This window comes from Nocardioides sp. (genome assembly GCF_050246775.1).
Lineage (GTDB): Bacteria > Actinomycetota > Actinomycetes > Propionibacteriales > Nocardioidaceae > Nocardioides.
In genome coordinates this window covers 1-56470 of the sequence record NZ_JBFWVK010000004.1, presented here as the reverse complement: position 1 = coordinate 56470, position 56470 = coordinate 1, and the positions used below count along the sequence as shown (strand labels likewise).

57 protein-coding genes, 1 tRNA gene and 1 pseudogene (1 of these 59 cut by a window edge) are annotated in these 56470 nt (G+C 69.0%); 15 read left to right on the top strand and 44 right to left on the bottom strand.

Annotated elements, in window-relative coordinates:
- The 3 genes in view from zwf to pgl are tightly spaced (at most 49 nt apart) and all read left to right on the top strand, a layout consistent with a single transcriptional unit that may run on beyond the window.
- On the top strand, window positions 1-104 hold the final stretch of the coding sequence (gene zwf / locus AB7I40_RS17160) for a glucose-6-phosphate dehydrogenase (RefSeq protein WP_428344353.1). The gene continues 1438 nt to the left of window position 1, outside the view; 104 of the gene's 1542 nt are visible here — the last part of the coding sequence; its start codon lies off the left edge, out of view; the stop codon is at window positions 102-104.
- Between the two features lie 49 nt (window positions 105-153).
- A complete protein-coding gene (locus AB7I40_RS17155; protein ID WP_428344352.1) occupies window positions 154-1059 on the top strand; it encodes a glucose-6-phosphate dehydrogenase assembly protein OpcA in 906 nt (301 codons plus the stop codon).
- Window positions 1056-1772, top strand: a complete 717-nt coding sequence (pgl, locus tag AB7I40_RS17150) for a 6-phosphogluconolactonase (RefSeq protein ID WP_428344351.1) — start codon at window positions 1056-1058, stop codon at window positions 1770-1772. The genes AB7I40_RS17155 and pgl overlap by 4 nt, the downstream gene beginning before the upstream one ends.
- Window positions 1773-1803: 31 nt before the next feature.
- Here pgl and AB7I40_RS17145 read toward each other — a convergent pair whose 3' ends face one another.
- From AB7I40_RS17145 to uvrA, 11 genes are all read right to left on the bottom strand, one after another.
- On the bottom strand, window positions 1804-2163 hold the full coding sequence (locus AB7I40_RS17145) for an RNA polymerase-binding protein RbpA (protein ID WP_428344350.1): 360 nt from the start codon (window positions 2161-2163) through the stop codon (window positions 1804-1806).
- Between the two features lie 70 nt (window positions 2164-2233).
- Window positions 2234-2464, bottom strand: coding sequence for a preprotein translocase subunit SecG (secG, locus tag AB7I40_RS17140; protein WP_428344349.1), 231 nt, complete (start codon window positions 2462-2464; stop codon window positions 2234-2236).
- 30 nt (window positions 2465-2494) lie between these two features.
- On the bottom strand, window positions 2495-3292 hold the full coding sequence (gene tpiA / locus AB7I40_RS17135) for a triose-phosphate isomerase (RefSeq protein WP_428344348.1): 798 nt from the start codon (window positions 3290-3292) through the stop codon (window positions 2495-2497).
- A gap of 6 nt (window positions 3293-3298) precedes the next feature.
- The gene (locus AB7I40_RS17130; RefSeq protein ID WP_428344659.1) at window positions 3299-4498 is read right to left on the bottom strand and encodes a phosphoglycerate kinase; all 1200 of its coding nucleotides are present in this window, start codon (window positions 4496-4498) and stop codon (window positions 3299-3301) included.
- A gap of 11 nt (window positions 4499-4509) precedes the next feature.
- A complete protein-coding gene (gene gap / locus AB7I40_RS17125; protein ID WP_428344347.1) occupies window positions 4510-5505 on the bottom strand; it encodes a type I glyceraldehyde-3-phosphate dehydrogenase in 996 nt (331 codons plus the stop codon).
- A gap of 131 nt (window positions 5506-5636) precedes the next feature.
- Window positions 5637-6623: a DNA-binding protein WhiA gene (whiA, locus tag AB7I40_RS17120; protein ID WP_428344346.1), complete on the bottom strand. Its 987-nt coding sequence runs from the start codon at window positions 6621-6623 to the stop codon at window positions 5637-5639.
- A 43-nt stretch (window positions 6624-6666) separates the two neighbouring features.
- The gene (locus AB7I40_RS17115; protein WP_428344345.1) at window positions 6667-7635 is read right to left on the bottom strand and encodes a gluconeogenesis factor YvcK family protein; all 969 of its coding nucleotides are present in this window, start codon (window positions 7633-7635) and stop codon (window positions 6667-6669) included.
- A 2-nt stretch (window positions 7636-7637) separates the two neighbouring features.
- A complete protein-coding gene (gene rapZ / locus AB7I40_RS17110; RefSeq protein ID WP_428344344.1) occupies window positions 7638-8522 on the bottom strand; it encodes an RNase adapter RapZ in 885 nt (294 codons plus the stop codon).
- Window position 8523: 1 nt separating this feature from the next.
- Window positions 8524-10494 (bottom strand): excinuclease ABC subunit UvrC, encoded by a 1971-nt coding sequence (gene uvrC / locus AB7I40_RS17105; RefSeq protein WP_428344343.1) that lies wholly within the window; start codon window positions 10492-10494, stop codon window positions 8524-8526.
- Between the two features lie 110 nt (window positions 10495-10604).
- Entirely contained in the window at window positions 10605-11033 is a 429-nt protein-coding gene (locus AB7I40_RS17100) for a Rieske (2Fe-2S) protein (RefSeq protein ID WP_428344342.1), read from the bottom strand.
- Between the two features lie 90 nt (window positions 11034-11123).
- A complete protein-coding gene (uvrA, locus tag AB7I40_RS17095; protein WP_428344341.1) occupies window positions 11124-14042 on the bottom strand; it encodes an excinuclease ABC subunit UvrA in 2919 nt (972 codons plus the stop codon).
- Window positions 14043-14216: 174 nt separating this feature from the next.
- On the opposite strand from uvrA, the gene AB7I40_RS17090 reads away from it, so the two are divergent.
- Genes AB7I40_RS17090 through AB7I40_RS17080 form a run of 3 tightly spaced genes read left to right on the top strand, consistent with a single transcriptional unit; the run spans window position 14217 to window position 16628 of the window.
- Entirely contained in the window at window positions 14217-14918 is a 702-nt protein-coding gene (locus AB7I40_RS17090; RefSeq protein WP_428344340.1) for a maleylpyruvate isomerase family mycothiol-dependent enzyme, read from the top strand.
- Entirely contained in the window at window positions 14915-15583 is a 669-nt protein-coding gene (locus tag AB7I40_RS17085; RefSeq protein WP_428344339.1) for an MBL fold metallo-hydrolase, read from the top strand. The genes AB7I40_RS17090 and AB7I40_RS17085 overlap by 4 nt, the downstream gene beginning before the upstream one ends.
- 55 nt (window positions 15584-15638) lie before the next feature.
- On the top strand, window positions 15639-16628 hold the full coding sequence (locus AB7I40_RS17080) for an LLM class flavin-dependent oxidoreductase (RefSeq protein WP_428344338.1): 990 nt from the start codon (window positions 15639-15641) through the stop codon (window positions 16626-16628).
- Here AB7I40_RS17080 and AB7I40_RS17075 read toward each other — a convergent pair.
- The 10 genes from AB7I40_RS17075 to AB7I40_RS17030 form a co-directional block, all read right to left on the bottom strand.
- On the bottom strand, window positions 16625-17614 hold the full coding sequence (locus AB7I40_RS17075; RefSeq protein WP_428344337.1) for an HNH endonuclease signature motif containing protein: 990 nt from the start codon (window positions 17612-17614) through the stop codon (window positions 16625-16627). The genes AB7I40_RS17080 and AB7I40_RS17075 overlap by 4 nt on opposite strands.
- 385 nt (window positions 17615-17999) lie before the next feature.
- Window positions 18000-18545, bottom strand: a complete 546-nt coding sequence (locus AB7I40_RS17070) for an OsmC family protein (protein ID WP_428344336.1) — start codon at window positions 18543-18545, stop codon at window positions 18000-18002.
- On the bottom strand, window positions 18487-19722 hold the full coding sequence (locus AB7I40_RS17065; protein WP_428344335.1) for an MFS transporter: 1236 nt from the start codon (window positions 19720-19722) through the stop codon (window positions 18487-18489). Before AB7I40_RS17065 ends, AB7I40_RS17070 begins: the two co-directional genes overlap by 59 nt.
- Entirely contained in the window at window positions 19719-20885 is a 1167-nt protein-coding gene (locus tag AB7I40_RS17060) for a type III PLP-dependent enzyme (protein ID WP_428344334.1), read from the bottom strand. The genes AB7I40_RS17065 and AB7I40_RS17060 overlap by 4 nt, the downstream gene beginning before the upstream one ends.
- Window positions 20886-20997: 112 nt before the next feature.
- Window positions 20998-21225 (bottom strand): DUF3099 domain-containing protein, encoded by a 228-nt coding sequence (locus tag AB7I40_RS17055; protein ID WP_428344333.1) that lies wholly within the window; start codon window positions 21223-21225, stop codon window positions 20998-21000.
- A gap of 14 nt (window positions 21226-21239) precedes the next feature.
- Window positions 21240-21848, bottom strand: coding sequence for a hemerythrin domain-containing protein (locus AB7I40_RS17050; protein ID WP_428344332.1), 609 nt, complete (start codon window positions 21846-21848; stop codon window positions 21240-21242).
- A 55-nt stretch (window positions 21849-21903) separates the two neighbouring features.
- Window positions 21904-22059, bottom strand: a complete 156-nt coding sequence (locus AB7I40_RS17045) for a hypothetical protein (RefSeq protein ID WP_428344331.1) — start codon at window positions 22057-22059, stop codon at window positions 21904-21906.
- 136 nt (window positions 22060-22195) lie between these two features.
- Complete coding sequence (locus AB7I40_RS17040; RefSeq protein WP_428344330.1) at window positions 22196-22843, bottom strand: lysostaphin resistance A-like protein; 648 nt, start codon at window positions 22841-22843, stop codon at window positions 22196-22198.
- 17 nt (window positions 22844-22860) lie between these two features.
- A complete protein-coding gene (locus AB7I40_RS17035; protein WP_428344329.1) occupies window positions 22861-23049 on the bottom strand; it encodes a hypothetical protein in 189 nt (62 codons plus the stop codon).
- Window positions 23042-23482, bottom strand: coding sequence for a hypothetical protein (locus tag AB7I40_RS17030; RefSeq protein ID WP_428344328.1), 441 nt, complete (start codon window positions 23480-23482; stop codon window positions 23042-23044). The genes AB7I40_RS17035 and AB7I40_RS17030 overlap by 8 nt, the downstream gene beginning before the upstream one ends.
- A 290-nt stretch (window positions 23483-23772) precedes the next feature.
- On the opposite strand from AB7I40_RS17030, the gene AB7I40_RS17025 reads away from it, so the two are divergent.
- Both AB7I40_RS17025 and AB7I40_RS17020 read left to right on the top strand, forming a co-directional pair.
- Window positions 23773-27150 (top strand): PKD domain-containing protein, encoded by a 3378-nt coding sequence (locus tag AB7I40_RS17025; RefSeq protein ID WP_428344327.1) that lies wholly within the window; start codon window positions 23773-23775, stop codon window positions 27148-27150.
- A gap of 102 nt (window positions 27151-27252) precedes the next feature.
- Window positions 27253-27630, top strand: coding sequence for an STAS domain-containing protein (locus AB7I40_RS17020; RefSeq protein ID WP_428344326.1), 378 nt, complete (start codon window positions 27253-27255; stop codon window positions 27628-27630).
- Between the two features lie 29 nt (window positions 27631-27659).
- Here the strand turns inward: AB7I40_RS17020 and AB7I40_RS17015 are convergent, their stop codons facing one another.
- From AB7I40_RS17015 to AB7I40_RS17000, 4 genes are all read right to left on the bottom strand, one after another.
- Entirely contained in the window at window positions 27660-28268 is a 609-nt protein-coding gene (locus AB7I40_RS17015; protein WP_428344325.1) for a GerMN domain-containing protein, read from the bottom strand.
- A complete protein-coding gene (locus tag AB7I40_RS17010) occupies window positions 28265-29662 on the bottom strand; it encodes an ATP-binding protein (protein ID WP_428344324.1) in 1398 nt (465 codons plus the stop codon). Before AB7I40_RS17010 ends, AB7I40_RS17015 begins: the two co-directional genes overlap by 4 nt.
- Complete coding sequence (locus AB7I40_RS17005) at window positions 29659-30357, bottom strand: response regulator transcription factor (RefSeq protein ID WP_428344323.1); 699 nt, start codon at window positions 30355-30357, stop codon at window positions 29659-29661. Before AB7I40_RS17005 ends, AB7I40_RS17010 begins: the two co-directional genes overlap by 4 nt.
- A gap of 536 nt (window positions 30358-30893) precedes the next feature.
- Window positions 30894-31172 carry a Fe-S cluster assembly protein HesB gene (locus AB7I40_RS17000; protein WP_428344322.1) on the bottom strand — a complete coding sequence of 93 codons (279 nt, stop codon included), beginning with the start codon at window positions 31170-31172 and terminating at the stop codon, window positions 30894-30896.
- 489 nt (window positions 31173-31661) lie between these two features.
- On the opposite strand from AB7I40_RS17000, the gene AB7I40_RS16995 reads away from it, so the two are divergent.
- On the top strand, window positions 31662-32642 hold the full coding sequence (locus tag AB7I40_RS16995; RefSeq protein ID WP_428344321.1) for a YeeE/YedE thiosulfate transporter family protein: 981 nt from the start codon (window positions 31662-31664) through the stop codon (window positions 32640-32642).
- The gene (locus tag AB7I40_RS16990) at window positions 32639-33166 is read left to right on the top strand and encodes a COG4315 family predicted lipoprotein (RefSeq protein ID WP_428344320.1); all 528 of its coding nucleotides are present in this window, start codon (window positions 32639-32641) and stop codon (window positions 33164-33166) included. Before AB7I40_RS16995 ends, AB7I40_RS16990 begins: the two co-directional genes overlap by 4 nt.
- Window positions 33167-33241: 75 nt before the next feature.
- Here AB7I40_RS16990 and AB7I40_RS16985 read toward each other — a convergent pair whose 3' ends face one another.
- The 4 genes from AB7I40_RS16985 to AB7I40_RS16970 form a co-directional block, all read right to left on the bottom strand.
- Window positions 33242-33889 carry a glycerophosphodiester phosphodiesterase gene (locus AB7I40_RS16985; RefSeq protein ID WP_428344319.1) on the bottom strand — a complete coding sequence of 216 codons (648 nt, stop codon included), beginning with the start codon at window positions 33887-33889 and terminating at the stop codon, window positions 33242-33244.
- Window positions 33886-34623: a phosphatase PAP2 family protein gene (locus tag AB7I40_RS16980; RefSeq protein WP_428344318.1), complete on the bottom strand. Its 738-nt coding sequence runs from the start codon at window positions 34621-34623 to the stop codon at window positions 33886-33888. The genes AB7I40_RS16985 and AB7I40_RS16980 overlap by 4 nt, the downstream gene beginning before the upstream one ends.
- An 84-nt stretch (window positions 34624-34707) precedes the next feature.
- Window positions 34708-35583 (bottom strand): lysylphosphatidylglycerol synthase domain-containing protein, encoded by an 876-nt coding sequence (locus tag AB7I40_RS16975; RefSeq protein WP_428344317.1) that lies wholly within the window; start codon window positions 35581-35583, stop codon window positions 34708-34710.
- A 118-nt stretch (window positions 35584-35701) separates the two neighbouring features.
- Window positions 35702-36277, bottom strand: a complete 576-nt coding sequence (locus AB7I40_RS16970; protein WP_428344316.1) for a hypothetical protein — start codon at window positions 36275-36277, stop codon at window positions 35702-35704.
- 137 nt (window positions 36278-36414) lie between these two features.
- On the opposite strand from AB7I40_RS16970, the gene AB7I40_RS16965 reads away from it, so the two are divergent.
- Both AB7I40_RS16965 and AB7I40_RS16960 read left to right on the top strand, forming a co-directional pair.
- Window positions 36415-37788: a LuxR C-terminal-related transcriptional regulator gene (locus AB7I40_RS16965; protein WP_428344315.1), complete on the top strand. Its 1374-nt coding sequence runs from the start codon at window positions 36415-36417 to the stop codon at window positions 37786-37788.
- Between the two features lie 25 nt (window positions 37789-37813).
- Window positions 37814-38575 (top strand): class I SAM-dependent methyltransferase, encoded by a 762-nt coding sequence (locus AB7I40_RS16960; protein WP_428344314.1) that lies wholly within the window; start codon window positions 37814-37816, stop codon window positions 38573-38575.
- A 136-nt stretch (window positions 38576-38711) separates the two neighbouring features.
- On the opposite strand, the gene AB7I40_RS16955 is transcribed toward AB7I40_RS16960, so the two are convergent.
- The 7 genes from AB7I40_RS16955 to AB7I40_RS16925 all read right to left on the bottom strand — a co-directional run bounded on the left by AB7I40_RS16955 (window position 38712) and on the right by AB7I40_RS16925 (window position 45912).
- A complete protein-coding gene (locus tag AB7I40_RS16955) occupies window positions 38712-40739 on the bottom strand; it encodes a class F sortase (RefSeq protein WP_428344313.1) in 2028 nt (675 codons plus the stop codon).
- A gap of 206 nt (window positions 40740-40945) precedes the next feature.
- Window positions 40946-41019: transfer RNA gene (locus AB7I40_RS16950), tRNA-Pro, on the bottom strand.
- 77 nt (window positions 41020-41096) lie between these two features.
- Complete coding sequence (locus AB7I40_RS16945) at window positions 41097-42077, bottom strand: hypothetical protein (protein WP_428344312.1); 981 nt, start codon at window positions 42075-42077, stop codon at window positions 41097-41099.
- A 2-nt stretch (window positions 42078-42079) separates the two neighbouring features.
- Window positions 42080-43432, bottom strand: a complete 1353-nt coding sequence (der, locus tag AB7I40_RS16940; protein ID WP_428344311.1) for a ribosome biogenesis GTPase Der — start codon at window positions 43430-43432, stop codon at window positions 42080-42082.
- Complete coding sequence (locus AB7I40_RS16935) at window positions 43425-44165, bottom strand: lysophospholipid acyltransferase family protein (RefSeq protein WP_428344310.1); 741 nt, start codon at window positions 44163-44165, stop codon at window positions 43425-43427. The genes der and AB7I40_RS16935 overlap by 8 nt, the downstream gene beginning before the upstream one ends.
- The gene (cmk, locus tag AB7I40_RS16930) at window positions 44162-44821 is read right to left on the bottom strand and encodes a (d)CMP kinase (protein ID WP_428344309.1); all 660 of its coding nucleotides are present in this window, start codon (window positions 44819-44821) and stop codon (window positions 44162-44164) included. The genes AB7I40_RS16935 and cmk overlap by 4 nt, the downstream gene beginning before the upstream one ends.
- Before the next feature lie 41 nt (window positions 44822-44862).
- Window positions 44863-45912 (bottom strand): prephenate dehydrogenase, encoded by a 1050-nt coding sequence (locus tag AB7I40_RS16925; protein WP_428344308.1) that lies wholly within the window; start codon window positions 45910-45912, stop codon window positions 44863-44865.
- A 163-nt stretch (window positions 45913-46075) separates the two neighbouring features.
- On the opposite strand from AB7I40_RS16925, the gene AB7I40_RS16920 reads away from it, so the two are divergent.
- The gene (locus tag AB7I40_RS16920) at window positions 46076-46243 is read left to right on the top strand and encodes a hypothetical protein (protein ID WP_428344307.1); all 168 of its coding nucleotides are present in this window, start codon (window positions 46076-46078) and stop codon (window positions 46241-46243) included.
- Window position 46244: 1 nt separating this feature from the next.
- On the opposite strand, the gene AB7I40_RS16915 is transcribed toward AB7I40_RS16920, so the two are convergent.
- The 5 genes from AB7I40_RS16915 to AB7I40_RS16895 form a co-directional block, all read right to left on the bottom strand.
- A complete protein-coding gene (locus AB7I40_RS16915; protein ID WP_428344306.1) occupies window positions 46245-46991 on the bottom strand; it encodes a pseudouridine synthase in 747 nt (248 codons plus the stop codon).
- Complete coding sequence (gene scpB, locus AB7I40_RS16910) at window positions 46988-47572, bottom strand: SMC-Scp complex subunit ScpB (protein WP_428344658.1); 585 nt, start codon at window positions 47570-47572, stop codon at window positions 46988-46990. Before scpB ends, AB7I40_RS16915 begins: the two co-directional genes overlap by 4 nt.
- A gap of 110 nt (window positions 47573-47682) precedes the next feature.
- Window positions 47683-48579: a segregation and condensation protein A gene (locus tag AB7I40_RS16905; RefSeq protein WP_428344305.1), complete on the bottom strand. Its 897-nt coding sequence runs from the start codon at window positions 48577-48579 to the stop codon at window positions 47683-47685.
- Window positions 48576-48950 (bottom strand): hypothetical protein, encoded by a 375-nt coding sequence (locus tag AB7I40_RS16900; RefSeq protein ID WP_428344304.1) that lies wholly within the window; start codon window positions 48948-48950, stop codon window positions 48576-48578. Before AB7I40_RS16900 ends, AB7I40_RS16905 begins: the two co-directional genes overlap by 4 nt.
- Complete coding sequence (locus AB7I40_RS16895) at window positions 48935-49870, bottom strand: ParA family protein (protein ID WP_428344657.1); 936 nt, start codon at window positions 49868-49870, stop codon at window positions 48935-48937. The genes AB7I40_RS16900 and AB7I40_RS16895 overlap by 16 nt, the downstream gene beginning before the upstream one ends.
- A 387-nt stretch (window positions 49871-50257) precedes the next feature.
- On the opposite strand from AB7I40_RS16895, the gene AB7I40_RS16890 reads away from it, so the two are divergent.
- Both AB7I40_RS16890 and AB7I40_RS16885 read left to right on the top strand, forming a co-directional pair.
- Window positions 50258-51298, top strand: coding sequence for an ATP-binding cassette domain-containing protein (locus AB7I40_RS16890; RefSeq protein ID WP_428344303.1), 1041 nt, complete (start codon window positions 50258-50260; stop codon window positions 51296-51298).
- Complete coding sequence (locus tag AB7I40_RS16885; RefSeq protein ID WP_428344302.1) at window positions 51295-52164, top strand: ABC transporter permease; 870 nt, start codon at window positions 51295-51297, stop codon at window positions 52162-52164. Before AB7I40_RS16890 ends, AB7I40_RS16885 begins: the two co-directional genes overlap by 4 nt.
- Here the strand turns inward: AB7I40_RS16885 and AB7I40_RS16880 are convergent, their stop codons facing one another.
- The 3 genes and pseudogenes from AB7I40_RS16880 to AB7I40_RS16870 form a co-directional block, all read right to left on the bottom strand.
- Window positions 52165-55284 (bottom strand): ATP-binding protein, encoded by a 3120-nt coding sequence (locus tag AB7I40_RS16880; protein WP_428344301.1) that lies wholly within the window; start codon window positions 55282-55284, stop codon window positions 52165-52167. It lies immediately after the preceding gene.
- A 27-nt stretch (window positions 55285-55311) separates the two neighbouring features.
- Entirely contained in the window at window positions 55312-56226 is a 915-nt protein-coding gene (gene xerD, locus AB7I40_RS16875) for a site-specific tyrosine recombinase XerD (RefSeq protein WP_428344656.1), read from the bottom strand.
- Window positions 56227-56282: 56 nt separating this feature from the next.
- Window positions 56283-56470 (bottom strand): annotated as a pseudogene (locus AB7I40_RS16870) (alanine dehydrogenase); the annotation flags it as partial.

Sequence of the window (56470 nt, the reverse complement as noted above, 5' to 3'; positions counted from 1 at the left end):
GGGCGAAGGGTGGGAGGCCGGAGAAGTACCCGTCCGGCACCTGGGGGCCGGCCTCCGCCGACAAGATGCTGGCTCGAGACGGAAGGAAGTGGCGTCGACCATGACCTCACCCCAGTGCACGCGCACCGCTCGCGCTGCGGCAGGGCCCCCGAGATGATCGAGCTCATCGACACCAACTCCTCGGCCATCGCCGCAGAGTTCGTCAGGGCCCGCCGCAAGGCCGGCTCACCGGCCATGGGCATGGTCATGACGCTGGTCGTCGTCGTGGACGAGGACCACGTCCGGGAGGCCATGGACTCGGCACAGCAGGCGTCCCAGGAGCACCCGGCACGCGTGCTCGGCGTCATCCTGGGCGGTGGCCGTGGCCCCGCCCGGGTCAACGCCCAGGTCGGCACCGGCGACGGCTGGACCGGTGAGGCGGCGCTGATCCGCCTGAGCGGACCTGTCGTGAAGCACCCCGCGTCCGTGGTCCTGCCCCTGCTCCTCCCGGACTCCCCAGTGGTGGTCTGGTGGGCCTGCACACCACCGGCGGATCCCGGCAAGGACCCCCTGGGGGTGTTGGCCCAGCGCCGGATCACCGACGTCGCCGCGGCTGCGCGCGGGAAGTCCTCCGCGTTGCTGCACCAGTGTCAGGAGTACGCAGCCGGCTCCACCGACCTGGCGTGGACGCGGCTGACACCGTGGCGTGCGCTGCTCGCCGCCTCCCTCGACCAACACCAGGAGAAGGTCGTGTCGGCCTCCATCACGGCCGAACGGATCTCACCGTCGGCCGACCTGTTGAAGGCCTGGTTGGCGCTCCGGCTCCGCGTCGACGTCTCCCGGCACAACTCCCCCGGCCCGGGCATCACCGAAGTCGTGCTCGAGACCCGGTCAGGACCGATCCGCATCGCCAGGCACGACGGTCGACTGGCCACCCTCTCCTCCCCCGGGCAGCCGGACCGACCCGTAGCACTGAAACGCCGGACCGTGGCCGAGTGCCTGGCCGAGGAGCTGCGGCGACTCGACGAGGACGACACCTACGCCGCCACCACCCGCAAGCTCGTGAGGATGTCCACATGAACCGCGTCGAAGTGCAACCGGACGCCGAGACCCTGGCGACCGCGGTTGCCGGCGAGCTGCTCTCGCGGATCGCGGGCATCCAGACTGCCGGTCGGGTGCCGACGATCTGCCTGACCGGCGGCACCATCGCCGATGCCATCCACCGCGAGGTGGTGCGACTCACCCCGGGTTCCGAGGTGGACTGGAGCCTGGTCGACATCTGGTGGGGCGATGAGCGCTACGTGGACCAGGACTCCCCCGAACGCAACGCCTTGCAGGCGCGCGGCGCGCTCCTGGACCACGTCGGGGTCGACCCGGCGAGGGTGCATGAGATGCCAGCGGCGTCGTACGGCGACCTGGAGGCCGCGGCAGCGGCGTACGGCGCCGAGGTGCGAGAGCTTGGGTCCGGTGAGGTCGACATCATGATGCTGGGCGTCGGGCCCGACGGGCACATCGCCTCGTTGTTCCCGGGCTCGTCGCAACTGGACGTCAAGGATGCGATCACCGTCGCGGTCACCGACTCACCCAAGCCGCCGCCGCAGCGCATCAGCCTGACCTTCGAGGCGCTCAACCGCTCGCGGTCCGTGTGGTTCCTGGTGTCCGGCGCGGGCAAGTCGCAGGCCGTGGCCTCAGCGCTCGCCGGTGCCGATCTCCACGAGATCCCGGCGACCGGCGTCAGCGGCTCGGAGGAGACCATCTGGTTCCTCGACCACGACGCGGCCAGCCGGCTCTGACCGGCCGAAGCGGTGCGAGAACGACGCGCCGCTAGAAGATGATGTCGCCGTTCTTGCGCCGGGTGCGCAGGAGCTGGATCGCCTCGTCGAGGATGTCGGCGGCCTCCTTGTCGGAGCGCCGTTCCTTCACGTAGGCGAGGTGAGTCTTGTAGGGCTCGATCTTCGGAGCCGGTGGCGGGTTGTCGCAGTCCAGGCTCGCGGGCAGGCCGCAGCGCGGACAGTCCCAGGACGCCGGCACAGCGGCCTCCACCGAGAAGGTCACCACCGAGCGGTGCTCGTGGGAACAGAAGTAGGTCACGCTCTGCCGCGGGGCGGCTTCGCCACGCTCCGCTTCGCCCATCGGACCGGCACCGACCCGGCTACCGCGAATGGCGTTTCCAGCACCAGCCACGAACACATCCTTCTCTCAGCAGCCGTTGCCGGCCGTTTCGCTGACTGTCGATCGACGGTCAGAGCGTCGTTCAGTAGGCCTTCAGCAGGCCTAGGGCGACGACGCAGGCAAACCAGATGACACCGATCCCGATCGTGAAACGATCGAGGTTGCGCTCGGCCACGGACGATCCGCCGAGGGAGCTGGACATGCCACCGCCGAACATGTCGGACAGACCGCCGCCACGGCCCTTGTGGAGCAGGACGAGCACGATCAGGAGAAGGCTCGCGATGACGAGCAGTACGGTGATGAGAAGAGTCACGATCGATAAGCCTACGTCACGAGTCCCGGATCAGAGCAGGGGCATGTCGTAGAAACGGCAGATTCCGCCGAACTCGTCGACCTGCAGACTCGCGCCGCCCACCAGGCACCCGTCGACGTCGGCCTTGGCCATGATGCCGGCCACGTTCGACGCCTTCACCGAGCCACCGTAGAGAACGCGGACGGCCGCACCGGCTGCCTCTCCGTGCACCTCGGTGATCCTCCCCCGGATCGCCGCGCAGACCTCTTGCGCGTCCTCGGGCGTGGCGACCTCACCGGTGCCGATGGCCCAGACCGGTTCATAGGCGATGACGAGCCCTGCGACCTGCTCGGCGGTGAAGCCGGCCAACGAGCCGTCGACCTGCGCGAGCGTGTAGGCCACCTGGTCTCCGGCCTTGCGCACGTCGAGTCCCTCGCCGACACAGACGATGGGCGTCATGCCGGCGGCCAGCGCCTTCACAGCCTTGGCATTGACGATGGCGTCGGTCTCGGAGTGGTATTCGCGTCGCTCGCTGTGACCCACGACGGCGTAGGAGCAGCCCAGTTTGGCCAGCATGGCCGCCGAGATCTCGCCCGTGTAGGCGCCACCGTCGTGCACGGACAGGTCCTGGGCTGCGTATCTGATGGACAGGCGGTCCCCGTCCACCAGCGTCTGCACACTGCGCAGGTCGGTGTACGGCGGGCAGACCACCACCTCGGCCTTGGCGTAGTCGTGGCGCTTGTCGGACAGCGTCCAGGCCAGCTTCTGGACCAGGACCACCGCCTCCTGGTGATTGAGGTTGGACTTCCAGTTGCCCGCCATCAGGGGCGTGCGGTCATGCTGAGCCATCAGGCGTCAATCCTCCAGGATCGAGATGCCGGGCAGTTCCCTGCCCTCGAGGTATTCCAGACTTGCTCCACCACCGGTCGAGATGTGACCGAAGGCCGCTTCGTCGAAGCCGAGCTTGCGTACGGCGGCCGCCGAGTCACCGCCACCGACGACCGACAGTCCGTCGACCTTGGTCAGAGCCTCGGCCACCGCACGAGTGCCCGCTGCGAACTCATCGACCTCGAAGACGCCCATCGGCCCGTTCCAGAACACGGTGTGCGCATCAGCCAGGGCGGCGGCGAAGGCCGCCGAATCGGGCCCGATGTCCAGACCCAGGGTGTCGGCCGGGATGTTGGAGGCCGGCACGACCCGCGGTTCTGGAGTGGTGTCACCGGTGGGGAAGGTCGAGTCGACCACGATGTCGGTGGGCAGCACGATCTCGACGCCCGAGGCCTCGGCCCGAGCGAGGTACTCCACGCAGGTGCCGAGCTGATCCTCCTCGAGGAGGCTCTTGCCGACCTCGTGGCCCTGGGCCTTGAGGAAGGTGAAGACCATGCCGCCACCGATGAGCAGCTTGTCGGCCTTGCCGAGCAGGTTGTCGATGACGCCCAGCTTGTCGGAGACCTTCGAGCCGCCCAGGACGACCACGTAGGGACGGGCAGGATCAACGGTCAGGCGCCGCAGGACGTCGATCTCCTTGGCCACCAGGCCCCCCATCGCGTGCGGGAGCCTCTTGGCCACGTCGTACACGGAGGCCTGCTTGCGGTGGACCACCCCGAACCCGTCAGAGACGAAGGCGTCGGCCAGGGCGGCAAGTTCGTCCGCGAACGCGCCGCGCTCCGCCTCGTCCTTGCTGGTCTCGCCCGGGTTGAAGCGGACGTTCTCCAGCAGGGCCACGCCGCCGTCCGCGAGGGCGGCGACGGTCTCCCGCGCCGAGTCGCCGACGGTGTCGCTGGCGAAGGCGACCTCGCTACCGAGGAGCTCGCCGAGACGGGCCGCGACCGGGGCCAGCGAGTATCTGGCCTCGGGTGCCCCCTTCGGACGACCGAGGTGGGCGACCACGACCACCCGGGCGCCGGCCTCGGCCAGCGTCCGGATGGTCGGCACGCTCGCGCGGATCCGGCCGTCGTCGGTGATGGTGGTGCCGTCCAGAGGCACGTTGAGGTCCGAGCGGACCAGCACCCGTTTGCCCTGGACGTCGCCGAGTGACTGCAGCGGGCCTTCGATGACTGCCACGGTCAGAGGGTCTCGCCGACCAGGGAGACGAGGTCGACGAGGCGGTTGGAGTAGCCCCACTCGTTGTCGTACCAACCGACGACCTTGACCTGGTTGCCGATGACCTTCGTCAGCGGTGCGTCGAAGATGCAGGACGCCGGGTCGGTCGTGATGTCGGAGGACACGATCGGGTCCTCGCTGTAGCGCAGGATGCGACCGTCGGCCGCGGCCTTCATGACGGCGTTGACCTCTTCGGCGGTGGTCTCGCGACCAGCCTCGAAGGTCAGGTCGGTGACCGAGCCGGTGGGCACCGGCACCCGCAGGGCGTAGCCGTCGAGCTTGCCCTTGAGCTCGGGCATGACCAGGGAGATCGCCTTGGCGGCACCGGTGGAGGTCGGCACGATGTTGAGGGCCGCAGCGCGGGCACGGCGCATGTCCTTGTGGGGGCCGTCGAGCAGGTTCTGGTCACCGGTGTAGGCGTGGATGGTGGTCATCAGCCCCTTGACGATGCCGAACTCGTCACTGAGGACCTTGGCCATGGGCGCAAGGCAGTTCGTCGTGCAGGACGCGTTGGAGATGATGGTGTGCTTCGAGGCGTCGTAGTCACCTTCGTTGACGCCGAAGACGATCGTGACGTCCTCGTTCTTCGCCGGCGCGGAGATGATGACCTTCTTCGCCCCACCCTCGACGTGGGCCTTCGCCTTGGTCGCATCGGTGAAGAAGCCGGTGGACTCGATGACGACGTCGGCACCGAGGTCGCCCCACGGAAGGGCACCCGGGTCGCGTTCCTCGAAGACCTTGAAGGTCATGCCGCTGGCGGTGATGTCGGTGTCGGTAGCGGTCACGTCACCGTCGAGGCGGCCCAGGATGGAGTCGTACTTCAGCAGGGTCGCCAGGGTCTGGTTGTCCGTCAGGTCGTTGACGGCAACGATCTCGATGTCGGCCCCGGACGCCACGACAGCCCGGAAGAAGTTGCGGCCGATGCGGCCGAAGCCGTTGATGCCTACGCGAACAGTCACGGTTGAGCTCCTCAAGACGGTGGACAGTGGTGACCCGCGAAGTGTGACGCAGGCCATGTCGATTCAAAACCCTAGCGCCCAGAGCGTGGACGCGCCGACGGGTGCCCGTTGTACGTGCAAGAAACCCGAGGTCAGGCCTCGTCGGCGAGCATCTCGGGGGTGAGCGATGCCTCGGTGTCGGGGACTCCCAGTTCCTCGGCACGTTTGTCGGCCATCGCGAGCAGGCGGCGGATCCGTCCGGCGATCGCGTCCTTGGTGAGGACCGGCTCGTGCAGCTGGCCCAGCTCCTCCAGGGAGGCCTGCTTGTGCTCCAGACGCAGGGCACCGGCCAGCTTGAGGTGATCGGGCACCTCGTCGCCCAGGATGTCCAGCGCACGCTCCACCCGCGCTCCCGCCGCCACCGCGGCGCGGGCCGAGCGGCGCAGGTTGGCGTCATCGAAGTTGGCCAGGCGGTTGGCCGTGGCACGCACCTCGCGGCGCATCCGGCGCTCCTCCCAGGCCATGAGGGACTCGTGGGCACCCAGCTTGGTGAGCAGGGCACCGATGGCATCGCCGTCACGGATGACCACCCGGTCGACGCCGCGCACCTCGCGTGACTTCGCCTGGATGCCGAGCCGACGGGCCACTCCGACGAGGGCGAGCGCAGCCTCGGGGCCAGGACAGGTGACCTCGAGGGACGACGAGCGGCCGGGCTCGGTCAGTGAACCGTGGGCGAGGAAGGCACCGCGCCAGGCCGCGACCGCGTCACAGCCGCCGCCGGAGACGACCTGCGGGGGCAGGCCACGAACGGGGCGACCCCGCTGGTCGAGGAGTCCGGTCTGCCGGGCCAGGGCCTCACCGTCCTTGACGACCCGCACGACATAGCGACTGCCCTTGCGGATGCCGTTGCCCTGGACCACCACGACGTCCGAGCTGTGACCGAACACGTCAGCGATGTCGCGGCGCAGCCGCCTGGCAGCGGCGCCCGTGTCGAGCTCGGCCTCCACCACGATCCGGCCGCTGACGATGTGGAGACCGCCGGCGAACCTCAACATCGAGGACACCTCGGACTTGCGACAACACGTCTTGGTGATCGGGGTACTTGCGAGCTCGGCTTTCACCTGTGCCGTCATTGCCATGCGGGGAATCCTGCCACTTTCTCAAGGTGCTGTCTCAACGCTGTCACCGGGGTGCAGCGTCCATGATGCGCGCGAAGGCGAGCGCGAGCTTCGCCGGGTCGTGTCTGGGACTGCCATCATCCCTCGCGACGTCGGCCACCACGAGGGCAGCCCCAGCTGATGCGATCGCCTGCTCGAGCGTGTCGTGGTCGGTCACCGAACGCGTATCGGCCAGCACTGTGTGCAGGCGCAACTCGGGAGCGTGCTCGAACAGGGCAGCGAGGTGGTCCTCGGGAGCCCAGTCCATGGTCTCGCCCTGCTGGCCCTCCAGGTTGAGCACGATGAGCACCCTCGCCTCGGTCTGGACGAGGGCCTTGCGCAGGTCGGGCACCATCAGGTGGGGGATCACCGACGTGTACCAGCTGCCGGGGCCGAGCACCACCCAGTCGGCGTCGGTGACGGCTTCGAGCGCGACCGGGCAGGCCTGGGGGTCGGGCGGGTCGAGAGCGATCGTGACCAGCTGACCAGTCGTGGTGGCCACCTCGACCTGTCCGCTGACCGTGGTGAGTGCGCCGGGGGCACCGGGGTCGAGCCCGCGCACCTGGGCGGTGATGTCCATCGGGGTGATCGCCATCGGAAGCACTCGCCCACGCGCCCCCAGGAGCCGCCCCATCCAGTCGAGGGCGTCGACGTGGTCGCCCAACAGCTCCCACAGCGCCACGATCAGCAGGTTGCCGACGACGTGGCCCTTCATCTCGCCATCGCCTGCGAACCGATGCTGGACGACGCGCTCCCAGGTCTGGCCCCACTCGGAGTCTCCACACAGTGCGGCCAGCGCCATGCGCAGGTCGCCCGGTGGCAGGACTCCGAACTCGCCGCGCAGGCGACCCGACGAGCCACCGTTGTCGGCCACCGTCACCACGGCCGTGAGGTCGTCCACCACGCGTCGCAACCCGGACAGGGTGGCGTGCAGCCCGTGGCCGCCTCCGAGGGCGGTCACAGCGATGGGCAGGCGTGGAAGGGCCGCGGGCATGCTCACTCCCGGCCGAGGTCCCGGTGGGTGGCGCGGGCGTCGTAGCCACGCTCACGCAGGCGCGCGGCGATCTCCTCGGTCATGGCCACCGATCGGTGCTTGCCGCCGGTGCACCCGACGGCGACGGTCATGAAGCGCTTGCCCTCGTTGAGATAGCCGCCAGCCGCTGTCTCCAGCACCGGGACGTACTGCTCCAGGAACTGATCGGCCCCCGGGCGCCCTTTGACGTAGTCGGCGACGGCGCCGTCGCGGCCGTTCAGTGGTCGCAGCTCGGGAATCCAGAAGGGATTGGGCAGGAACCGCATGTCGGCCACGAAGTCCGCGTCAACGGGGATGCCGTACTTGAAGCCGAAGCTGACCACGGTGATCTTGAGCCGGGTGGTCTCCGGGGTGCCGAAGGCCTCGGCCACCTTGTCGGTGAGCTGGTGGACGTTGAGATTGGTGGTGTCGATGATGACGTCGGCATCACTGCGCAGATCGGCCAGGGCGACCCGTTCCCGGGCGAGCCCGTCGACCAGCCGACCGCCGCCCTGCAGCGGATGCGGTCGACGCGCGGCCTCCTGGCGGCGGACCAGCACGTCATCGGTGGCCTCGAGGTAGAGCAGCGTGGTGCGCCGTCCTGACTCCCCGTGCGCGAGATTGGCCTGGAGGGAGTCGAAGAACGACCCGGACCGGACGTCGACCACGACGGCCACGGGCTGTTCGACACCACGGCTCTCGTCGACCAGGCGGATCACGTCGGGCAGCAGCGAGGGCGGAAGGTTGTCGACCACGTAGAAGCCGAGATCCTCCAGCTCCTTGGCCGCGGTGGACCGCCCGGCACCGGTCATGCCGGTCACCACGACCACCTCGCCGAGATGGCGCGACGCCGCCTGCTCCGGTGCCATGTCAGTGCTCCTCGATCTCGCCGGTGGCGGTGTTGACGCTGACAGTCTTGCCTGCCTGACCCTCCGTGGCGACCGCCTCCTTGATCGCGGCCGCAGTGCGCGGCCCGATGCCGGGGACGACGGCGAGCTCCTCGATGGTGGCCGCGCGCAGCTTGCGCAGTGATCCGAAGTGCTTGACCAGCGTCTTTCGGCGGACCTCCCCCAGACCGGGGACATCGTCGAGGATGCTCTCCACCATCGTCTTGGAGCGGCGCGAGCGGTGATGGGTGATGGCGAAGCGGTGCGCCTCGTCGCGGATCCGCTGGAGCAGGTAGAGCCCTTCGCTGCTGCGCGGCAGGATCACCGGGTCCTCCTCCGCAGGCAGCCAGACCTCCTCGAGTCGCTTCGCCAGGCCACAGACAGGGATGTCGTGGATGCCGAGGGCGTCGAGTGCCTGCTGGGCGGCAGCGACCTGGGGCGCTCCCCCGTCGACCACGACCAGTCCCGGGGCGTAGACGAACTTCTTGGCCCGACCGGTCTCCGGGTCGATCAGCATCGGACCCTCGCCGCTGGTGGCGCCCGCCAACTCGGGGCCACGTTCGTCGAGGAGTCGTCGGAACCGGCGGGTGATCACCTCGTGCATCGAGGCCACGTCGTTCTGCCCGTCGACCCCTCGGATGACGAAGCGCCGGTATTCACTCTTGCGGGCCAGCCCGTCCTCGAAGACGACCATGCTCGCGACCACCTCGGTGCCCTGGAGGTTGGAGATGTCGTAGCACTCGATGCGCAGGGGGACCTCGTCGAGTCCGAGCGCCTGTTGGATCTCCTCCAGCGCCTGGTTGCGCGCGGTGAGGTCACTGGCGCGCCTCGTCTTGTGCAGCACCAGCGACTGTCCGGCGTTGCGCGCGACCGTCTCCTGCAGGGATCGCTTGTCACCGCGCTGAGGCACCCGAATGCTCACCTTGGTGCCCTTCAGCTCGCCGAGCAGCTGTTCCAGCGTGTGGGTGTCGGGCGGAAGCGCTGGCACCAGGATCTCGCGCGGGATCACCTCGCCCTCCTCACCGCCGTAGAGCTGAAGCAGGAAGTGCTCGACCAGGTCCGCGGTGTCGCCCTCCTCCACCCGATCAGCCACCCACCCGCGCTGCCCGCGGATCCGGCCACCGCGCACGTAGAAGATCTGGACCGCCACCTCGAGCGGATCCTCGGCGAGGGCGATGACGTCTGCGTCGGTGCCGTCGCCGAACACGACCGCCTGCTTCTCCAGCGCCTTGTTCAGGGCCCCGAGGTCATCGCGGAGCCGGGCTGCCTTCTCGAAGTCCAAGGCGTCCGAGGCGGCGTACATCTGCTTCTCGATGCGCTTGACGAAGGCGGTGGTGTGTCCGGCCATGAAGTCGCAGAAGTCCTCGACGATCGCTCGATGCTCCGCAGCGGTGACCTGCCCCACGCAGGGGGCAGCGCACTTGTCGATGTAGCCCAGGAGACACGGCCGCCCGATCTGGCCGGACCTCTTGAAGACCCCGTTGCTGCACGACCGCATCGGGAACACCCTGAGCAACTGGTCGACGGTCTCGCGGATCGCCCAGGCATGGCTGTAGGGACCGAAGTAGCGGGTGCCCTTCTTCTTCGCGCCCCGCCCGACCATCACGCGCGGGAACTCCTCACCCACCGTCACCGCCAGCCAGGGGTAGGACTTGTCGTCGCGGTACTTCACGTTGAACCGCGGGTCGAACTCCTTGATCCAGCTGTACTCGAGCTGCAGCGCCTCCACCTCGGTCTTGACGACCGTCCACTCCACGCTCGCTGCCGTCGTCACCATGGTCGCGGTGCGGGCGTGCAGGCCGGCGATGTCCTGGAAGTACGACGACAGCCGCGCCCGAAGGTTCTTGGCCTTGCCGACGTAGATCACGCGGCTGCGTGAGTCACGGAACCGATAGACCCCCGGCTGCGTCGGGATCGACCCCTGCTCGGGTCGGTAGGTGCTCGGATCGGCCACGGTGAAACCCTACGTCCCGACGCCGACAGTCCCTGCCGCGAGTGCGAGCCGACCGGCTGGATCGGCGTCGATGTCGTCGTGACGAGCTGTGGCGGGCCGCCTGCTGACGCTCAGGCGGTCGAGATCTCGTCGCCCTTGATGGTGAGCTTCACCTCGGCGAGTGCGGCCACCGAGCCTGCAGCACTGCCACTGGGGCCCTCCACGTTGGAGCCGTCGGTGATCGAGAACTTGCTGCCGTGGCAGGTGCAGTTGATGGTGTCGGTGACGCTGGCGACAGGGCACTTCTGGTGGGTGCAGATGTTGGTGAAGCCCTTGAACTCACCTGCGGTGGGCTGGGTGACGACGACGCCCGCGTCGGCGAAGATCTTGCCGCTGCCCTCAGGGATGTCGGACTTGGTCGCCAGATCCGCACCCGAAGCGCTGCCGGAGCCCGAGGACGGAGTGTCGTCATCAGAGCCGCAGGCGGCGAGAGTCGGGACGGCCACACCGATCACGGCGGCACCCGTCAGGGCGTTGCGTCGAGAGATGCCTTGGGTCACGAAGTTCCAACTCCTCTGGTGTTCTGATGTGGCCTCAAGCCTAGCCGCGCGCCCCAGTAGGTTGCCTCGTTCGGCGCGTGCCCAATGGTCCTACGACCGGGCGACGGCCCGCTTCGCGGTCGTGGACCTGGCCCGCTTCTTCGCGGGGGCTGAGACCCTGGCTGCGCGACCGTCGAGCAGCGGCTTGAGGAAGGTGCCGGTGTGGGACTCCCCGTTGACGGCGACTTGCTCCGGAGTGCCTTCGGCGACGACCATGCCGCCCCGCTTGCCGCCCTCGGGTCCCATGTCGACGATCCAGTCCGCGGTCTTGATCACATCGAGGTTGTGCTCGATCACCATGACGGAGTTGCCCTGGTCGACGAGCTTGCCGAGGACGAGCAGCAACTTGCGGATGTCCTCGAAGTGCAGGCCCGTGGTCGGCTCGTCGAGGACATAGACCGTGCGGCCCGTGGACCGCTTCTGCAGCTCGGAGGAGAGCTTGACCCGCTGCGCCTCACCGCCGGAGAGCGTGGTGGCCGGCTGGCCGAGTCGCACGTAGCCCAGGCCGACCTCGCACAAGGTCTTCATATGGCGTGCGATGGGTGGGACGGCGGCGAAGAAGTCAGCTGCCTCCTCGATCGGCATGTCGAGGACCTCTGCGATGGTCTTGCCCTTGTAGTGGACCTCGAGGGTCTCCCGGTTGTAGCGGGCGCCGTGGCAGACCTCGCACGGGACGTAGACGTCGGGCAGGAAGTTCATCTCGATCTTGATCGTGCCGTCGCCAGAGCAGGCCTCGCAGCGCCCACCCTTCACATTGAAGGAGAACCGTCCCTGGAGGTAGCCGCGCATCTTGGCCTCCGGGGTGGAGGCGAACAGCTTGCGAACATGGTCGAAGACGCCGGTGTAGGTGGCGGGATTGGACCGCGGGGTGCGTCCGATCGGCGACTGGTCCACGTGGATCACCTTGTCGACGTGTTCGAGTCCGGTGATCTTGCGGTGTCGTCCGGGGACGGTGCGGGCGTTGTAGATCTGCTTGGCCAGCGAGGTGTAGAGGATGTCGTTGACCAGGGTGGACTTGCCCGATCCCGAGACCCCCGTCACGGCGACGAACAGCCCGAGGGGGAAGGAGACGTCGATGTCGCGAAGGTTGTTCTCCTTCGCACCCAGAACGGTCAGCTCCCGCCCCTGGGTGCGCGGGCGGCGTACCTCCGGCACGGGGATCTCCTTGCGGCCCGACAGGTAGGCGCCGGTGGCGGAGTCCGGGCTGGAGAGGAGATCCTCCACCGTCCCGGAGACCACGACCTGTCCCCCGTGCTCACCAGCTCCAGGGCCGATGTCGACGACCCAGTCGGCGGTGCGGATGGTGTCTTCGTCATGCTCAACGACGATGAGTGTGTTGCCGAGGTCCTTGAGGCGCACCAGGGTCTCGATCAGGCGCTGGTTGTCGCGCTGGTGCAACCCGATGGAGGGCTCGTCGAGGACGTAGAGCACGCCGACCAGCCCGGCTCCGATCTGCGTGGCCAGGCGAATCCGTTGTGCCTCTCCACCGGACAGGGACCCGGACGGACGGTCGAGGGAGAGGTAGTCCAGACCGACGTCGAGCAGGAAGTTGAGGCGCTCGAGGATCTCCTTGAGCACCCGCTCCCCGATCTGGCGCTCGCGTGCGGTCAGGTCGAGATCGCGCAGGAAGTCGGCGGTCTCGTTGATCGCCATCGCGCAGACGTCGGCGATGCTGCGGCCCCCGATCGTCACTGCCATCGACACCGGCTTGAGACGACTGCCGTTGCAGGCGGGGCAGGGAACCTCGCGCATGTAGCCCTCGAAGCGGTCGCGACTGGTGTCGGACTCCGCTTCCCGGTGGCGACGCTCGATGTAGGGCCGCACGCCCTCGAACGCGGAGTAGTAGGACCGCTCACGTCCGTAGCGATTGGTGTGGCGCACGTGCACCTTCGTCGAGTGGCCCTCGAGGATCGACTTGCGCGCCTTGACCGGCAGATCCTGCCAGGCGGTGTTGAGGTCGAAGCCGAGTTCATCGCCGAGCGCTGCCAGCAGCCGCAGGAAGAAGTCGCGGACGTGGGCCGCGTTCCACGGTTGGACCACTCCTTCCCCGAGTGTGGCTGCCGGGTCGGTGATGACGAGCTCGGGGTCGACCTCCATCCGGGTGCCCAGACCGTGGCACTCGGGGCAGGCACCGAAGGGTGAGTTGAACGAGAAGGACCGGGGCTCGAGCTCGTCGGTGTCGATGGGGTGGTCGTTGGGGCAGGCCATCTTCTCCGAGAACCGCATCTCGCGCCCGGGGTCGTCGTCGGGGAGGTCGACGAAGTCGAAGGTCACCAGGCCGCCGGCCAGGTTGAGGGCCGTCTCGACCGAGTCGGTGAGGCGACGCTTGGACGACTCCTTCACCGCCAGGCGGTCGACGACCACCTCGATCGTGTGCTTCTGCTGCTTGTTGAGACTCGGCGGGTCATCGAGCAGGTGGGTCTGCCCGTTGATCCGGGCTCGGGAGAAGCCCTGCGACTGCAGTGAGCGGAAGAGGTCGACGTACTCCCCTTTGCGTCCGCGGATGACCGGCGCCAGGACCTGGAACTTGCGGCCATCCTCAAGGGTCAGGATCCGGTCCACGATCTGCTGCGGGGTCTGGCGTTCGATCGGTGAGCCGCAGACCGGGCAATGCGGGCGGCCCGCCCGGGCGTAGAGCAGACGAAGGTAGTCGTAGACCTCGGTGATGGTGCCGACGGTCGAGCGCGGGTTCTTCGACGTGGACTTCTGGTCGATCGAGACCGCCGGTGACAGCCCTTCGATGAAGTCGACGTCGGGCTTGTCCATCTGACCGAGGAACTGGCGCGCATAGGCCGACAGCGACTCGACGTAGCGGCGCTGGCCCTCCGCGAAGATGGTGTCGAAGGCGAGCGACGACTTCCCCGACCCCGAGAGCCCCGTGAAGACGATGAGGGAGTCACGCGGAAGGTCGAGGGAGATGTCCTTCAGGTTGTGTTCCCGGGCACCCCGAATGATGAGCTGATCCGCCACTGACATTCCTCACGAACTCGACGGTGGTGTTCGAACAAGTGTTCGCCATCCTACGTGGTGTGCCAAGTCGCCACGCCACAGGTTTCACGATCTCACGGGCCTCCGACAGTCCGGCAGCCAGCGATCTTCGGCCCGGGTCTGGCCCGCCTCCACCTCACCGGCAAGGATGGGTCCATGACCACCGATCTGGAGCTGCTCCACGAGGCCACGCAACGGCTGGTCCGGCGGGTCGACGGCCTCCCGGACGCGGCCTGGGCCGCCCCCAGCGGCCTGCCCGAGTGGACCCGAGCCCACGTCATCGCTCACCTGACGCTGAATGCTGAGGGCCTGGCCGGCGCTCTCGCCGGGCTGGCCCGGGGTGAGTCGGTGCCGATGTACGCCACGCAGGAGGCCCGGGACTCGGACATCGCCGGCCTGGCAGCCGAGCGCCCCGCGGCCGTTCGCCAGCGGTGCCTGGCCTCGACCAGCATCTTCGTGCAATCGGTCGCGGGAGTGCCGGACGACGCGTGGCACCAGTTGGTGGAGCGGGTGCCGGGGGGCCGCACGTTCCCGGCATCGGGCGCGATCACCATGAGACTCCGGGAGGTGGAGATCCACCACGCCGACCTCGATGTGGGCTACACGCCCGACGACTGGAGCTCGGACTTCGCGGTGCACGTCATCGAGGCCATGGCCCTGCGCGAGACCAGCGAGTCGCCGTTCCGGGTCGAGGCCACCGACCTCGCCCGACAGTGGTCGTTCGGTGACGCAGCGGACGAGAGCGCACCGACCGTCAACGGTTCCGCCGCCCGTCTGGCATGGTGGTTGACCGGTCGTGGAACAGGCCAAGGACTGTCCAGCAACGACGGCGTACTGCCGAGAATCGAGACGTGGTGACGTACACAGGAAACGTCCAGCCCGGCGGCTCCCCCGACACCCGGGAGCTGCCCCACCTGAGCATCACCAAGGTGGCGGTCGATCCCAAGATGTCGAACAACTGCTACCTCCTGACCTGTCGCGACACCGGGAAGAAGCTCCTCATCGACGCGGCCGATGACCCCGACACGTTGCTCGCGCTCAGCGGGACCGACCTCGAGACCGTGGTCACGACCCATCAGCACTGGGACCATCATCGAGCACTTCCCGCCGTGGTCGCTGCGACCGGTGCGGCGACGGTGGCCGGGATCCCCGATGCGGAAGCCATCGAGGAACAGACCGGCCTCACGATCGACCGGGCCGTCGGGGCGGGTGACACGGTGGACGTGGGCGACTGCACGCTGACTGTGATCCCGATCGCCGGGCACACGCCGGGCTCCATCTGCCTGCGCTACGACGACCCCGATGGCCACGCCCATCTCTTCACCGGCGATTGCCTGTTCCCCGGTGGAGTCGGCGCCACGTTCGGCGACGAGGCGGCGTTCGCACAACTCGTCGACGAGGTCGAGACCAGGATCTTCGGCACCCTTCCCGATGACACCTGGTTCTACCCCGGCCACGGCGGCGACTCGACGCTCGGCGTGGAGCGTCCACACGTGGCCGAGTGGCGCGAGCGTGGTTGGTAGGTAGGCGCCGCTCACATCCGGGAAGGGAAATGCCGCCCCCATGGTTGGACCCTGCATGAGCCTTGCCCTCTCCGTCCTCGACCTCGCCCCCGTCGCCCCCGGCCAGTCGGTCTCCGAGAGCCTCGCCCAGAGCGTCGAGCTGGCCCGTACGGCGGAACGCACCGGCTACCGCCGGGTCTGGTACGCCGAGCACCACAACATGCCTCGGATCGCCTCGTCCGCCACGAGTGTCCTGATTGCGCACGTGGCTGCTCACACGACGTCGATCCGGCTGGGCGCCGGCGGCATCATGCTGCCCAACCACGCCCCGCTGACCATCGCCGAGCAGTTCGGGACCCTGGCGGCGCTGCACCCTGACCGCATCGACCTCGGCCTGGGTCGTGCCCCGGGCAGCGACCAGCCCACGATGTACGCGCTGCGACGTGACCATACGTCCTCGGACCGTTTCCCCGAGGACGTCCAGGAGCTCCAGGGCTTCCTGGGCGACGAGACCCTGGTGCGCGGGGTCTACGCCACTCCGGGACGCGGCACCCACGTCCCGCTCTACATCCTGGGCTCGTCGCTCTTCGGCGCGCAGCTCGCGGCCGAGCTCGGACTTCCCTACGCCTTCGCCTCCCACTTCGCCCCAGCCGCACTCGAGGCCGCCGTGGCGACGTACCGTCGTGACTTCAAGCCCTCGGCGCAACTGGACGCACCCTACGTGCTGGCCGCCGTCAACGTGATCGCAGCCGAGGACGCCGATGACGCGGCGGACCAGTTGCACCAGACACTGCTGGCTCGGGTCCGGATGTTCCTCGGCAGCGGTCGACGGTGGACCGACGAGCAGGCCGAGGCCGTGCTCGCCTCGCCACAGGGACAGCAGGTCGCCTTGATGATGACCTACGCAGCTGTCGGCACTCCTGGGCAGGCCGTCGACTACCTCGAGGACTTCGCCAAGCGCGCCGAGGCCGACGAGCTGATCACGGCGCACCAGTCCCCCGATGCGGTGCAGCGGTTGCGCTCGGTCGAGCTGCTCTCCGACGCCGCAGGCATCCAGCCGAGCTAGGTGGGCCTACTGCGGGTCACCCCGTCGTCGGGAGGTGCGTGGCAGCCGTTGCCGGGTCGTGTGGACGGCCCGGTGATGGTGCGGGTGCCGGTGGGGTCTGTGAGGTAGGTGTGGCCGTGGGGGGCGGTCCACAGGTAGGTGCCGGGCTCGACCGCGGTGTAGGTCCAACGGGTGTGGGTCTTGAGCCGGTGGTGTCTGCGACACAGGGGCGCGAGGTTGCAGTCGCAGGTCAAGCCCCCGACCCCGTGGGCCACGATGTGGTCGCGATCGCAGGCGCGCGCTGGGCGGGTGCACCAGGGAAACGCGCAGTGCTGGTCGCGCAGATTGATCCGGGCGTGTAGCCGCTCGGGAATCTCGTAGTGGGCGACGCGGTGGTGCTCGTTGAGGTCGATGACGGGCTGAACCCGCAGATGGGTGTCGCTGCGGGCGCACCACTCGCGGATCTGCTGGGCCAGGACCGGGGTGTTCAGCGTCTCGCAACGTCCGACGGGTTCGGTGCCGGTGATGGCCTGGTCGCTGAGGTGGACGTAGAGAACCAGGTGTTTGCGCGCTGCACCCGGGCGCTGGGTGGGCAGGTCGAGGAGCTCGGCTGCGTGGTGAGGATCGGCCAGCACACCCAGGGCCAGGGAGCGGCGGACCTCCAACGACTCGGTGCACCCTTGGTCGCGCAGGACCGCCGCGATGGTGCTCAGGGTATGGGAGAACTCCAGAAGGTCTTTGAGGTCGGCATCGGCCTCGAGGTAGCCCAAACCGGTCGTCTCGACGTGCGGGCGCACGGTGACGTGGCGGGTCTCCAGGGCCATCGCGCGGGCGATCTCGTGCTCCTCGGGATCCACGCGCATCAGCGTCTCCTCGATCAGCCGGTTGACAGTGACCGGGCCGACCTTGTGGGCCAGGGCCGCCAGCTGGGCATCGACCTGGGCGGCCACCGCGCCGGGGTGCCCCAAGGTGAGCTCGGCCAGCCGACGCGCCCGCCAGGCTGCCAACCCCTCGGGGTCGCTCGGGCGAGCCGGAGGCCAGGACCCGCGCCCAGACCCGCGGGAGCCGGTGGCGCAGCTCCAACGCCTGGCGGATCAGCCGTTGCCCGGCATCGTGGGACAGGCCCACCGCCAACGCGAACTCTGCCGGCGCATCCCACGCCACGGCAGGCAGGTGCTCATCCTCGAGTGCGTCCGGCGCACCGGGCCCAGCGGGATGCAGATCGGCCCACTGTGCGGCCAGCGACACGATCGCGGCCTCCGCCCGGTCCGCGACCGCCCGCAACTCCCGCGCGGACTCCAACACCCCAGCCGGCGTCAGCGTCGTCTCGGTCGCGGTCCTGATCATGACACCAACAATAATCGAACACCTGTTCGATCAGAAGCCTTGCGCTCAACCTGTGGAGAATGCCCCGTGCAGGCTGCCGGCAGCCTGACCTAGCCTGCCCGGCGCACTTCGCACCGGCTCGCGCAGGCTCTGGCCGACGACGCAGTAGCGTTCGGTCGACTTCGCCAGTCGCTCGAGAGCAGCATCGTCCGCATCCGTGTCGAGGTCGGCCGTGATCACCAGTCCCTGGACGCCCACAGGGACCTCGCGATCGATGCCGAGAGTGCCCCGGGCATCGAACGAGCCCTCGGCACGCAACCGCGCCGAGGTCACGTCGAGTCCCATGGCTGTGGCAACGCTGCGCAGCGTGACCCCCGCACAGGCGAGGACCGCCTCGAGCAACATGTCGCCTGAGCAGGCGTCACTCCCATCGCCTCCCGTCGCCGGGTGCAAGCCGGCCCGGACCGGTCCCGCCCAGCCGTCCACGGTCGCGGTCACCCCCGGGTCCCTGAAGTCCGCCGTGGCGTGCAACGCGGTGGTCGCCGAGGCGGGGTCAGTGCGGTAGCGCTCCTTGAGGGGCGCCTGCAGATCGCGCAGTTGCGTGGGTTCCATGAGGCCAGTCTGCCTCGACCGCCCCGCGGCCCGCCCTGACGGCGATCGCGGCGACTGCGACCAGGACGAGGCCGACGAACACCGCCCGGGGGCCGAGCAGGTCCGCCAGCCAGGGCGCTCCGAGGGCTCCGAGCATGCCGGCACCCACCATCACACTGTCGGCCAGGCCGAGCACCCCGGCCCGTCGTACGTCCGGGACGCCGTCCTGGATCGTCTCGGTCACGGCACTCTCGACCTGCACCGTGGCGGCACCGACCAGGGCCAGAGGGACCAAAGCCCATCCGAGGGTGGGTGCCACGGCCACGACGCCCAGCGCGGCAGCGAGCAGGACGAGTCCGACACGACGACGCCGGAGGGCCGATCCTCGGATCCACCACAACAGCGGCGCCCCCAGGGCCCCGAACCCGAGCCAGCCTGTCGCCAGCCCGTAGCCGCCGGCGTCCTGCCCCCACACCTGCTCAGCCATGGGCAGCAGGGCGATGCTGGCGGCGCCGTCGGCGAGGTTGAGCAGTGCCACGACACCCAGCGCGGCGAGGACCGCAGGAGTGGACCGGACGGTCGCGAACATCTCACGCAGCGAGGCAGCCTCGGAGGCTTGGTGCGCTGGCGCGGGGAGTCGGATGCCGAGCACCAGCAGCAGGCCGACGACCCCCAGCCCGAGAGCCAGCTCGGGGATCCAGTCGCGTAGCACCGTCCCCAGCAGGAGACCGCCCAGTGCCGGACCCACCACGAAGGCTCCGACCTCGATGGTGACCAGCAGGTCGGTGGCCCGTCGACGTGCTTCACCGGCGACCTGAGGGATCGCAGCGGCGAGCAGTGGGTACGCCGGGGTGCCACAGACCACGGCGGCAGAGGCGGTCAGCACAGCGACCAGCAGCCATCCCTGTGCCACGGCCAGGGCAACGACGCCCAGCATGGCGATCCGGCCGGCCAGCGTGGCCCGCAGCACCCGATCACGCTGGAAGCGGTCCCCCAAGGAGCCGGTGGCCCAGGACAGCATCACGTAGGGCAGCATCCGGGCCGCGCCGGTCAGACCGAGGACCAGCGGCCCGTGCGCGGTGTCCCCGACCCGATCCCAGACCATCACCAGCAGGAGGGGCCAGACCAGTGACATCGCGATCCCCGCGACCGCATGGCTCGCGAGGAGGCGGCGTACGGCGGTTCCGTGGCCGCTCATCCGGTCAGCACCGTGGCCAGGGGCGCGAACCCGTTGAAGCCCACCGTCGAGTAGCAGGTGGTGTAGGCGCCGGCCGAGAGCAGGCGCACAGTGTCTCCTTCGCTGAGGCGCAGCGGCAGCTCGACGGGCGTCCGTTCGTAGAGCACGTCGGCGCTGTCACACGTGGGCCCGGCCAGCACGCAGGGCCCTGTCGGCCCACCGTCGGCGCTCGTGAGCAGCGGGTAGCGGATCGCCTCGTCGAGGGTCTCCACGAGGCCGGTGAACACGCCGGCGTCCAGGTAGACCCAGCGGCGAGAACCACGTCGCAGCACCGCGATCACCGTGCAGACCAGGATGCCCGCGTCCGCCACGACGGCCCGTCCCGGTTCGATGAGCGTCTCGGGATGCTGGTCACCGAAGTGCGCGGTCAGGGCCATGTCGATAGCGGCGCCGTACTCCGCCAGCGGCGGGCAGTCCCCTTCGAGTCCTGCCGGGAAGCCACCGCCCAGGTCGAGCAGCCGTGGGGCGAGCCCGAGCCGTTCGGCCCGTGCGAACACCCGGGCCGCGGCCGCGATCGGGGCGTCCCAGGCGCGGGGGTCGCGCTGCTGGGAGCCGACGTGGAAGGACAGCCCGGCGGCCTCCAGTCCGAGCCGGTCCGCGGCGCGCAGGATGGCGAGGGCCTCCAACTCCGAGCAGCCGTACTTGCGCGACAGCGACCAGTCCGAGCCTGCCCCGCTGGTCGCGAGCCGGGCCAGGATGGCGGTGCCCGGCGCGGCCTCGGCGACCTTCTCGGTCTCCTCGAGGGAGTCGACGACGAACAACCGCACGCCGAGCGACGCCGCGGTGGCGATGTCGGAGCGCTTCTTGACCGGGTTGGAGTAGACCAGATCCGAAACGGTCGCACCGGCCCTCAGCACGGCCGCGACCTCAGCCGGGCTGGCCACGTCGAACCGCGAGCCCGCGCCGGCCAGGGCTCTCAGCAGCACCGGGTCGGGATTGGCCTTGACCGCGTAGTGCACCGCGGTGCCCGGGAGCGCGGCAGCGAGCTGACGGTGGTGCTCCACTGCCCGGTCGACGTCCAGGAGCAGGTACGGCGTCGGCCGGTGGTCGGCGCAGGTCGCGGTTCGGATGTCGATGGTGGGTGCTGGGGCAGCGGACGCGATCGAGGGCTGGACGAGGGGCATCGCAGACTCCTGACAGGGCAGGCAGGGACAGGGCGTGCCGCGACCCGAGCGTGCGACAGATCTCGCAGATCAGGAGCAGCGAGGTGCCCTCGCGGATACGTCCGGGCCCAGCTCAGTCGTCGTGACGGTTGGCGACGATGGCCGCGATCGGGGGCAGCACCGCGGCCACGAGCGTCATCGCGACGGCGATCGGGACCGAGAAGAGGCGCACCACGTTCCAGGCCAGGATGATCAGCACCAGACAGGTGCCCATGATCATGAAGTAGCGACGCCTGCGGATGCGCTGTCGTTCACTGAAGCTGGCCGGTACGTCGGTCACCCGGTGTTCGTGGCGATCCATCACTCGACGTTACGTCAGACCTGACCGCCGAACATCCCATGCCGGGCCAGCGGCTCGACCAACTCCCGTTCCTCGTAGGACAGGTGCGACAGGAGGGTGTCGTGCAGGAGGTTCACAGCGTCCTCGAGCCCGGTGAAGTCCGAGGGGGCCGCCACGTGTGCCACGAGGGCACGGTCGAGGTTCTCCAGCACGTCGTGGATGACCAGGTGTTCCTCGCGGAGTCGGTCGATGACCGGCGCGAGGCCCGGCTCGGCTGCCCGCAGGTGCGGAAAGATGCCCTGGTCTTCCAGGGAGTGGTGCTGGGTGAGCAGGCGGCAGTACGACGCGCAGTAGGCGCCCATCGTCCACGTGTTCTGGCGCATCGTCATCTCGTTGATGTCCGATCTGGCTGCAGCGATCTCCAGGGCGCCCGCGCGCACCTGCGCGACGATCGCGCGGACCTGCGCCAACTCGGCACGCAGGTGGTCGTGAACCTCCACCAGGTGTCCGGCGACGGCGCGACCGTTGGGGGTGTAGTCGACCTCCGGGGTCGCAGGGCCGGTTGGCCGGGTCGTCTCATCCCACGGCATGGTGCCGCTGAGCCGCACCCCGTCATCGGGCGTCGGCACCACTCCCAGGCTCATGTCCGCATTGTCGCGCAACGCACCCCGCCGGCCGACGGCCGGTGGTCAGGACCGGCTACTGCTTGGCCAGCTCGTAGTGTCGGTTGGCACCCGCGAACACCGTGCAGATGATCGCCAGGATGAAGGAGGAGAGCATCCCGGCGTACACCGAACACGCCATGCAGACGATGCTGAGGCCGAGCAGGATGTTCACGATGTGCAGGTTCGTCATGAGGTCCTCCAGTCCGTTGCATCGACCATAGGACTCGCGTCAGGATCGAATCGATGGCCGTTGCCGAACACTGGGGTCCGGCACGATCTCAGCGCCGGATATGCCCCGACCGGGTGAGGCCAACCCCGGGGTCGCGCTACCAGAGGCCGTACGTCGGACCGACCAGGAAGAACGCCACGAAGCCCACCGTGTCGACGAAGCCGTGGGTCAGCACCGGCGCCCACAACGTCGCCTTCCACACGCGCAGCGCTCCGTAGAGGAGGGCGTCGACACCCGCCACGACCTGTCCCACCACCCCCTGCTCGGAGTGGATGGCGGCGAAGAGGACCGAGGACAGGACCAGGGAGACAGCGACGCCAGAGGATCCGACGCCCAGGACGTCGGTGAGCCGGGTGAACACATAGCCGCGGAAAGCTGTCTCCTCGACGAGCGCGGCCAGGGTCCAGCCCAGGACGATGAAGAGGGCCAGCAGGACGAGGTTGCCCTGCAGGTCGGCGAAGTCACTGAGGTCCTGACGGGTGCCGCTGACATGGTTGGCGATCGGCATGAGCAACCCGACGTCCAGCAGCGACACAGCGAGCGAGACGAGGAGCATCTGACCGGCGAGACGCCATGGGTGGGGTGGCCGTCGGAAGCCGAGAGACCCCGGCCCGTCGCGGCGGACGACCAACGACAACGTCGCCATCCCTACCAGGACGAGGGAGGGAACGAACCAGTCGGCCAGGACGGCCACTGCGGCGCCCGCGACTTCCACACCCGCCAGGACGCGCCACCCTCGGGTCATCTGCCGTTCCTGCGAGATCAGTGCCGGTGTACCAGGGCAGAGAACGCCTCGTACACCAGATAGGCGGGCCAGAAGATCCCCTGGAATACGGCGTACAGATGCTCCCAGAAGCCAGAGGCCTGCTGCCAGAAGAACACCAGGGCTCCGAAGATGCCCAGCCCGTAGATGGCGCCGCCGCCAGCGGCGCCAGCATTCGACTCAGCCATGACTCGTCCTGCTTTCTCTCGTGGAGGGCGCTCGCGCGTGCGCGATGCACAGGAAACCGGTGATGACCGCTCCGAAGGGAGGCGCGATCAGAGCGGCGAGCGGAACGTGGGTCGGGTCGGTGCCTGTCACCAGGGTCGGTACGCCGACCGCCAGGATCGCGACCAGGACCCACACGAAGGACACCGCGAGCACCAGGTCGCGGGAATAGTCATGCCGCCCGGCCATCAGGACGTAACCCACCGCGGCTGCCGCCCACGGCCACACCGTGAGAGCAGCCAGGGGCAGGTGCTCGTGCGCGCTGCCCGTGACCAGATCAGGGGCCAGGATTGAGATCGCCGTAGCCGCGCCCACGATCACCACGGCCGCGGTCGCTGGATGCTCGCCCAGACGCCTGCCATGACGGGCGTCGAGCTTCGGCGTCGGGTTGGACATGTCTGGTCGCCTCCTGATGCCAGCACAACGCAGAACCGTTGCCGTCTGGAGGGCCGAAGGTCCGTCAGCTGGCAGGCCGCAGGCCCCGACATCGATGCGCCGATCACACTCGTCCTGCGACAGACACTGGGGTCACCACAGGATCGCCCCTAGGTCGATCAGGTGGTGTGGCTGGTCCGGGGAGGCCATTCAGCTGGCAACTGCGGTGTGTTTGAGTTTTTGAGCGCGGCTTTCTTGAAAGCCGAGGCCTGCCCAGGTCACTGGAAATACTCTCGTGAATGGGTGGACCCATGTTCCAACGTTTCGCATCGCTCCTCGTCTCGGCCGCCTTGGTCTCCGTCGGCCTGCTGCTGGTGGGCACTCCCAGCAGCATGGCGGTGGACTCACCGCCGGGCACTCTGGTCAGTGAGCGCCCGGCGCCAGGAACGCCTCACGTGCTCAACGGACGCGTCAACTCCGTCGTCCAGGTCGGGGGGCAGATCGTGCTGGGAGGCACGTTCACCACAGCCCGCAACGACGGGAGCCAGGCGCAGCTCACTCGTTCCCGGCTGCTGGCCTTCGATGCCACCACCGGCCAGATCAGCAACTCCTTCGACCCCGCGCCGAACGGCGGGGTCAATGTCGTGCTCCCGGCAGGTGACGGCACCTCGGTCTACGTGGGCGGCTCCTTCACCAGCATCGGGGGTGTCACCCGGTCCCGGGTGGCCCGGGTCCGGGTCTCCGACGGTGCGGTGCTGACGAGCTTCAACGCCGGGAGCATCAGCGGGGCGATCCGTGACCTGCGCTTGAGCGAGGGGCGGCTCTGGCTTGCCGGCAGCTTCGCGCAGATCCAGAACCACGCCCAGCGCGCACTCGCCACGGTCGACCCCGCCACGGGCGTGTTCGACGGATTCATGGATGAGACGATCAGCGGCGTTCACAACGGGGGCGGCACCCGCGTCAGCAAGATCGACGTCACCCCCGACGGAGACCGGCTCGCCGTGATCGGCAACTTCGATGCCGTGAACGGCGCGAACCGGGCCCAGTTCTTCATGCTCGACCTGTCCGGTGCCTCGTCGCAGCTGGCGGACTATGCGACGCCGTTCTTCACACCGCCCTGCGCGGCCGGCGCGTTCGACAGCTACATGCGGGACCTCGACTTCTCGCCGGACGGCTCCTTCCTCGTCATCTCGACGACCGGTGCGTACGGCGGCTCCGAGGGGCCGTGCGACACCACGTCTCGTTGGGAGACCGACTCATCGGGGACGAACCTCGCGCCCTCCTGGGTCGACTACACCGGTGGCGACACCACGTACGGCGTGGAGATCACCTCGTCGGCGGTGTACGTCGGCGGCCACCAGCGGTGGCAGAACAATGCCTTCGCCGGTGATCGGGCTGGTCCCGGCTCCGTGTCCCGGCCGGGCATCGCCGCGCTCGACCCGATCAACGGGCTGCCGTTCTCCTGGAACCCGACCCGTGACCGAGGAGTGGGTGTCTTCGACTTCCTGTACACCTCGCAGGGTCTGTGGGTGGCCTCCGACACCACTCGGATCGGTGGTCAGTCCAAGTCCAGGATCGCGCTGATGCCGGCGGCCGGAGGCAGCCAGATCCCAGGCATCGCCACGCCCTCGCTGCCCAACGACGTCTATCTGGCCGGCGTCAGCGGCCAGGTCACCGACCCGAGCGTGCTCTACCGGGTCAACGCCGGGGGCCCTGCCCTGGTCGCCGATTCGGGTATCGACTGGCAGGGAGACACCGATGCCTCGCCGAGCCCGCACCACAACGCGGGTAGCAGTCGCGCGACCTATGCAACTGTCCCCACGCTCGATGCCTCCGTTTCCGCCGGGACGCCCCGCGACATCTTCAGCTCGGAACTGTGGGACCCGGCGGGCGACCCTGAACAGCAGTGGGACTTCGCCGTGCCGACAGGGACCCCCGTGGAGGTCAGGCTGTACCTGGCGAACCGGTGCACCTGCACCCAGGGTGTCGGGCAACGCGTCTTCAACGTCGACATCGACGGCGTACGTCGGCTGGCCGACCTGGACATGGTGGCCGAAGAGGGACATGACGTCGGGTTCGAGCGCAGCTTCGACATCGTCAGCGACGGCAACGTGGACATCGATCTCGGCCACGTGACGGAGAATCCACTCGTCAACGGCATCGAGATCCGCCGTACGGACCTCGGCTCACCGCCTCCGACCGATCCCACGATCGTTCGTCGCAGCTTCGACGGGTCCAGCGCCGGCGCGACGTCGGACGTGCAGGGTGGCGGCCTGGACTGGAACGCGTTGCGCGGCGCCTTCATGCTCAACGGACAGCTGTACACGGCCTGGTCAGACGGCACGTTCACGCGGCGTGCGTTCGACGGGACGACGTACGGCGCCCCGGTGGCGGTCGACACCTCGGACGAGAACGTCCCTCTGGCCGACTGGGCCTCAGACATCCAGCAGGCCACCGGCATGTTCTACGACTCGGGCCGCATCTACTTCACCCGAGGCGGCTCCGACCAGCTGTACTACAGATATTTCACCGCGGAGAGCGACGTCGTCGGCGCCAAGAGGCTCGTGGCCAGCGGCAGCGTGGCTGGGATCGACTTCGGCCAGGTGCGCGGCCTGTTCACCAGTGGGGGGAAGCTCTACTGGGGCACAGCGGAGGGCAACCTGCATCGCATCGACTGGTCCGACTCGCCCAGCGCGGGAGCTCCAGTCCCGGGCACGGCGGCGACGATCTCAGGACCGGGGATCGACGGCAACGCATGGGCGGCTCGGGCGATGTTCATCTACCAGGGTGACGGCGCAGGCACGCCCCCCAACACTCCTCCCGTGGCCTCCTTCACGGTCTCGTGTGCGGGGCTGACGTGCCAGTTCGATGCGTCAGGGTCCAGTGACAACGGCGGGTCGGTTGCGGGCTACGCCTGGGACTTCGGCGACGGCACCAATGGGACGGGCGCACAGACCTCCCACGCATACGACTCCAGTGGACAGCGCACTGTCCGTCTCACGGTGACCGACAACCAAGGTGCCACCAACAGCACTACCCGGGTGGCCGATCCGGCTCAAGCAACGTCGGATGTCAGTTTCGTGGGCTCGTCGGAGACGAGCGGCAACCGTCGCGCGCACTCGGTGACAGTTCCGGCGGCGACCCAACCGGGCGACACGTTGGTGCTGTTCATGACCCTGAACAGCTCCAACGGCACGGTCACCGGCCCCACCGGCTGGACGGCGGTGCAGTCAGTCGACTCCACCGGCTTCCGTGGACGGCTGTGGACACGCACGGCAACCGCTGCCGATCCGGGAACGCGGGTCACGACCTCGACGAGCGCATTGCTGAAGTCGACCATGACTGTGGCGGCCTACCGCGGCACCGCCCCCACCGTGGCCACTTCTCAGGCATCGGTCGTTCTGAGCTCGCAGACCGATCACACCTCGCCCGCGGTGCAGGTGACAGACCCAGGGTCCTGGGTGCTGACGTACTACGGCCAGAAGTCCGGCAACAACGTGACCTGGACTCCGCCAGGCGAACAGACGTTGCGTGCGGACAGTTCGGTGGGCGGCGGTGGAGGTGTCAGCTCGATCCTGGTCGACTCCTCCGGGCCGGTCGCGACGGGGCCGCAGGGAGCCCTGACTGCGACGACGAGCGAGCCCACCAGCCGGACGATCGCGTTCTCCGTGGTGGTCACCGGGGAGTGATGAAGGGCGACGACCTCGTCATGAACTCGCAATGTTGCCGGGTGTGGGCTGCAACCTCTGCCGGGCAGCATGGGCACCTGATGCGAGGAGGCGAGCACGGACATGAGACACAAGCCAAGCGATCGGCAGGAGGCGCCCGTGGTCGACGACGACGCGGTCGTCTGGCTCGAGGACGGGCGCCTGACGGAGGGCATCGCCGAGCTCCGATGGGGCCTCGAGGACCTTCTGTCGAACGGCGAGTCGACGCTGGTGATCGACGTGTCGCGGGTCGAGAGGCTGACGGCCGCATCTGTGGCCGCCATGCTGTGGGCGAAGCGTCGATGCATGGCCCGACGGGTCCGAGTCGTCCTGCGCAACCCCTCCCGGCGCAGCGTCCACATGCTGCGCCGCACCGGGTTGCAGGGGGCGATTGACATGGAGGGAGCCACGTGGTCGACGCAGGGACTCCCGAAATCCCTGCGGGGCGGGTTCTGCAGCTGAGCCGAGACAGGCAGTGCCAGCCTCGAGTCTCACTGCGCCAGCAGTTCGTTGTAGTCGCTGCGCCCGAGCGGACCCGAGCTGAGAGCGCCCCCCGGAAGCGGCACGTCGATCGGCTCACCATCAGTGAGTAGTTGGACCTGATCGACTCCAGGGACGGAGACACAGCTGAGGACGATCTGACCGACCGCAAGCGGCAGCTGTTCTGGACTGGGCCGCTGGGTTCCGGGATCGACCTCGATGACGGCAGCGCCTCGGTCCAGGTCGACCAGCGCCAGGCCCACGTCCGGTGCCAGCGCCGTACTGAGGCCGCCGGCGCTGGCGTCCGTCGGGCCGTCGACAAGGCGCTCGAGCACCTCGGCCACGAGGCGCTCCGGGTCTCCTGTGGCACTCGAGCCTTCGGGCAGGGCAACGAGCCGGTCCGCGCCGTTCACCCAGATCACCGCCGGCTCACCAGGCTCGACGGGCGTCGGCGAGTCGTTTCCGGGCCGAGACGCGGAATCGGTCGGCGCCATCAGCCCGAAGGGCACCGCATCGTCCGACACAGTGGCGGTGTCCTCGCCGGACGGCAGACCGCAACTCGCGAGGGTGCCGACCATGAGCAGGCCCACCACCACACTGGCACTCCAGGCGCGGTTCACGTGCTGTCCTCACCATCGGCATGGTGCAGCGGGATTCGCACGACGAAACGTGCTCCGCCGCCGGGGCTCTCGGCACACCAAGCACTTCCCCCGTGCAGTCGTACGGTCTCGGCGACGATGCTCAGGCCGAGCCCAGTGCCGGCGTGCGAACCCCTGGAGCCAGCGCGGGCGAACCTCTCGAAGATGTGCTCGCGCTCTTCAGGCGGCACACCGGGCCCGTCGTCCTCCACGTGCACGTCCGCGAACTCGGTGTGCTCGATGACACGCACGCGCTGAAGCCCGCCACCATGGCGATCGGCGTTCGCGAAGAGGTTGGTGAAGGCCCTGCCCATCCGACGGCGATCGATCAGCACTCCCACCTCCTGCGCGTTCGCGCTTCGATCGTCGGCACCGACCAGTAGCGAGGCCGATCGGCCGTCTGCCTCGAGTAACCTGCGCATGAAGGGGTGCAGATCCACGAGGGTGAGGTCGGTCTCGGCCACACCTGCTTCGAGACTCCCGAGGTCCAGGAGGTCCTCCAACGACTGGCGGAAGCGCTCGAGTTCGCCCGACATGAGTTCGATCGCCTGGGTGGCACGTGGCGTCAGCGCACCAGAATGTCGGATCACGCTGACGCTGGTGATCAGGGTCGTCAGAGGCGTGCGGAGCTCGTGACTGACATCGGCGGCGAAGCGCGAGTCGCGCTGGATCCTGTCGTCGAGGGCATCGACCATGGAGTTGAAGGACCCGACGAGCGCAGCCAGGTCTGGGTCGTCGGTCTGGTCGAGCCGAGTGCTCAAGTCGCCTGCCGAGACCCTGGCCGCGGCCGCGGTGACCTCCTGGAGGGGGGCCAGCAACCGTCTGGAAGCGACCAGACCGAGGACGGCCCCTGCGATCGTCGTGATGGCAGCGCACACCGCCAGGGCAGAGCGCAAGGTCGTCAGCGTCCGGTCCAGTTCCCGCACGATCGCGATCTCGTAGTAGTCGGCGTCCGCCGCCGGCAGCGGCACCCCGACCACCACAGCGTTGGGGTCCGTCGTCGCCGTCCAGGAGGTCGCTGCCGATCCAGCTTCGACGGTCGACCGCAAGCCAGGGGGAAGGTCCCTCGATGTCACGTCCAGGGAGGAGGAGTACCAGTCCTGCCCTCGCCTGATCAGGATCGTGGAGTCAGGCGGCGGGGCGACCGAGCCCAGAATCTCGCTGACTTCCCGGTCACCCGCGAGCAGGCCCTGACGGACCACGGCCGCGTTGGAGAATGCCTGCCGTTGGGCGCTGCGCTCACGCTGTTCGATCAAGTAATGCCGTGAGAGCGCGTAGGTGCCCACGGCGAGCAGGACGGAAAGGCAGAGGGCCCCAGCCGCGAATGCCCAGGTGACTGTCGCTCGCAGCCCCCTCGGCGGGACTCGACGGGTCATGGAAGGTCCAGCCGGTACCCGAGTCCTCGAACCGTGATCAGGAGTTGCGGCTCGCTGGGGTGCGGCTCGATCTTGCTCCTGAGACGACGAACGTGGACGTCCACCAGTCTTTCGTCACCGTAGAACCCGTGTTCCCAGACCCGCTCCAACAATGTGCGCCGGGGCAGGACTCGACCTGCGTTCGCCGTCAGGACCTCCAAGAGTCGATATTCCGTCTTCGTCAGATGGATGCGCTGGCCTCCCCTGCTCACTGTCGCAGCGGCCAGGTCCATCACCAGCGGGTCTGCGCCATCGGACAGCCGAACACGTTCAGTCCGGTCACGGCCGGTCTCGGGCTCGGCGATGCTCGGACGGCGCAGGAGAGCCTTCAACCGAGCCTGCACTTCCTCGACCACGAAGGGCTTGGTCACATAGTCGTCCGCGCCGACCTCGAGGGCATTGACGATATCGCCAGTACCTTCCCGCGCGCTCACGACGACGATGGGCGCATGCGTCGTCGACCGGACCCGTGAGATGAACGTGAAGCCGTCGATCCCCCCCAGCATCAGGTCCACCAACATGAGGTCGACCGGCTCTTCCTCCACGGCTCTCAAGGCCTCTTCGGCTCGAGCACACTCGACGACGAGGTAGCCCGCATCCTCCAGCGCCATGCGCAGCGCCATGCGGATACCGTCGTCGTCCTCCAGGACGAGCACCCGAGTCGAAGCCATGGCGCCATGGTGCCACCGTCACCTCGAAGGGGAGCGGTTCTGTCCGGGTCGTCCCGGAATGTCATGCAATCGCAAACTGATCGACCGACTGACCGTCATCTCTGCTCCCCAGCATGGTCGTGGTCCGGGGGACACGCTGAAGGGGCCAGCAGGTTGGGGCGCGACGACAGAACGTGTGCGGGTCACGACGACCGACTCGTAGTCGGGCACCCAGCTTGTCGTGGTCCCTCCCAGGGAGTCCCACGTTCAGTCCCGGGCTGCGATGCCTGGTAGTCAGGGCAGGCCGTCAGGCATCGCAGCCGGTTCCAGCCGACGCCGGGACTCGAGGTCCACTGGCAGGCAGGCGTGTGGACAGCCTCTGCTTCAGGGCGCCTCGCGGATACGCCGCGGGCAGATCGCCGTACGGATCCCTGTGAAGGCCCCCTGAGGCCACGACCGAAAGGAGCGTGACGGTCGTAGCCACAAACGGCAGGCGCGCGATCGAGCGGCCCATCGACCAGCTGACCAACGACTTCGCCGGGTCAGGAAGCCGTGAGCAGGAACTCCACACGGTCTGCGGTGGCGTCGCGGACGTCCAGCACCTTGCCTCGCACCCGCCCCGCCGCCTCGGGTTCGAGGTACAGACGAGCTCCGGACTCCTCGATGACCAGGTCACCGGGGTGGGGCCCATTGACTGCCCGAACGCTGAGGTTGCGGGCATCGGAGCGGCCCCCGATACGCACTCCCGATGACTCGTCCAGCCGCGGGCTGGCAGTGAACTTGCGGACGACTGACGAGGCTTCCTGAGTCATGGTGAGCATGTGGCTCCCCTCTCGTTCGAGTTGTTCCCCTCGTCACTGTCCAGGTCGTGGACGCCGTGACGACGATGCGCCGGTATCTCGCATCCCGGGGCTCCACCTCAGACACTGCCGTGCCCTCGTGACAACGTGTCGAACAGCCGTATTGCGGTTCGATGACATTCCCGGCGTACCGGGCATGACCCCGCGGCGAATCACGCGGTCTCGGGAACAGGGGTCTGCTGGTAGACGGCGAGACACCACCTACCGTCGCTGATCGGGTACGTGCGCTGAGGAGGAGCGTGCCGAGCAGGCTGCACCGGTGCTCGCGCACCGGGCATCCCACCCCTGGTGTGCCAGGTCGGGTAGGGCGGTCCTCACCGAGTCATCGGCCATGACGTCGACCTCATCGAGGCGCCGTCAGTTGGGTGGCGACGTACCCTGAGGTCCACATACCCGAAGCTGGAGACCCATGAGGACCACCGCTCTGAGCGGCGCACATCGGTGCCGCCCGTGATCATCGCGGTGATCACCGGAGTGCTCGCCGGCGTGCTCATGGGCTACGTGCTGCAGCGCGGACAACTGTGCTTCCACTCCGCCATCCGCTCCTCGTTGGACGGCGGCCTGCTGCTGGTTCGAGGGTGGGGACTCGGGGTGGCCATCGGCGCCGTGGGCCTCTCGGTGCTGCTCGTCCTCCCGGGCACCGGCGGTCTCAACCAGGGCCTGGCCTTCCGACCGGTGGCGAACGTGACGGGAGGACTGCTCATCGGCCTCGGCATGGTCGTCGCCTCGTCCTGCATCTCCGGGCTCTTCTACAAGTTGGGCGAAGGGATGCTCGGCGCCGTGGTCGGGCTCGCGGGGTGGGGGGCTGGCGAACTGGTCGCCCGACAAGTGACCCTGCCTGGTCCCACGGTGCTCGCGGGTGGAGAAGGTGCCACCATCCCCGGCCTGCTCGGACTCCCCCGTCTCGTCGTCGCTGTTCTGCTGCTGGTCCTCGTCGCGGCGGCTCTCTGGCTTCGGCCCGGTCGCGACCTCCCCGGCCACGACTGGCAGTGGGGCTGGCGACGCTTGGGCGCCGGGCTCGGGGTGGCGATCTGCGCCGGCTGGGCACTGGCCTCCTTCGGGGGTGTCAGCTTCGGCCCCAGCTCCGTCGGCGCCGTCGCGAGCGTCGCCGCCGGGTCTCCGAACTACTGGCTGGTCGCCTTCCTGGCGGGAATCGTGGCAGGCGGCCACCTGTCCGCGCGGGCATCGGGCGGCGTCTGGATCCGAGGTGAGGAGACCCGTCGCCTTCCCAGGCTTGCTGCGGGCGGCCTGCTGCTGGGTGCGGGTGGCTGGATCGCCGGGGGGTGCAACCTCGGCCACGGCCTCTCCGGGATGGCGCAGCTCAACGTCTCCTCGCTCGTGGTGGTCGCCGCCATGGTGGTGGGGGTGTGGCTCGGCGCACTGATCACATCTCCCCGCCTCGGCGCCCAGAAGGGCACACTGGCCGGGTGAGGACTCGACGATACGGAGCCATCCTGCTTCTCGGCGCACTGTCGGCCTGCGGTGAGGATCAGGTCACGCCCGCGACCGACGGCAGCACCCCCTCGTCGTCACCGTCGAGGAGCGACAGAGCCGAGGCTGCACCCGAGGAATCCTCTGCCCCGTCGGCCACGCCGAGACCGAGCGGCCGGACGATCGTCGCTGCAGCGAGCGACGTGGGCACGATCCTGTTCGACGGCACCGGCCAGGCGATCTACATCTTCGATGTCGAGGCAGGGCGGCCCCGCTGCTACGACGCCTGCGCCGAGGCCTGGCCACCAGTGCTCACCAACGGCGACCCGCGTGCCGGAGACCGGGTGAGGCAGTCACTGCTCGGCACCACTCGTCGTACGGACGGGACGAGCCAGGTCACCTACGACGGGCACCCGCTGTACTTCTACGCACATGAGACGAAGCGCGAGGTGAAGTGCCACGACGTGTTCCTCAACGGTGGCAACTGGTACGCCGTGCAGCCCGACGGCGATCGGGCACCCTGACCGCCGATGACCTGTGGGGCGCTGGCTGGGACTTCCTCAGGCACGGGTATCTCGCTCGTCGGCCTCGTCTATGGCTCACCGACGCGACACCACCTGCATCAGGACCTCGGGGTTGTCGCTGATGATCGCGTTGACCCCGAGGTCGACCATCTGCTCGAGCGACTGGACATCGTTGATCGGCCAGGTCATCACCACCTCGACGCTGCTGCGCAGTCGGCTCACGACGTCGAGGTCGAGCAGGGATCGGTGGACCGAGACGCCGTGAAAGCTGCGGCGGCTCAACCGAGGCCACAGGGCAGCGAGCTCGCGTGAGGTGCGCGCCGAGAGCACAGGGTTGACGTAGTCGAGGTCGGCCACGGCCTCGACCGCCGACCACTGCCTGCCGCAGACCAGGAGCCGGCGACGCAGTCCGAGGTCGTGCAACAGCCGGGCGACAGCGACTCCTGTTCGGCTGCCCGGGCCCTTGAGGTCGAGCATGAACGTGGAGCCGTGCGCATCGGCTTCGAGCAGTTCCTGCAGGCCGAGTCTCGGTGTCGAGGCCGGGACCAGCTCCCAGCGATCCCACAGGAACGGCAACGGTCCGGCCGTCTTCAGATGCCTGACCTCGAGTCGCCCGCGATGGTGGTGGACGTCGCATTCGATGACGTCGGCACCCAACAGGTTCGCCAGGTGCAGTCCGGCCAGGGAGTTGCCCGCCCGATGGGCGACGGCGATCGTGTTCATGGCGTCAGATCTCGCACCGACTGCGCGGCGAGGTCCGAGCGGAGGTCGCGGCGCCGCTCCAGGGCCAACGCCGCCAGGTGACCGATCAGCACCAGGATGACGCCCACGACCACGTCGAGGATGAAGTGGTTGGCGGTCACCACGACGGCGATCGCCATGAGGACGGGCATGGCGAAGCCGAAGGCACGCAGCGCCAGCGACGAGGCCGCGGTCACGATCGCGATCCCGACCAACAGGTCCCATCCGGCGTGCAGGCTCGGCATGGCGGCGTACTGGTCCACGAAGGCGGGGGGTTGCAGCACCCGGTAGGACAACGAGCGTTCGGTGACGGTGTCCACGAAACCGAGGCCGGCCAGTCGGGGTGGGGCGACCGGGTAGGTCACGAAGATCGTCATGCCCAGGATCCCGGACACGATCATGGCGTCGCGTAGCCGGAGGAAGACGTGACGGTGCTGGATCCCGGTCCACACCATCGCGGCGACGATCACCGGCCAGTGCCCCCAGATGTAAACCCAGTTGGCCAGGGTGGAGAGAACGGGCGAGGCGGCGACCGGCTGCGCCAAGGCCTTCTCGACGTAGATGCCGAGATCCTGCTCCCAACCGACGATGAGCTGGGCGTGCTGGATCGCCAGGTCGGCCGCACCCTCGGTGAGGCCGCGGACGCCGAAGTACGCCGCGACGGCACCGACGACGATCATGGCCTGCTTGAGAATCCACAACGCGGTCTGAACCATGTCCCTCCTTGGTTCCACCGCCAGTCTGCGCAGCGCAGGGTCCTCCTGGCCCCTGCCCAAGGTCCTCGGCCCCAGGGCCGGTGGTCACGCGGCGTCTGGGACCGGAATGGAGGTCTGACGCAGCAGGCGACGGGTGGCAATCAGGCTGATGCCGCCCAGAGCCAGGGCCGGGAGCCAGGCGATGGCCGCCTTGAGCGTCACCGCGGCCGCGGCTGCAGCCCAGGGGATGCCGAGAGCCACCAGCGCGACCACGAGTGCCGCATCACGGGGACTGGCACCGTTGGGGCCGGGAACGGCCCCGGCGATCTGGCTGGCCCCGAAGGCGCCCAGCAGCTCCAACGGGGAGAGCGTGTGGCCCGTCGCGCCCAGCGTGCCCAGAAGCAGGAGCGCGATCGTCGCCTGGTAGCCCATCGACAGGACCAGACCGTGCACGAGACGCTTCGGTGAGGGCAGCGGTCCGGTCGGCAACAGTTGCGGCTTCATCCTGCGCAGGACGAGCAACACGATGATCGCCGCCACGCCCAGCCCCAGAGCGGTGAGCAGCATGCGCAGTGGGAGGGCCGATCCGGCGAAGGCCACGAAGACCGCCAGTCCGACGGCACCGACGGTGCGGTCGATCGCAACGCTGGCCAGGGCGTCGCCGCGAGCGACGTCCGCGTGCAGAAGCCGGCGGATCCGCCAGAGGTCGGCCCCGACGTGGGCCGGGGTGAGGAGCCCCAGCAGCTCGGACTCGGCGTACGCACGCGTGTGCCACCAGCGTCCCAGTTGAGCGTTGGTCAACACCCGCCAGCGCAGCGGACACAGGATGTACTTGCCCACCGTCCAGGGGATCAGGCCCAGGGCCACCGGCCACAGCGTCACCGAGGGCAGTCGGGGCAGGGTGATCGCTGGTACGACGACAGCGACGGCGACTCCCAGGAACAGGACCACCTTCGAGTGCACCAGGGCACGCAGCGACATCTGACCTCTTCGAACTCGTCCCTCTGCAGGGCTGCTCCCAGTGAATCAGATTCGTGGTTGCGCCGCGGGCGTTGGCTCGAAAAACAGTACGGCGGCGGCGTACCCGATCCCTGCCGGCTCAACTGGAGTCGGACCGAGGCCACACCAGGCTCCCGAAGGCGATGACGAGCAGGACGTTGACGGGGACCGCCACCGCGGGGAGGTTTCCGATGTGCGCGACCGGCCAGGCGAGGATCGCGACGAGCGTCAACAGGGCCTGCCAGCGATGTCCCAGCCTGAGCAGCGCCAGCGCGACGAGCGCGAACGACAACGGGAAGAAGAGGCCGAGGGGCTTGATGAGGTTGGCGGCCCCCGGTTGGTCGACGAGCTGGGTGTCGCCCAGCGACATGTGGATCGCCTCGAAGCCGTAGGCGGCGTTCCCCACGACCCCGACGAGACCGGTGAACAGGATCACAGCAGCCAGCCTGGAGTCCACCGGCAGCCACGCGGCCACCCGCAACACCACGAAGCCGTAGGCGATGGCGCCGATCACATGCAGTACGCCGGCGGTCGCGTCGTCCCATCCCCGGGTGGCGTACGTCGAGTCCGCAGCCAGGTAGATCATGGGCGCTACGAGCAGCGCGGCGTTCAACAGGTGGTCAGTGGGCGTCAACGTGCGGTGGTCGGTGGTTGATGAGCCAGTCGTGATGGTCACGGCGGATCCCTTCGTGATGACGGTGGACCCCCACCGTCGCTGTCACGTCCGCTCACCCACCACGGGGTTGACCCTGACGGTGAGAAACAGGGAAAACCCTGCCCGGGACCGGCCGGTTCCCGTGTCACGATGGCGTCGTGACGGCATCCGGCGCTCGGGAAGTGCGTGGGCTCGTGCCCCTGGTGCTGGCCAGCCTGGTCGTCGTCATGGTCGCCGTCGGGTCCGCCCGCGGCATGTGGACGCCGAATCTGCACAACGGGCTGCTGGCGGTCTCCTTCACCTTTGTCGGCGCCTATGTGCTCTACCAGCGACCGGGCCACCGCGAGGGCGTGCTCTTCATGGCGGCCGGCGTCGTGGAGGCCCTGATGTTCCTGGGCCGCCAGATCGGCCACACCTCCGCCGCCGAGTCGAGCCGGTGGTGGGGCTGGGTCGGCGTGTGGCCGTTGCCGATCGCCCTCGCCCTGTGCACCTTCGCCGTGATCTGCTTCCCCGACGGCCGGCTGCCGACCCCTCGCTGGCGCGTGGTGGCGCTGGCGGTGGTCGTCCTGGCCGGTCTCTGCGCCACGCTGTCTGGGCTCTGGCCGGTCGACTACCGGTCGGCGGGCGTCCTGACGCCCCACCCGATCAACCCCACCACCCCGGACCCGGTCGAGACGTGGTGGTCAGCCATCGCCCATCCCACCTTCGCGGCGTTCCAGATCCTGTGGGTGGTGGTGGTCATCGTGCGATGGCGCTCGGCCGATGGAGTGGCCCGGCGCCAGCTCACCTGGATGGTCGGGGCCGCGGCGATCTCGGTGGGCGCGCTCCTGGTTGGCCTCGCTGTGTGGGGTACGCCGCGTCCCGGACTCATCTCGGCGACCCTTCTTCCCGTCGCGGCCGGCTGGGCGATCGTCCACGGTCACCACGTCGCGTCGTACTCGGCGCTGACGTGGATGTCGCGCACCGCACCCGACTCCGACGACCTCCCCGCCGACCTCGCCCGGGCAGTCGGAGAGTCCATGGGCGCGAGCAGCGCGACCTTGTGGATGGGGGCCGCGAACGAGCTCTATGCCGTAGGAGCGTGGCCGGATCCGACCGACGACCTCACCGCCACCACCCTCGACGTACTGCGTCGGACGAACGGCGTGGAGGTGCGTGCGGTGTTGCGCCAAGAAGCGGTCGTCGGGGCCCTCAGCATCCATCGCGGTGAGTCGCTGTCGGTGCGTGAGACCAGGCTCGTGGACGACCTCGTCGCCCAGGCGGCGCTCGTGCTCCAGCACCTGAGCCTGTCCGAGGTCATCAGCCGGGAGCGCCGGGCCGGTCACCTGGAAGGACTGAGCCCACGCGAGCGTGACGTCCTGGAGCTGATGGCTCGCGGCCTGTCGAACGCAGCCATCTGCGAGGAGCTCCACCTGAGCATCAAGACGGTCGAGCCGGCCGTGAGCACGATCTTCACCAAGCTCGAACTGCTCCCCGATGCCGGTAGCAACCGTCGCGTGCTCGCGGTTCTGGCGTTCGTCCAGAGGAGCTAGACCGACCAGGGCATAGGGTTCCGCGGTGAGCAACTGGAGTGGACAGTCATACGCCTACCGCGCATCTTTCGCCACGCTGTGCGAGGGCCCGGTGGGGCGTCTGCTCTCCGACACCGCAGGCGCCCTGCACCTTGATGTGGGCTCAGGCACCGGCAGCCTGGCCGCTCGTGCGGCAGCCCTGGGCCGGACCGTGGTCGCGGTCGACGCCGATCCGGAGATGGTGAGCATGACGTCGACCGTGGTTCCCGGGCGGGTCATCGAGGCTCGGCTGCCAGACCTCCCGTTCGATGGCAGCACGTTTGATGCGGTGACCGCCAACTTCGTGATCAATCATGTCCCCGATCCTCGAGCGGCCGTGCGAGAGCTCGCCCGCGTCACCTGCCCCGGTGGACGAGTCGCCATCACGGTCTGGACTGCTCACAGGCCGGCGTGGGCGACTCTGGTCTCAGAAGCGTTCGGTGCCGCTGGCGTCGTTGCGCTTCCGAGCAGCCATCTCAGCGCAGACCTGGACTTCGAACGGTCCGTCGACGGGCTGCGCGGATTGACCGAGGACGCGGGTCTCGAGGCGATCACGGCCACTGAAGTCACCTGGGACTGGACGATCAGCGCTGACGCGCTCTGGAGAGGCATCGCGGGTGGCGTGGCTACCGCTGGCCAGACGTTCCTGGCCCAAACGACCGAGGTGCGCAGATCGGCCGAGCGAGAGTTCCGTGAGCGGGCCAAGGGCCTGGAGCGGGACGGGCTCTTGGGGCTTCCCAGCACCGCGGCCTACGTGGTCGCCGGTTGATTCAACAACCGGCAGCAGCGCTGCACGGCTCGCCTACCGGACTGCGCCAGTCGCCCGCTCAGCGGCACCATCCCACGGAGCTGCGAAGGGCCCCGTCCTGCTCAACTGCAGGTCAGGGCCCTTCACCTACCCGCGCCTAGCCGATGGGTACCCCCATGACCACCAGGTTCCTGGTGTAGTGGAAGTGCCGGCCAGTGACCTTGATCCCGGAGCAGGTCACCAGCGCAACTCGCGGGCGTCCTCCGGTGTTGAACATCCTCTGCGGCAGCCGCCCGCGCACATAGGACCGCACCGAGACGACGCGGTAGCGTTGTGTGGCACCTGACGGTTGGGTGTAGGAGAAGACGTCGCCCCTCGATGCCCGCTTCAGGCCCCACATGGCCCCTGGCACGTTGTGGTCGTCGCTGATGTGTCCGGCGATCACCGCCGTGCCGATCTTGTCGCCCGGCGCGGCAGTGCGGGTGAGACGCCCGAGTCGGTGGGTGCTCCCGGGCATCGCCATCGAGTGGCCGACCATGCCGACCGGCATCACCGACGCGGCGACCCCAGCCGCCTCGAACGTGAGCCTCGACGGGTGAGCTACTCGCATCAGTGCCGTGGTGGGAAGCCGACCCTCGAAGCCGGAGTTGATCGCGATCGTGTGCCTGACCTGTCGCTTCTGCACCAGGGTGGTCTCGGAGGCGAGCCCACACCGATGGGAGGCGGGCTCATTGAGCCGGTCACCGCTCAACGAGGCGACCCAGGTGTAGTAGCCGGTCTCGCTCACTTTCACTCCGGGTGTTCGCATCGTCCCGTTGCGAGCGTTGAATCTCACGGTGGCCACCAGATCTCGCTTGCGGCAGTCCGCGGCGCCGGGCTTCGTCGAATACGGGCCGTAGAGCCGTGCCGTGGCGATGCCCTGGTAAGGGGTCGCCAGGGCATTGATCTGGACCCGATCCCGCAGAGTGGCTCCCGGCCGGACGTGGGCGTCAGTGACTCGCGTCCGCAGCCTCGGGGCGGCCTTGGGGCCGGCGACGAAGCGCACCTGGGCGCGTGTCGACGTGGTGACCTGATGCTCGCGGGAGAAGTTGGCGAAGACCTGACAGGGTTGACCGTGCGGTCCCCGCGTCGGGCTCTGCGCCCACAGGATGTGCTGAGTCGAGGGTGGCTGGGCAGAGGCATTCAGCGAAACGGTCCCCGACTCCGTGGTCGTGACACACACCTCGATGTCACTGGTCGCCTGTGGATCGTCACCCGCCACGGTGAGCGTCGTCCCCGCGAGTGTCGCGTCGCCTGAGCAGACCCGGACAGACACCGGCCCTGCAGGCGTCGCAACGAGCTGGATCGGCTGGTTGTAGACGTTCGTGGTGATGCGGAACCTGGCGGTGGCGCCCACCTCGAGGTCCGGAAGGTCGCCGACGAACTGCAGCTGCAGCACGGCGACGTCCGGGATCATCGTCAGCAGACGAGCCTGCTCGGCGGCGTCCATGTTGGCGGCGCACGTCGCTGCGAAGTCGGGGACGTTGGCGGCGACGTCAGGGTCACTGATGCACCAGATCAGCGTTTGCAAGGCCCGGCGTTCGTCGGAGCCCAGGTCCGCCGTGGCCCTGTCCACCCCGCCGAGGGAGTAGGCGCCGACACCGGCGTAGCTGTGCCCCTGCTGCACCAGGTAGGAGATCAGCTTCTCCTGATCGGCATCGAGCTTCGGGTTGGTCGGCAGGTCCTCCATGGGATCGACCGGGTAGGTGTTCGCGCGGTCCTCCTCGATGATGTTGCCGAGAGCGTCGACCCCTCCACAGGCCAGGTACTTGATGTCGGTGCAGAACATCCACTGGGAGACCGGTCCAGCGACAGTGGCGTCGTAGCGGACCCCGCACAGCGGCGGGAACGCCCCCTGACTGTCCCCGAAGTAGTCGTACAACGGAACCACTCGGCCCTCGTTGTAGGCATCGAGGCGACGACCGAACACCTCGGTCAGGTCAGCCACAGGGCCGGCGGCGTCGGTCGGGTCGTGCTCCGTCGTCCCGGGGCAGGTGGGTGCGGTGAACTCGGCGGCAGGCGTCGGCGGTGGTTCGGCTGTGGCCGAGGCCACCCCCAGCGGGGTCAGGCAGATCGACACGGCGGTCGCGCAGGTCATCACCCACGCCGCGGCTCGTCGGAATCGGGTGGTTCTCCGGGTGGTCACGCACTGGCCTCGCTTCTCGGCATTCGGGCACCGCACAGCGGCACTCCCTCGTCTCAGTGAGAAGGACGTTCCGAGCAGCCAATCGATGACGGGCGGTCAGGAGAGTTGTTGGATGCGCGCCCTGATACCCGGGAGCGGGACACGCCCCGCGTCACAAGCAAAGGGCCCCTCACCTGCACGAAAACAGGTGAGGGACCCAATTATTGTCGGGCTGACAGGATTTGAACCTGCGACCCCCTGACCCCCAGTCAGGTGCGCTACCAAGCTGCGCTACAGCCCGAAACCGCCCGCCGGTGGGCGGGCGGACAGAACCTTACCGCAGGCTCAAGCGACTGCTCGCATCGCCCGGCCGCAGGTTCACGGAGTGGCGACCTGGGCGCTGTTCCGGTCCACGCGCAGGGACCTGGTGTCGACGGCGACGAAGGCGCGGGCGGGGATCAGCTTCAGGTCCGAGACCAGTCGATCGGGCCAGTTCGCGTTGCGCTCACCCTGGAAGAACCACGGCGACCCGTTGTCCGCCAGCACCAGCCCGTAGGTCTTCATCGCCCGCACCACCACCCGGGCTCGCGGTCCCAGCGCAGACGCGTCGTACGAGGCCCGCAACCGGAACCGGGCACCCATCGGCGGGAAGTTGGCGATCCCACCGGAGCCCGCGTCGTGGCGAGCCGGCCACACGTGTGACCGGGCCGTCCGATCGGTGGTGAAGCGGATCGCGTGGTCGACGCTCCCTGCCTTCACCTCCTTCCAGCGCAGCAGGCCCGGCAGGATCGGCAGCCCGGCGGCATCAGCCGACGTCCACCCGTCGGGACGCAGCCTGTTGCTGCCCAACGCCCACACTGCCCCGGATCCGGCCCGCCAGCGCCCACCGGCCAGGCGGGTGGCATAGGTCTCGAAGAGCCGGCAGGTGTCCTTGTTGACGACGATGGCATGTCGGTCGCCTCCCGAGGCACGCCCACCTTCGATCTTGGTGTCGGCCCCGAGGGGATAGCGCACCCGGTCGCTCTCGCTCGCGTAGTCGAAACGCACCGGCACCTTCGGATGGCTCCTGCTGACGATCGTCACCGGGATCCCGTAGTTGGGTCCGTCGCCGTACGACGGCCCGAAATCCGGGTGCAGGCGGCGACTGGTCGACATGTGGGCCAGCCACGACGCGCTGCGCGGATGCACGGGCAGACCGGAGATGTCGGCGTTCCAGTAGTTGTCGTCGGGGAACACCGTGCACGACGTCCCAGCCAGGGTCCCGCGGGCCGGGACCGGCGGCGGCGGTGCCGCAAAGGCGGACGCCCCGCACGCCAGCACGACGCTGGAGGCCAACAAAGCCCGGACCACGTGACGCATGACTACCTCTTCCGCTTCTCCCGCGGCCGCACCGAGATGTTGATCGGCGTGCCGACGAAACCGAACTCCTCGCGCAGGCGACGCTCGATGTACCGCTCGTAGCCGGCGTCCAACTTGCCACTGGTGAACAAGATGAAGGTAGGCGGTGCGGTGCCCGCCTGGGTGCCGAACAGGATTTTCGGCTGCTTGCCGCCACGCACGGGGTGCGGGTGCTCCTGCACCAGGCGTCCGAGGAAGGCGTTGAGCTGGCCAGTGGAGATCCGGGTCTCCCACCCTTCGATCGCCCGCTCCAGAGCCGGAGTGAGACGGTCGATGTGCCACCCGGTGCGCGCCGTCAGGTTGATCCGCGGCGCCCACTGCACCTGGACGAGCTCGCGCTCGATCTCCCGGTCGAGGTAGTAGCGGCGCTCCTCGTCGACCAGGTCCCACTTGTTGAACGCGATCACCAGCGCTCGTCCCGATTCGCGCACGGTCTGGATGATGCGCTGGTCCTGTTCAGAGATCGACTGCGACCCGTCGACCACGAGGACCGCCACCTCGGCGCGCTCGATCGCCGTCGCCGTACGCAGGGAGGCGTAGTACTCGTGCCCGGAGGCCTCCTTGATCCGCTTGCGGATCCCCGCGGTGTCGATGAACCGCCAGTTCTTGCCCCCGAAGTGCACGAGCTCGTCGACCGGGTCGACCGTCGTGCCGGACGCGTCGTCCACCACGACGCGCTCCTCCCCCGCGAGCTTGTTCAGCAACGACGACTTGCCGACGTTGGGGCGACCCACGATCGCGATCCGGCGCGGCCCACCAGGCGGGTCGTAGTTGAGCTCCGGAGTCTCCGGCAGGGCTTCCAGGATGGCGTCGAGGAGATCACCCGAGCCACGACCGTGGACGGCTGAGACCGGGTGCGGCTCACCCAACCCGAGGTTCCACAACCCGTAGGCCTGGGCTTCGGTGCGTTCGTCGTCCACCTTGTTGGCAGCAAGTACGACGGGCTTGCCGGACTTGCGCAGCACCTTGACCACGGCCTCGTCGTGGTCGGTGATGCCCACCGTGGCGTCCACGACGAACAGGACGGCGTCAGCGAGGGTGACCGCGATCTCGGCCTGGGCCTTGATCCGTTCCGCCAGCCCGCGAGCATCCGGGTCCCAGCCGCCGGTGTCGACGACGGTGAAGGCTCGCCCGTTCCAGTTGGCGTCGTAGGAGACCCTGTCACGGGTGACACCGGGCTTGTCCTCGACGACGGCCTCGCGCCGGCCGATGATGCGGTTGACCAGGGTCGACTTGCCGACGTTGGGGCGGCCGACGACCGCCAGGACGGGCGTCGGGCCGGCAGTGGGGTCGGTGGTCTCGGTGACGTCAGTCATCGATGTGCTCCTTGGTGGAGGCCGTCGCTGACGGGCTCTCGGTGGGAAGGGGTCCGGGCAGCTCACGTCCGGTGAGGGCTCGGGCAGCGTCGAGGTGGGCGCACAGCGCCTCGTGCAGGAACACCGTCGACCGGCGGATTTGTTCCTGGGTCCGTGGGAAGGCCACCGGCTCGATCCGCACCGGAGCGCCGTACACGAAGTCGATCGGCGCGCCACGGCGCGGCCGCGAGTTGGTGTCACCACCGGGGTCCCGGGTGCCGAAGACGGCCAGCGGCACCACCGGGGCGCCGGTCACCAGCGCCAGGTAGGCCGCCCCGGCCCGGATCTGGGTGAACTCGCCGGCGCCGCGCCCACCCTCGGGGTAGACACCGACCACGCCGCCGTCGCGCAGGATCCGGATGCACGCCTTGATCGCCCCTGGGTCGGCACTCCACCGGTCCAGCGAGACCTGACCGGCGGCCCGCAGGACGAGCCCCGGCACCCCGTGGAACATCTCCTGCTTGGTGAGCGCGTGCACGGCATGGGGGTGGTAGGCCGCCAACAGCGGACCGTCCATCAGCCCGAGGTGGTTGGAGGCCACGATGTGCGGACCGGCAGGCACCTGCTCGAGGCCGTGGAGCCGGACGTCCCAGCGTCGCCCCATGACCGCGCGCACCGACGGGCGCAGGAGCTGCAAGGTGCGCTCGCGGATCGGTGGCACGTCGATCGTGCGCGGCGGATGGGCGTGATTCACGGGACCAACGACACGATCTTGTCGATGACCTCGTCCAGGGACAGGTAGGTGCTGTCGAGGTGGACCGCACCGTCGGCCAGGACCAGCGGCGCAGTCGCGCGACCCGAGTCGATCTGGTCGCGTGAGGCCAGGGATGCCTGGGTCGCCGCGAGGTCCGAACCACCCTCCTCGGCGGCCCGACGCGCGGCGCGTGCGGCCGCGTCCGCGGTCAGGTAGACCTTGACGTCGGCATCGGGGGCCACCACCGAGCCGATGTCGCGGCCCTCGACCACGATGCCCCCGTCGCCGATGATCCGGCGCTGCAGGTCGAGCAGCCGCGCGCGGACCTCGGGTACGGCGCTCACCGGGCTCACCGCAGCAGTGACGGCCTCCCCACGGATCGCCACCGACACGTCCTCGCCGTCGACCGTGATGGTCGGCTGGAGTGGATCGGTGCCCGACTGCAGCTGTGGCTCGGCGGCCCGAGCCGCGATCGCGTCCGGGTCCGCGAGGTCCACGTCGTGGCTGAGCATCCAGTGCGTGACCGCCCGGAACTGGGCGCCTGTGTCGAGGTAGCGCAGTCCCAGCCTGGAGGCGACGCCACGCGACGTACTCGACTTGCCGGAGCCCGACGGTCCGTCGATGGCAACCACGATGTCGGGGCGTGCGCTACTCACTGGTCCTGCTCTCGTGATGGGGGAATTCTGCACAGGGCAGACTACCGGTGAACTGCCCATCCCTTGGCTTCGAGAGAGGCCAGGAGGTGCTCGGCCCGCGACTCGGCGACCAGCAGCTCCACCAGTCCGACGGGGCGGCCGGGGTCGTGGTCGATGTGGATGTCCTCGATGTTGACCTCACTCGCCCCGGCGTCGAAGAACAGCCGGGCGAGCTCGCCCGGGTGGTCGGGAACCGACACGAACACCGATCGCATCGGGGTGAGGGGGCCACCGTGCTTGCCAGGGATGGCCCGGGTCCCGGACACCCCGTGCTCGAGCACGGCCACGAGATCCTCGCGCGAACCCGAGCCGACCGCGTCGATGAGCACGTCCAACTGTCCGCGCACCTCACCCAGGAGCTCGAGCACCGCGACGGCGTTGGCGGTGACGATCTGCTGCCACAGCTCCGGATCACCGCCGGCGATGCGCGTGACATCGCGCACTCCCTGTCCGGAGAGGGCGAGATGATCGACGGGAGCGTCGGCGAGGCGACCCGCCACGAGGGCGGCCAGGAGATGGGGCAGGTGCGAGGTCCGGGCGACCGCGCGGTCGTGCTCCTCAGGCGTCAGGCGCACCGGTACAGCGCCGCACAGCACCACCAGCTCGGTGACCAGGTCGGTGGCGACCTCGGTGGAACCGGCGTGCGGTGTGATCGCCCACGGGCGACCGTCGAAGAGTCCGGCGCTTGCCGCGAGCGGACCGGATCGTTCCGAACCCGCCATCGGGTGGCCACCGACGTAGTTGCTCAGCTCCCCCGTCGCCTGGGTCAGGGGTTGCGACTTCACGCTGCCCACGTCGGTCACGACCGCCCCGGTCGCGAGGGCGGCGCTGATCTCGGCGGCGAGCTGGTCCGGCGGCACCGCCACCACGACGAGCTGGGCTGGCTGGCCGGCGTACGGAGTGCCGGCGCCGAGCCCGGAGGCCGTGCGGACGTGGTCGGGATTGCGGTCGGACAGCAGCACCTCGAGCCCTGCCCGTCGGCAGGCCAACCCGATCGAGGCACCGAGGAGCCCCGCGCCCACGACATGGATGGGACCGGTCAGGTCACTCACCGTGTGCCTCCTGTCGCCGTCTGGGGCTCGAACCGTCCGGGCACAGGGTAGCCGTCACGTCGGGCTCGGCGTTCGCGCCCGCCCAGCCCACGGCGCGCAGCAGAACGGGGCGGTGTGACCGATCTCCTTGGCAGTCCGACCGGGTAGGGCTCATCCTGTCCATATGGACAGGTCCGATCGCTACGCGCGCCTGCGAGACAACCTGCGAGTGCATCGCACGATGACCCAGCAACGGTCGTCGGTCCTGTGGTGCCGCGGCTGCGAGACCCACCTGGCCGACGAGTCCGGGCTGTGCCCGCTGTGCCTGCCCGAGGACGACGCGGCGGCCTGACTCACAGGGCGACGCTGTCCAGCAGCGTGCCCAGTTCGTCGGTGGTCAGGTCGCGCAGCTCGCCGGTGCGGATCCCCACGAGGTTGACCGGTCCGAACCTGGTGCGGGTGAGTCGTCGCACCGGGTGTCCGACATGGTCCAACAGCCGGCGCACGATCCGGTTGCGCCCCTCGTGGATGACCAGCTCGACGATGGTGCGGTCGCCATGCTCACCCACCACCTTGAACTTGGTGACCGTCACCGGCCCGTCCTCGAGCGTCACGCCGGAGAGCACCTTTGCAACGGTGGCCTTGCTCACCTCACCGTCGACCTCGGCGACGTAGGTCTTGTCCACCTCGAAGGAGGGATGCGCCATCCGGTGGGCGAAATCGCCGTCATTGGTCAGCAGGATCAGACCTGCTGTGTCGGTGTCGAGCCGGCCGACGTGGAACAACCGCTCGGGGCGGTCGGCCACGAGATCCTGCAGGGTCCGCCGACCCTCCGGGTCCGACATCGTCGACACCACGCCGCGTGGCTTGTTGAGCACCAGGTAGACGTGCGGCGAGATGGGTGGCAGACGCTTCCCGCTGACCCGGATCACGGCGACGGTCGGATCCACCTTGGTGCCCAGTCGCGTGACGATCTCCCCGTCCACCTCGACCAGTCCGGCGAGCATGATCTCCTCGCACTTGCGGCGCGAGGCGATGCCCGACTGGGCCAGCAGCTTCTGCAGCCGGATCTGGCCGTCGTCATCGACCTCGATGCTCACGGGGCACTCGCTTCGCGATGCTCGGGCTCGTTCGGTGCGGACGGACCTGGATCGGCGGGGACCGGTCCGCCGATCATGCCCGCCAGCTCGTCCTCCATGTCGTCCATGTCCGGGAGGTACGGCGCCAGCTCGGGCAGGTCGTCGATGGAGGTGACCCCGATGCGTTCCAGGAAGTAGGTGGTGGTCCGGTAGAGGTGCGCTCCGGAGTCCCCGTCGAACCCGGCCTCCTCGACCAGTCCACGACTCAGCAGCGTGCGCATCACCCCGTCCACGTTGACACCACGGATCGCCGAGACCCGCTGGCGCGAGACCGGCTGCTTGTAGGCGACGACCGCCAAGGTCTCCAGGGCCGCGTTGGTCAGCCGCGCCTGCTGGCCGTCGAGGATGAAGGCCTCCACGACGGCGGCGTACTCCTCGCGGGTGTAGAAACGCCAGCCACCGGCGACGTTGCGCAGCTCGAAGCCCCGGCCCTGCTCGGTGTAGTCCCTGGCAAGCCCGTCGAGCGCCAGCGCCACCTCCTCGGCCGGGTAGCCCACCGCGGAGGCCAGCGTGACGTGGTCCAGCGGCTGGTCGGCGACCATCAGGACGGCCTCGAGGGCCGGCCGCAGGTCGGCCACCGCGACCGCCAGCGTGTCCCCGCCGTCCTCGGTGACGCTCACTGTGTCGTCGATCGACTCTTCGGGACGGTCGTTCACGATTCCTCTTCCTCGGACGGCTGCTCAGGCTCAGTGCCCGCGATGGTGCCGTCGAACTCGTCGTTGATCTCGATCTCGGCGTCGTCCTCGCCTGTCCAGCGCACCGTGAGCTCGCCCAGCGGCGTGACCTGGTCGAAGGACACCACACCCTCGCGGAACAGCTCCAGCAATGACAGGAAGCGGGCCACGGTGGTCAGCGTGTCCGGGGAGTCCCCGCACAGGGCGCGGAAGGTCATGGTGCCGCTGCGGCGCAGCCGGTCGACCACGATCGCCGCCTGCTCCCGCACCGACACCTTGGCGGCGTGGATGTGCTGGAGCGACACCTCCAGGACCGGCTTGGGCTCCATGGCCCGCGCGGCCAGGGCCGCGAACTGCTCCAGGCCGATGCCGATCAGGACCTCCGGCAGCAGGCTGGCGAACCGCTCCTCGAGCCCGACCGCCCGCGGGTGGCGTCGGGCTTCACCCGTGAGCCGTTCCGACAGGACACCGGCCACGAGCTTGAAGGCACGGTATTGCAGCAGACGCGCGAACAGGAGGTCGCGGGCCTCGAGCAGAGCCAGGTCCTCCTCATCCTCGACGTCGCCCTGGGGCAGCAGCCGGGCCGCCTTGAGGTCGAGCAGTGTCGAGGCCACCAACAGGAAGGACGTCGTCTGTTCGAGGTCCCAGACCGCGCCGAGGGCCTTGACGTGGACGATGAACTCGTCGGTCACCTTGGACAGGGACACCTCGGTGATGTCGAGCTTGTGCTTGGCGATCAGGCTCAGCAGAAGGTCGAACGGACCTTCGAAGTTGTCGAGCCGCACCTCGAAGCCCGGCGCCGCCGGGGTGTCGGCGGTCTCACCCGCAGAGCCCGGACCCTGCGCCTTGGCCTGGCCGGTCATCTGCGTGGTCATGCCTGGTTGAGCCGCCGCACGATCACGCTGTCCTCGCCGTGCGCCTCGAAGTCGGCCAGGACCAGGGCGAGCGCCTCACGCACCAGGCGGCCCCGGTCGACCGCCAAGCCGTGGGTCGAGCGCAGCACCAGTCGGGCATGCTCCAGGTCGTGCAGCTCCGAGGAGGTGACGTAGACCGTCATCTTCTCGTCGTGCCGCACCCGCCCACTGGAGCGGCGGCCAGCGGGCTTGGCACTCGCCGGGCCCTCGGAGGTCTCCGTCGCGGGGACGGCTCGCACCGGCGAGTGTCGAGCGCCCGCGGGATCCTGGCCGGGATCCGCAGTGGGACGGAACAGGTCATCGGCCGCTGGCAGGCTCACCCGTCGAGGCACCGGTCCAACACCTCTCGTGCGAGCTGGCGGTAGGCGTCGGCGCCCGCGGAGGACGACGCGTAGGTCGTGATCGGCTCCCCGACCACGGTGGAGTCGGAGAACTTGACCGTGCGGCGGATCACGGTGTGGAAGACGGTGTCGCCCCAGGCCTGGACGAGCCGGTCCATCACCTCGCGACTGTGCAGGGTGCGCCCGTCGAACATCGTGCCGAGCACGCCGTCGACGACCAGCTTCGGGTTCAGTCGCTCCTGCACCTTGTCGATCGTGGTCTTGAGCAGGGCCACCCCGCGCAGGGCGAAGTACTCACACTCCAAGGGGACGATGACGCCGTCGGAGGCAGTCAGGGCGTTGACGGTCAACAGACCGAGCGAGGGCTGGCAGTCGATCAGGATGACGTCGTACTGCTCGATCGCAGGGCCGAGCACCCGCTGCAGGGTCTGCTCACGGGCGACCTCGTGCACCAGTTGCACCTCGGCCGCCGACAAGTCGATGTTGGACGGCAGCAGGTCCATGCCGGGCACTCCCGACGGGACGATCACGTCCTCCAGGCCGACCTCGCGCTGCATCAGCAGGTTGTAGACGGTCAGGTCGATCTCGTGGGGGTTGAGGCCCAGGCCGACCGACAGCGATCCCTGTGGGTCGAAGTCGACCAACAACACCTTGCGACCGTATTCGGCCAGCGCCGCACCCAGATTGATGGTCGTCGTGGTCTTGCCCACCCCGCCCTTCTGGTTGCACAGGGAGATGACCCGGGCCCGCTCACGCCGCACGTAGGGCTGGGGCTCGGGGATCACCGGCATGGGACGACCGGTCGGGCCGATCTCGACCTCGGCCGCCGTCACGGCACGATCGAAGGGCACAGGCTCAGTCACGCGGTTTTCAACCTCCGGCGGGCTGGGTGGGCTGACGAGCGGAGGCATCTCCGGCGCCGACGAGCCCGGGTGACCGGGGAACCGCCCATCGAAACCGTTGACTCCACTCATGGGTCTACCTCCACATCCTGCCTGACAGCACCGACAGCGAAGACCCTTGGGGTGGGGTGTTTTGTCGACAGAACGACTTCTCGCCTCGGGTGACTCTAGGCAGGCCGTGTCACGCCGACAAGACGAAACCGGTCAGTGCACCGGAGCCTGCCAAATCTGTTGATGGAATGTGCACTCGATCCCGCCGTGAGTGCACAGGCACGACCCTGCCTGTGCACTTTCCTGTGGATGAATCTGGTGGTGACGGGGCATCCCGACCGGTCATGAAACCTGGCGAAGCAGCGGTGAAGCCGCCGTGAAACTGCGTGACCCCACGCTGATGACATGTCCACACACCACACCGACCAGCCCGCCGTACACGCCGAGGCCCTGGTCAAGACGTTCGGCGAACAGCGCGCCGTCGACGGGATCGACCTCGAGGTCCGCCGCGGCGAGGTCTTCGGAGTCCTCGGGCCCAACGGTGCCGGCAAGACGACGATGCTGAAGATGCTCGCCACCCTGCTCCCCATCGACTCCGGCCACGCGGAGATCTTCGGCGTCGACGTACGCCGCCAGCCCCACGTCGTGCGCCAGCTGCTCGGTGTCACCGGGCAGTACGCCTCGGTCGATGAGAACCTGACCGCGAGCGAGAACCTCCGGCTCTTCGCCCGGCTGCAGGGGGTGAGCCGTCAGACGGCTGCTACGACGGCGCTCGAACTGCTCGACCAGTTCGGGCTGGAGGGCGCGGCCGACAAGCCGATCAGCCAGTTCTCCGGCGGGATGCGCCGGCGGCTCGACCTCGCCGCCAGCCTCATCACCCGACCGCCGTTGATCTTCCTCGACGAGCCCACGACCGGGCTCGACCCACGCACCCGTGCGCAGATGTGGGACACCATCCGCGGCCTCGTGACCGACGGTTGCACCGTGCTCCTGACCACGCAGTACCTCGACGAGGCCGACCAGCTGGCCGACCGGATCGCGGTCATCGACCACGGCCGGAAGGTGGCTGAGGGGACGCCCGACCAGCTCAAGGCGTCCATCGGCAGCTCGTCGCTGCACCTCGGCCTGGCCAGCGCCGGAGACCTCGCCATCGCCAGCGATCTGGCGCACCGGGTGCTGCACGAGACCCCGGTCCCGACCCCTGGCTCCAACCGGCTGAGTGTGCCCCTCCAGCGGGCGGACCAGGCCGCCGACGTCCTGATCGCACTGCGTGAGCGAGGCATCGTCATCGACGAGGTCTCGGTCACGCGCCCGAGCCTCGACGAGGTCTTCCTTGCCCTGACCGGCCACGAAACCGGCCACGACAGCGGCCACGACACCGGCGCCTCCAGCAGCCCCCGACCCGACGTCCAGGACCCGACCTCAGAACTGGAGCTGACCCGATGACCACCCAGACCCAGACACCCGCCCCCGGCCAAGCGCACGATCCAGCCGGGTCCCGTGACCGGCTCAGCCCGATCCCCGACGTCAGCGCGCTGCCGACGCGGGTCGGCATCCGCCAGACCATCAGCCAGACCTTCACCATGGCCTGGCGCGCCACCGTCAAGATGCGCCGCAACCCAGAGGTGTTCTTCGACGTCACGGTGCAGCCCCTGCTGTTCACCGCCATGTTCGCCTTCGTGTTCGGCGGTGCCATCGCCGGCAGCGTCAGCGACTACCTCCCGATCCTGATTCCGGGCATCATCGCCCAGACCACCCTGACCGCCTGCATGGCCACCGGCATCCAGCTGCGCGAGGACATGGACAAGGGAGTGTTCGATCGGTTCAAGGTGCTCCCGATCGCCCGGATCGCACCACTGGCCGGGCCCATGGTGGCCGATCTGGTCCGCTACCTGATCGCCAGCAGCCTGACGTTCGCCACCGGCTTCGCCCTGGGCTACCGTCCCGCGGGAGGCGTGCTGGGTGTCATGGCCGCCATCATGGTGGCAGTCGTTGCCGGCTGGTCCCTGGCCTGGGTGTTCACCTGGGTCGGCACCATCGCCACGAGCGCCCAGAGCGTCCAGGGCATCTCCATGATGGTGATGTTCCCCCTCACCTTCGTGTCCAACGCGTTCGTGTCGCCCGACAGCCTTCCCGACTGGCTGGCCGCCTTCGTCCGGTTCAACCCGGTGTCGCACGTGGTGTCAGCAGTGCGCGACCTGGCCAACACCGGCACGGTCACCCACGAGGTCGGCTGGGCCCTGCTCGGCTGCGCCCTCGTGGTCGCCGTCTTCGCCCCCTTGTCGGTGCGCAGCTACAAGCGCCATCTGTGATCAGCTGAGACGCTCCACCAGCGCCAACGCCTCCTCGAGCAGGTCCGGCCCGCGGCGCTCGCCGTACTCCTCGCGGAGAGCGGCGATCAGCCCGGGCCGGGCCTGCTCAGCGCTGGGCGCGAAGTTCTCCCACCACACGCTGGGCAGGGTGCGGTTGTAGGCGAACCGCTCCCCCAGCACCAGCAGCCGGACGGAGTCATCGGGACCGGGAGTGCCGCGCATCAGTCCCCAGGCGGCCAGCGAGACCAGCAGCAGGCCGGTGACCGGGTAGTCGACGAACGCGCGGCGATCACGCAGCAGCTGCGCACATTGGCTCAGCAGCAGCTCCCGCAGGTGCGCGCCGTCGTCCCCCTCGCCGTGTCGGGCGTACGCCGCCAGCGCCACCGCCTCGGCGACGATGATCCATGGCTCCAGCCCGGTGGGCTCCACTCCCGGGAACCGCAGTCCGCGCATCCCGATGATGGCCTCGTCGTAGAGGGCCAGCCCCTCCAGGGCCCGCCCGCGCGCGAACGCGATCTCGGCCCGGCAGGCGTTGACCACGAGTTGGCCTCCCAGCTCGGGGGTGGGCGCCTCGATGGCCAGCTGCTCGTCGACGGCCCGCTCGGCATCGTCGAGTCGCCCTTCGGCGAGGGCGGCGATGACCAGGTGGGACCGCATCTGCAGCGCATCGTCCTCCGCGTGCAGCCGCTCCATCACCGGGAGGGCGGCCCGGCTGTGGGCGGCACCTTCCGCGTGGCGACCCATCTGCATGGCCAGACCCGACAGCTGGGTCTGCAGGTTCGCCCGCTGCCAGGGTCCGTCCGACTCGCGCCACAGGTCGATCCCCCGCTGGGCGAACTCGCTCGCGGCGTCGGGGTCGCCCTGGTTCTCGGCCAGCAGGCAGGCCCACTGCAGAGCGGTCAACCGCACCCGGCGATCCGGATGAGCGAGCAGCGGATCCAGGACCGAGAGGCCGGGGAACCCCTCCAGCCCATCGATGAGAAGGGTGTGGGCGATCACCACCCCCGGTTGCTCCCCCGGCCCGAGCCGACGCAGCATCTCGCCGAGCTCGCCGATGCCTCGACCGAATGCCAGGCCCGCGTTGCTCAGCAACAGCGCCAACGTCAGGCGGGTGGCCTCCAGCAGCTCTGCCGGCGGCGCCCAGTCCCGGAGGGTCGATTCGGCGGCGTCCACCAGCACGATCAACCTGGCGTGGTTGCCGGTGATCGCCCAATAGCTGCCCAGCGCCCCCATCAGCACCACCACGGTCGCCGGGTCCGCCGCCGTCAGGGCACGGCGTACGACGTCGGCAAGGTTGATCTCCTCCGCCCGCAGCTCGTCCACCGCCTCGACCTGATCGGGACCGTACATCCGGGCGGTCAGGCGGGTGCTCAGCTCGAGGGCCCACGCGCGCTGCGCGGCCAGGGCCTCTGCGCGATCGCCCGCCTCGTCGAGGTGCAGGCGCCCGAACTCACGGACCGTCTCCAGCATCCGGTAGCGCATGCGGCCCTGGTGCTCCTTCACACCGAGCAGGGACTGGTCCGCGAGAGACTCAACGGCCGAGAGCGCCGGGGGGCCGAGCAGGCTGCCGGCGGCGGCCAGTGTGAACCCGTCCTGGAAGACCGAGAGCCATCGCAGGGCTCGTCGGTCCGCTTCACCCAGCAGGTTCCAGGACCAGTCGATGACCGCGAGGAGGGTCTGGTGGCGATCGGGGGCCGTGCGGTCCCGGCCACGCAGCAGCGCGAACCGGTCGGCCAGTCTTTCGGCGATCTCCTCCACCGACATCGCCCTGACCCTCGCGGCAGCGAGCTCGATGGCCAGCGGCAGCCCGTCGAGCCGGGCCACGATCCCCGCCACCACGGCGTCCTCGAGCACGACGTCGGCCCGTGCCGCCTGTGCCCGGCGCCGGAAGAGGTCGACGCCGTCAGCGGTGGCGAGCGCACCCAGCACGAACACCCGTTCCGCCGCGATGTTCAGGGGTGAGCGCGTGGTGGTGACCACGTGCAGCTCCCGGGTGGTGACGACGAGGAACGCGACGAGGCTGGCGACGGCCTCCACCACGTGCTCGCAGTTGTCGAGGATGAGCAGGGTCGGCGCAGCGTCGAGCTGCTGCGCCAACCGGCCCCGGACATCCGCTCGCTGCGCGGGCGTGAGCGTACGGCGCCCTGCGACCGAGTCCCTCACTCCCAGAGCTGCCCCCACCTCTGCGACCACGTCGTCGGGCGAGGTGACGCCGACGAGCTCGACGAAGTGGACCCGTGGCTGCTCGGCGTCCCTGGCCAGGACATGGGCGATCCGGGTCTTGCCCAGGCCGCCAGGGCCGACGATCGAGGTCACTCGTCCGGTGCGCACGAGGCCCTGGAGCTGACCCAGTTCGTCGGCCCGGCCGAGCAGCTCGGTGCCGTCGAAGTGCACGCCGGTGCGCACCGGGTCGTCGGCGGCCAGCAACTGGCGGTGCACTCGCTGCAGTTCCGGACCCGGGTCGGTGCCCAGCCGCTCGCGCAGGCCGGAGCGATAGGACTCGAAGCGTGCCAGCGCGGCAGCAGCGCCCACGGATCGCGACTCGGACCGCAGCAGGGCGGCCAGGAGACGCTCATCGGCCGGATGGCGGGCCTGCGCGTCCTCCAGCAGCGGCAGGGCCCGGTCGTCCTGCCCGGAGGCTCCCAGGGCGAGCGCCAGGGTGGTCTGGGCACGGGCGACGGTCTGACGCGCCCGGGCACGCAGTTCGGCGAGCGGACTCGTGGGGTCCGCGTCGTCTGCCACGACCAGGGTGAGCGCCTCGTCCGCCCGGAGCACCGCACGCTGGGGGTCGTCATCGCCGAGGGCCTGCGCGGAGCTCCGGGTCAGGTCGTCGAGCAGCCAGGCATCCACCTGCTCACGCTCCAACCCGAGCCGATACCCCCCTTCGTAGCGCCTGAGCAGGTCGTGGCCACAGGTGGTGCGCAGCCGCGACACCAGGACCTGCAGCGCCTTGGTCGGGTGGGCCGGCGGGTCATCCCCCCAGACCAGCTCGGCCAGGGCCGCATCCCCGAGGCCCGTCGGGTGCAGGACCAGTGCTGCCAGCAGGGCCGCCGGACGGTCCCCTGGCAGCGGCCCGGACAGCCATCGAACGCCGTCAAGAAGGGCGAGGTCGACGGGCACGTCCCCAGCATAGGAGCGGTGGGGCACTCACTCGCGGGCACGAGGGTGCGAGGTGGCGAACACCTCGCGCAGATTGTCGACCGTCACCAGGGTGTAGACCTGCGTCGTGGTGACGCTGGCATGTCCCAGCAACTCCTGGACGACGCGGACATCGGCCCCACCGTCGAGCAGGTGGGTCGCGAAGGAGTGCCGCAAGGTGTGTGGTGAGACGTCCGCGGTGACGTCGGCTCGGTCGGCGGCCTTGACCAGCACCGACCAGGCACTCTGGCGCGAGAGGCGACCTCCACGTGCGTTGAGGAACATCGCCGGGGTGCCCTTGCCGGCCGCCACCAGGTCAGGACGCGCCCGGACGAGATAGGTCGTGACAGCTTCGCGGGCGAAGGAGCCGACCGGGACCAGGCGCTCCTTGCCCCCCTTGCCTCGCAGGAGGACGGTCCCCTCCTCGAGGTCGAGGTCGTCGACGTCGAGCCCCACGGCCTCCGAGATCCGCGCACCGGTCCCGTAGAGCACTTCCAGCAGGGCCCGATCCCGCAGCGCCAGCGTGGTTCCCGGGCTCCCGGCCGCCTCCAGGATCGCTTCGACCTCACTCAGCGGCAGGGCCTTCGGCAGCCGCTTGGCCGGTGTCGGTGGCTTGACGCCACTGGCCGGATCCCGTGTGGTCAGACCGTCTCGAACGGCGAACTTGTGGAAGCCGCGTACGGCGACCACGGTCCGGGCCGCCGAGGTCGAGGACAAGGGCGGGTGCTCGGCACTCCCTTCTCGCAACCGCATCAGGAAGTCCGCCACCGTCGCCTCGCTGACGTCGTCCCACGAGTCCACGCCCTGCGCGGCCAGGTGTTCCAGGTAGCGGCGCAGGTCGCGTCGGTAGGACGTCAAGGTGTTGTCGGCCAGACCCCGCTCGACCGAGAGGTGGTCCAGGTAGGAGCGCACCGCCCGGCCCAGCGTCGTACTCGTGGGAGCAGGTGGCGAGCCGTCGGACCCCACCGTGGCGACCACCGTCAGGCCAGTACGTCGTCCAGGGACACAGCCGCGATGCCATGCGCCTCACCAACCGGCGCGTAGGTCAACTCACCACCATGAGTATTGAGCCCCAACGCCAACGACCGATCCTCACGACACGCCCGCACCCACCCCTTGTCCGCCAACGCCACCGCATACGGCAACGTCACATTCGTCAACGCATACG

Excerpts from the sequence above, each read along its gene's own strand:
- AB7I40_RS17090 (WP_428344340.1), top strand. The coding sequence starts at position 14,217 with ATGACCACCGATCTGGAGCTGCTCCACGAGGCCACGCAACGGCTGGTC.
- der (WP_428344311.1), bottom strand. The coding sequence starts at position 43,432 with ATGACTGACGTCACCGAGACCACCGACCCCACTGCCGGCCCGACGCCC.
- AB7I40_RS17080 (WP_428344338.1), top strand. The coding sequence starts at position 15,639 with ATGAGCCTTGCCCTCTCCGTCCTCGACCTCGCCCCCGTCGCCCCCGGC.
- AB7I40_RS17155 (WP_428344352.1), top strand. The coding sequence starts at position 154 with ATGATCGAGCTCATCGACACCAACTCCTCGGCCATCGCCGCAGAGTTC.
- AB7I40_RS17030 (WP_428344328.1), bottom strand. The coding sequence starts at position 23,482 with ATGTCCAACCCGACGCCGAAGCTCGACGCCCGTCATGGCAGGCGTCTG.
- AB7I40_RS17020 (WP_428344326.1), top strand. The coding sequence starts at position 27,253 with ATGAGACACAAGCCAAGCGATCGGCAGGAGGCGCCCGTGGTCGACGAC.
- AB7I40_RS17035 (WP_428344329.1), bottom strand. The coding sequence starts at position 23,049 with ATGGCTGAGTCGAATGCTGGCGCCGCTGGCGGCGGCGCCATCTACGGG.
- AB7I40_RS17045 (WP_428344331.1), bottom strand. The coding sequence starts at position 22,059 with ATGACGAACCTGCACATCGTGAACATCCTGCTCGGCCTCAGCATCGTC.
- AB7I40_RS17040 (WP_428344330.1), bottom strand. The coding sequence starts at position 22,843 with ATGACCCGAGGGTGGCGCGTCCTGGCGGGTGTGGAAGTCGCGGGCGCC.
- AB7I40_RS17000 (WP_428344322.1), bottom strand. The coding sequence starts at position 31,172 with ATGCTCACCATGACTCAGGAAGCCTCGTCAGTCGTCCGCAAGTTCACT.
- AB7I40_RS17055 (WP_428344333.1), bottom strand. The coding sequence starts at position 21,225 with ATGGATCGCCACGAACACCGGGTGACCGACGTACCGGCCAGCTTCAGT.
- AB7I40_RS16945 (WP_428344312.1), bottom strand. The coding sequence starts at position 42,077 with ATGCGTCACGTGGTCCGGGCTTTGTTGGCCTCCAGCGTCGTGCTGGCG.
- AB7I40_RS17050 (WP_428344332.1), bottom strand. The coding sequence starts at position 21,848 with ATGAGCCTGGGAGTGGTGCCGACGCCCGATGACGGGGTGCGGCTCAGC.
- AB7I40_RS16885 (WP_428344302.1), top strand. The coding sequence starts at position 51,295 with ATGACCACCCAGACCCAGACACCCGCCCCCGGCCAAGCGCACGATCCA.
- AB7I40_RS17060 (WP_428344334.1), bottom strand. The coding sequence starts at position 20,885 with ATGCCCCTCGTCCAGCCCTCGATCGCGTCCGCTGCCCCAGCACCCACC.
- AB7I40_RS17065 (WP_428344335.1), bottom strand. The coding sequence starts at position 19,722 with ATGAGCGGCCACGGAACCGCCGTACGCCGCCTCCTCGCGAGCCATGCG.
- AB7I40_RS17070 (WP_428344336.1), bottom strand. The coding sequence starts at position 18,545 with ATGGAACCCACGCAACTGCGCGATCTGCAGGCGCCCCTCAAGGAGCGC.
- tpiA (WP_428344348.1), bottom strand. The coding sequence starts at position 3,292 with ATGGCTCAGCATGACCGCACGCCCCTGATGGCGGGCAACTGGAAGTCC.
- AB7I40_RS16890 (WP_428344303.1), top strand. The coding sequence starts at position 50,258 with ATGTCCACACACCACACCGACCAGCCCGCCGTACACGCCGAGGCCCTG.
- rapZ (WP_428344344.1), bottom strand. The coding sequence starts at position 8,522 with ATGGCACCGGAGCAGGCGGCGTCGCGCCATCTCGGCGAGGTGGTCGTG.
- pgl (WP_428344351.1), top strand. The coding sequence starts at position 1,056 with ATGAACCGCGTCGAAGTGCAACCGGACGCCGAGACCCTGGCGACCGCG.
- AB7I40_RS16975 (WP_428344317.1), bottom strand. The coding sequence starts at position 35,583 with ATGTCGCTGCGTGCCCTGGTGCACTCGAAGGTGGTCCTGTTCCTGGGA.
- AB7I40_RS16980 (WP_428344318.1), bottom strand. The coding sequence starts at position 34,623 with ATGGTTCAGACCGCGTTGTGGATTCTCAAGCAGGCCATGATCGTCGTC.
- AB7I40_RS16985 (WP_428344319.1), bottom strand. The coding sequence starts at position 33,889 with ATGAACACGATCGCCGTCGCCCATCGGGCGGGCAACTCCCTGGCCGGA.
- AB7I40_RS17115 (WP_428344345.1), bottom strand. The coding sequence starts at position 7,635 with ATGCCCGCGGCCCTTCCACGCCTGCCCATCGCTGTGACCGCCCTCGGA.
- whiA (WP_428344346.1), bottom strand. The coding sequence starts at position 6,623 with ATGGCAATGACGGCACAGGTGAAAGCCGAGCTCGCAAGTACCCCGATC.
- AB7I40_RS16920 (WP_428344307.1), top strand. The coding sequence starts at position 46,076 with ATGGACAGGTCCGATCGCTACGCGCGCCTGCGAGACAACCTGCGAGTG.
- AB7I40_RS16905 (WP_428344305.1), bottom strand. The coding sequence starts at position 48,579 with ATGACCACGCAGATGACCGGCCAGGCCAAGGCGCAGGGTCCGGGCTCT.
- AB7I40_RS17025 (WP_428344327.1), top strand. The coding sequence starts at position 23,773 with ATGTTCCAACGTTTCGCATCGCTCCTCGTCTCGGCCGCCTTGGTCTCC.
- AB7I40_RS17010 (WP_428344324.1), bottom strand. The coding sequence starts at position 29,662 with ATGACCCGTCGAGTCCCGCCGAGGGGGCTGCGAGCGACAGTCACCTGG.
- scpB (WP_428344658.1), bottom strand. The coding sequence starts at position 47,572 with ATGGTCGCCGACCAGCCGCTGGACCACGTCACGCTGGCCTCCGCGGTG.
- AB7I40_RS16895 (WP_428344657.1), bottom strand. The coding sequence starts at position 49,870 with ATGCCTCCGCTCGTCAGCCCACCCAGCCCGCCGGAGGTTGAAAACCGC.